The organism is Rubripirellula obstinata, assembly GCF_001642955.1.
GTDB classification, from domain to species: Bacteria; Planctomycetota; Planctomycetia; order Pirellulales; family Pirellulaceae; genus Rubripirellula; species Rubripirellula obstinata.
Genome location: NZ_LWSK01000040.1, coordinates 1 through 47,095 on the forward strand (window position 1 = coordinate 1; position 47,095 = coordinate 47,095).

Sequence of the window (47,095 nt, forward strand, 5' to 3'; positions counted from 1 at the left end):
GATCCCTGCACAGAGCGGGCTGGTCCCAACGCAATGGATCGACCTCGGAAGAAAGAAGTGAAAACCAAATTCTAGCGCGATCCGCATCCGATACAATCAGTCAGCAAGGCAATAAATCAACAAGCCGCCAAGAGTTTCGGCTACGAGGGGGACGCCGAAAGTCTACGCGACTTCCGCTACCTCCTAACCGAAGATTGAGCTGACATGGACAGCTAGTAGTGGACTGAACCCTGGCGGGACCAGCTACGGGAAAACCGGGAAGTTATTTCGGGACAGTTCCTAGTTCCGGCAATCCAACATGTAGGCGGGTGGTTAACGAGAAATCCTGTTGGTTGACGAAGCTACGAAACACTCGAAACGCCGGGATTCGTCGCCTGCTCCACTTCGATTTATGACAAGCAACCCGCCGATCACGTTAGAGTCCTGTTAGCGTAAATTAGCGGTTTGCTTTACTCCGCCAACAAAACGCAAACCGCTAATCTCCACTAACAGAACGCTAACAAGAGTGTGGATGATTTTACTCGCGGGCGTCGAGTTCAAGGCGGCGGTAGATGAGAGCTTCCCGGGAGTGAACGACGCAACGTATTTGCCGACCGCGAGACTCGCAGCCCCGTCCGCTACGCCTTGGCTCGAAATAATCTGCTGTTCACCTGAACTGCATCATTGCCGGAACTTCGCGGCGTTTTTTCCGGCCTATTTCACAAACTCGCCAAATTGCACAAGAAAACTAAAAATGCCCTGGCCGATAACTCCGTTCTACAAAAGCTTGCTCAAAGGTAGACTGAGAGGATTGTGAGGGCTGGGTAGCCTTTGCCTGCACGAAAGGGTGATTTGTTTTGCTTAGGTACGTTGTAACGTGACCGGCAATGGATCATCCTTAGCGAAGAATTCAAAACATAAGCCGAGAATCGGACGGGCGAACCGCCCAGAGGATGATCGGCGTTCCAATTATTAGTCCAAACCGACTCACATCAGCAAGTTTCCAACAAGATTGGTCACCCACGTGGACGAAGTCCGCGCCGACTGAAGCATGTTACCCCCTTTTAACTCACCCGAGTACTTCGCTGCCCGACACGCCGCAATGCTGGCACAAGACGGATTCAAGGGCGTCGATGAGACAGATCCCACCGCAGCCAGAGGTCATGCGTACGGGCTACATAAAAGCCGTATGCTGACGACCGACTACCGAACTCGATTAAAGAGAGGCAGCGTGGACGTTACACCTCATGAAGTCATCGATTGCTTACGAGCAGCCGGCGTCAAAGACTGGGTCTTGATGGGTTTGCATGGATACGTTGGCTATCTGCCGATGCCTCGCGCGACCCAAGACGTCGATGTGATGGTTCCCTACAGCCAAAAACAGAAAGCCAAAAAAGCGATCGCCACGCAGTGGCCAATGTTGACGATCGTGGAACTTTCGCAAGTCATTCGTTTCTTAGACCCAGAAGACTTGGACCACGACGGCAAACCGCAACCGGTGATCGACATCATGCTGCCCTGGAGCCCCTTTCAAGAAACCATTTTGAAAGAGTGTGTCATCGAGGATGAAGAAACCGGTAGCCGCTATCCCAATATCGAAGCCGCGATCGTATCCAAGTACGCACCGCTGGTATCGCCCTATCGAACAATCGAAAAGAAAGAGCAGGACTCCAGCGATCTAAGAAAGATCGTTAAAGGCAGCCCAGCCGAAGACCTTGACCATGATCTCATCCACCGCTTAGCCGACCAGGTCTGGGAAGGCGGCGGCGATGAACTACTGCACTTCATCCAACTAGCCCTTGATGGCAAACCTTTCCCGATCTAGCGGTTAGCGACAGTTAAAAATCAGAGTTCGTTGTAGTGGATCATGCAAAAGATCCCACAGCGAAAGGATCTTTAGCAAGATCCACTGGCTTGAAAATGACCTGTCCCAATCCACTAGCGATCTCTTTCACTTAATCGCAACCACCATTTCCTTTTCTCAAATCTCTTGAAATACGTCCGTCACCTAACGTCCATCTCTACCGCCCTTTCGGCCGTGATCCTGGCACTGCTGCCAATCTTCGTCGCGATCGACTTTGGCGGTGTGCTTTGGTGGACCCAATACGTTGCTGGACTTGCGATTGTCGCCGCCTTCGTGCTGGCGTTACCGTCATTGGTAGACTGGCACCGCCACGCGCGACCTCGTCAATTGCTGGTGATCATCCCGCTGTTGCTGTGGCTGGCGTATTCATTCTTCCAGACCATCACATTGCCGCCGTCACTCGTCGCAGTACTAAGCCCCGGATCTCACGCCGCTTACACTGAGTGGTTAGAACCGATTTTGCCAGCGACGAAACTGCCGGGCAGCTTTCCGATCTCGATTTCGCAAGATGACACCGTTCACGCGGTCGCACTCTTTGGAATACTGTTCATTCTTGCTTGGACATCACTTCGCGTCTTCAACACCCGCAACCGTCTGATTGGACTGCTTTCGTGTGTTGCGATCACGGGTGCTACCGTGGCAATCCTTGGGGTCGTCGGCTTGATGCTTCCCGAGATCCCATTCTTCGATGGAATGGACAGCCACTTTTCCACATTCGTCAATCGCAACAATGCTGCGTTGACAATGAACCTGGGAATGGCAGCCAGCTTGGGATTGTTGTCTTGGAGACTTTCTGCGCTGACCGGACAAGAACTAGACGGCGAGGAGTTTGAGTTTAATGATCTACTTGCATTAACAAGCGACCGCAATTCGGCAGTGGGTGTGATTTGCGCTCTGCTTTGCATCATCGGACTTCTCGTTTGTGGATCGCGTGCTGGTTTGGCGACTGTCCTGTTCGCAAGCCTGCTTTCCCTCGGTTGGGTCCGAAAACGAAGAGGATTTAGCACCATCCCAGTCGTTTTGATCACGACTGCGATCCTCGCGGCCCTTTTAACAGTTCCATTGCAGTTGGATCTGGAATCCATCCAGCGAATGAAGTTCTTCTCCGATAGCGCTGAGACGATCCTCAACGACGGTCGCTTTGAACATTGGCCAGAAGGCTGGCAAGCCGCCATGGCCCACCTCCCCGGTGGCTCCGGCTTAGGCACCTACAATTACGCCTATCTACCGCACCAAATCGAAACGCCGAAGGCCTGGTTCGTTCACGCCGACAACCTTTGGCTTGAATTGTTGGTGGAACAGGGTTTCGTCGGAATCGGATTTACCTGCCTGCTGTTCGGCGTGCTGATTTGGTGCCTTCACCGAATGTCATACTCGCATGATGCGTTTGACCACGGCCTTAGAGTGGCTGGATGGTATTCAGTCGGAGCGATCTTATTCTCACAGTGTTTCGATTTCGGTTTGATCATCCCGGCGAACTTGGTTCTTTGCATCCCGATCCTCGCGGCGGTCGTTACACGATCAGTCGAGTCAGACCTCATTGCACCCGACGCATCGACCAAAACTGAAAACATGTGGTCACGATTCACCGCAAGTCAATCGTTTTCGCTCAGCATGCTTGGCCTGCAGTGCGTCGGTGTACTGGGCACATTGATAGCCGCTGCAACCTGCACCGGTGTCCTTCATAACGATGCGGTGGTCGATACCTTTAAACGAACCGCCGAGTATCAACTGCAATCCTCCGGCCCGGGATCCAGCTCAATCGAAGATCTGGGCAAAGAGATCCAATCGTTTAACGATTCGCAGCCACATTCTGTCTTAATCTACAGCTTATCGCAAATTGAACATCGTCGGGGCCGTTTGGCAGAAGTGGTTTCAGCAAACCCTGAAGACGTTGCGCAAGCGAGAGCGATTTACGAGGCGACTTCACCAAAAGTCAGACGCTTGGCCGGTAAAAGTCCTGAAGGTTTTGTCGCCAAATTCCCAGCGGAATTATCGAAGTTAAAACTCACCCAACTGCCCGACGAATACCAGACCGCAATCAGACTTAATCAGTCCATGCTTGCCCGTACGCCGCTTAGCCGCGAAGCACGAGCGGGCCTGCTGTACCTCGACTTTGCAAGCGATGACTTAGCAAGCGATCCGGCAATCGACCAAGCAATCGATACCCCAGCATTGCTAAAACAGCTTGGCGAATTGTATCGATCGAACCCTCGGCAGTTGTTGGCGATCGCAAACCTCGCCGCGCAAAGCCAATCCAACGAGCTGGCGATCAAATTCTGGAAATCGGCAATCGATCAGATGCCCCAATTGACAGTATCTGCGATGAACACGATCAAAAATTACAAATCAGTCAGCCTAATCGACACACTACCCGAGGACCGAGTAGTGATGCGAAAAGCTGCCAAGCGAGTCATCCAAACCCGCGATAAGGGCAACGCAGACTCTGTGCCCGGCATGGTGGCGTTGTTTGATTGCGATCAATGCGAAAACTCAGCCGACGAAGCCGCTTGCCTGGTGCTCGCAGCAGACGCGATGGTATTCGCAAGCAAAGACGAGGACGCGTTGCCGTACTATGAACAAGCACTAGAACTACGCCCCTCGAACGTTTCGATGCGAATGAAGTACATCGCCGCCCTCCGGCGACTCGGGCAAGGCAGCGACGCCCTAAAACAAGCCCGCCTGGGTCGCCAAATCGTCCCTGGGGAAAAGCGTTTCGACACCGTCATTAAACAAATGGCCCAGCTAGAAATCGATCAATTGAATCAAGGCTCCAATCCCTAATGCGTGGCTCTAGCAACGCATCAATATCAATCGAAGTAGCGGATGAGGTTACACATCCTGAGACTTCAAACGGCCACTGAACACTCACGATACCAGGAAAAAGCCGAATATCGAATCGTGCGTCCAAGACTCTTATTAGCGTCCAGTTTGCGGTTTCAATTGCGGCAAAACGATGGAAGGGCAAAACGATACCAAGTACGACTCAACATCGTTTTGCCCTCCCATCGTTTTGCCCATTCCCCAACACCTTTGCGTCCCCGCGTCTCTTGCGACTCTGCGTGAACCTCTTCCCCAGAAAACCTCCTCGCGCAACCCGCACCGCTTCTTAAAACCAGAAATCAACCACGGAGTCACAGAGAACCACAGAGCCAAAACACTCACTCAAAAATACCAAGCACCTTCTCTGTGTTCCTCAGTGCCTCTGTGGTAGCCCCGCATCATCTTTCGCCAACAATTTTTTGCCAATCTCGTCCTGCCATACATGATCTCATCGTCCCCTAAACGCAATTCTCAAGCACCACCACATCAGACAAACCAGTCAAGGCAAAGCCTGAGATACTAAACCACTAATGGACGCTAATAAAACGCTAATAGAGACGGCTACAGATTTGCTTAAGCCCCCGTCCAAGACTCTTATTAGCGTCCTGTTAGCGAAAATTAGCGGTTTCAATTGCGGCAAAACGATACCAAGTACGACTCAACATCGTTTTGCCCCCCAATCGTTTTGCCCATTCCCCAACACCTTTGCGTCCCCGCGTCTCTTGCGATTCTGCGTCAATTTCTTTCCAACACACAATCCAACCAAAGCCGTGAAGGGCTTTAAACTGTTTAACCGCGTGGGCATCGCCCCGCGCGTTCGGGGAAGCGCGACGCGCGGGGCGATGCCCACGCGGCTAAACGAACTAACACGTGTTTTCCCGAACCAAAACTCTTCACGGCGTCGCGATCCACCCCAAGCGACCGCTACGCCCCGACATCAAAACAATTCAAACTCCAATTCCGTACCTAACACCTTTCTCCCCTAAACCCAATTCTCAAGCACCACCACATCAGACAAACAAGTCAAGGCAAAGCCTGAGATACTAAACCGCTAATGGACGCTAACAAAACGCTAATCAAAACAGCAACAAATTTGTTGAAGCCCCCGTCCAAAACTCTTATTAGCGTCCTGTTAGCGAAAATTAGCGGTTTCAATTGCGGCAAAACGATGGAAGGGCAAAACGATACCAAGTACGACTCAAAATCGTTTTGCCCCCCAATCGTCTTGCCCATTCCCCAACACCTTTGCGTCCCCGCGTCTCCTGCGACTCTGCGTCAACTTCTTTCCAACACACAATCCAACCAAAGCCGTGAAGGGCTTTAAACTGTTTAACCGCGTGGGCATCGCCCCGCGCGTTCGGGGAAGCGCGACGCGCGGGGCGATGCCCACGCGGCTAAACGAACTAACACGTGTTTTCCCGGACCAATTCGTATCGAACCGCTCAACAATTTTCACACCCACCAATTTTCAGCCCCAGAACACTTACCGGTGGCTGGTTGCAAAACGCCAGACAAGGATCGCGTGTCGATGATTTTCAAAGAACGATCCCTTACCTTTCACGAGTTTGCGATGAACCAATCGGTTCCCTTATCGTCAATACAGGATGCGGTACTGGAGTTCATGCAGGACCGCGAAGATTCCGCCGTGTTCGGGGCCCAGGCCGTCAACGCGTATGTCGATGAGCCTCGAATGAGCCAGGATGTCGATATTTTGACAATTGACGCTGAGAAATTGTCCGAGGAGATACGATCACTGTTAAATGACCGATTCAACATTGCCGTGCGAGTTCGATCAGTCGCAAGCGGAAAAGGATTTAGGGTTTACCAGATCAGCAAGCCGAAGAACCGCCATCTCGTTGACGTTCGTGAGGTCTCCCAGTTGCCGCCTTGTCAGCGCGTGGAAAGAATACTGGTGCCCACTCCACCTCAGCTAATCGGACAAAAGGTCATCAGCATGGTGAGTCGATCCAGAACGGCGAAAGGAATGACAGATATCGCTGATTTAAGAAGGCTTCTTTTGATGTTCCCTGAACTAAAAACAGATCATGGCGCCGTCGAGGATGCGTTGAGAGAATCCGGTGCCGACGAAAAAGTCTACCAAAGCTGGCAAGAACTGGTCGCGCAGGAGATTGAAGTCGAAGACGATGACGCTGGGTATTAGTCACGGTTCCGCCAAGACCAGCCATCTTCTGCCCCATTTCGTACCAAAAGCTCTCTCTGCCGTGCCGCGCAATTGTATCAATCACGAAACACACCAACGACACGAAACAAGCCCCATGCTCTCTCCTGAAACACTCGAAGCCTATCGGCAGATGACTCCCAGCGAGCGTTTGGTTTTAACGCTAGCGATGATGAAAGAAAGCGAGCCATACTTACTGCTGGGGTCATCAGCACAGGTTTCCCGAAAGTTCCAAAGAATCAACGAGCAAAACGATGAACGCAATTCAGCGATGCTAAGCCAATTGGCGAGATCCCAACGCCTGGACCATGATTGAATTGGCCATGAGTGAACTAGAACGGACGCTGTTCGTGATCACATCGCTGTTAACGCAATCCGGATACGAATATGCGGTGATGGGTGGCTTGGCCGTTCGGGTCCACTCCATCCCACGTCCAACGCACGACGTTGATTTGACTGTCACCATTGATCGTAGCGACCTACCAAAACTCTTTGCCTCATTGGAATCGCTGGGGCACACCATTGCGGGTTCGTATCAACGCGGCTGGGTGGATGAAGTCGGAGGCATGCCGCTGGTCAAGGTCAGGACTTATTTGAACGAATCAACAGGCATCGATATTGACATTTTTCTCAACGAGACAGAATTCCAGAAGTCCTATTTGGCTCGTCGTATTGAAGTGAATATTGGCGAGAAGTCGCTGTGGGTGGTAACCCCCGAAGACTTGATTTTGCTTAAGCTGTTGGCTTCGCGTCCTCGTGACCTACTCGATGTGGCCGACATACTATTTACCCAGGGCCAGCTCGACGAAGTCTACATGCAACACTGGGCAAAGGAGCTAGGCATCATTGATCGACTAAAGGTTTCGTTTAAAGATACCTAAGAGTCTCATTTGCAACCCACAAATTTCACACCCAAATCCAAAGTACTGTTTCTTCAAACCAGAAATCAACCACGGAGTCACAGAGAACCACAGAGCCAAAACACTCACTCAAAAATACCAAGCACCTTCTCTGTGTTCCTCAGTGCCTCTGTGGTAGCCCCGTATCATTTTCCTGCCAACAATTTCTTGCCAATCTCGTCTCGCCATGCACGATCTGATCATCCCCTAAACCCAATTCTCAAGCACCACCACATCAGACAAACAAGTCAAGGCAAAGCCTGAGATACTAAACTGCTAATGGACACTAATAAAACGCTAATAAAAACAGCAACAAATTTATTTAAGATCCCGTCCAAGACTCTTATTAGCGTCCTGTTAGCGAAAATTAGCGGTTTCAATTATGGCAAAACGATGGAAGGGCAAAACGATACCAACTACGACTCAACATCGTTTTGCCCCCCAGTCGTATTGCCAATTCCACAACACCTTTACGTCCCCGCGTCTCTTGCGACTCTGCGTCAACCTCTTCCCCAGAAAACCTCCCCGCGCAACCCGCACCGCTTCTTCAAACCAGAAATCAACCACAGAGCCACAGAGAACCACAGAGCCGAAACACTCACTCAAAAATACCAAGCAGCTTCTCTGTGTTCCTCTGTGCCTCTGTGGTAGCCCCGTATCACTTTTCTGCCAACAATTTTTTGCCAATCTCGTCCTGCCATACATGATCTCATCGTCCCCTAAACGCAATTCTCAAGCGCCACCACATCAGACAAACCAGTCAAGGCAAAGCTTGAGATACTAAACCGCTAATGGACGCCAACAAAACAGCTACAGATTTGCTTAAGGAACGTGCGACTTTTATAGTCGCCTTTCGCTCCGCGAAAGCAGCGGATTCGCTACTTTCGCGGAGCGAAAGGCGACACTAATTTCCCGCTCGTTCCTAAGATCCCGTCCAAGACTCTTATTAGCGTCCTGTTAGCGAAAATTAGCGGTTCGACTCGATGGGCCAAACCACATTCACTACCAACAATTTCCCGACCTATTCCTCGCACGACCAATACCGTATCACTCAAATCGTTTTGCCCTCCCATCGTCTCGCCCATTCCCCAACACCTTTGCGTCCCTGCGACTCTGCGTCAACTTCTTCCCCACAAAACCTCCCGCGCAATCCGCGTCGCTGAGCCAGACGATAAGACCGCTACGCATGGCCCCAACGCACCCCAATCACTGAATACCGACCGACATTTCCCTAGAAATCGTCTCATTCCCAATCAAACTGCCCCTCAAGGTCGCTGTGAAATCACCCGTAACCATTAACAAGTTTAAAACTCCGTCAGTCACCCACGTGGACGAAGTCCGCGCCGATCAAATTACGAAAACTCTAAATTCAGCCCATGGATCACGTAAATCGCAACAAATGCAATCTAGAAGAGACGATCCTCGGTTCCGACGAATCAGAAAGCTCTCAGCCCACATGCACCCCAGACCACCAATTCGGAATCAGGCAGCTTTTTTATCAAAGGTCCGAACTTCCACAACCCGATTAGCGTCACTGAGCGGTTTCACTGCTGCCGAGAGAACGCAAACTTCAAGCCAGAGCGTTGTCTCGGAGTTTGAGATTTTGATCGCAAACATTTATCAATCGAATGCGAACCAAACCAAACGCAAGTCAGCTTAAAAAACAATTGAACTGTGCTGGCGGGCCGTTCGCGTCGAGAAGAAGCTGTTTTTTTTGGCGTTCTTCTTACAAACGCCAGCAGGATGGTACCTGACACCTTTCCCACCTAAAAGCCACGGGGAAGAACGTCGCAAACGGTGCCTGACATCTTAACTTATTGCTATTCCGAAGAACAAATAAATTGCCGAATCCAATCTTAGTAACTGGATGTGCCGGTTTCATCGCGTCAAGAACATGTGAAATGCTGCTTGATGACGGACACGCCGTCATCGGCGTTGACAACATGAACGATTATTACGATGTCCGGCTCAAGCAGTATCGACTTGAGAGGCTTGAGGATCGCGATAACTTTGAATTTCGTCGGCTGGATGTTGAGTCCACTGGTTGCATTGACAGACTGTACGCGGAATTTGAATTTGAAACCGTTCTGAATTTGGCAGCTCGAGCCGGTGTCCGATACAGCATGGTCAATCCAACGGTCTACATGATGACTAATGGAATGGGCACCCTGAACCTATTGGAGGCCATGAAAAAGTATGGCGGTAAGAAGTTTGTCTTGGCTTCTACAAGTTCTCTTTACGCTGGGCTGCCAATGCCGTTCTTAGAGACTCTGCCTGTCAACACGCCCATTTCGCCGTATGCTGCCAGCAAGAAGTCCGCAGAAGCAATGGCCTACACTTACCAACATCTTTATGGCATTGATTCAACAATTTTAAGGTACTTCACGGTATACGGCCCTGCTGATCGCCCCGATATGGCAATCCATCGTTTTATTCAATGGATCGATAAAGGAGTTCCAATCAAGTTGTACGGAGATGGTTCCCAATCGCGAGACTTCACCTACGTCGATGACATTGCGAAAGGGACGATCGCTGCGATGAAGCCGCTGGGACACCAGGTAATCAATCTCGGCGGTGGCAACAACCCGATTGAGCTCAAGGCCGTTATCACAAAAATCGAACAACTGCTGGGCAAAAAAGCGGTTATCGAACATCTACCGATGCATAAAGCCGACATGATCTCAACTTGGGCGGATATCAAGAAAGCTCAATCCCTTCTGGATTGGCAACCTGTCGTTTCACTGAATGACGGTTTGGAACTTTGCGTGACATGGTACCGTGAAAACTTGCCTTGGAGCTCGCAAATACAACTCGGCACGGCAAACTAGCAATTCCATCTACGCTCGCTATTCCAAGTCCTCCTTGCTTTGAAGTAACCATTTAAAAATTGGATAAGTCCCGAACTCTAATACTAAACTCTTTAGCCAATGCCGTGAATTTATTCTCGAGCATCGCGATCGGGGTCGTGATAACGCCGTTCTTGATCGCACAGCTAGGCGTGGATGGATTTGGACTGTTCGCGACGATAGGCGCTTCCGGATTTTTATTTGGAATCTTCACGACAACGATCAGTCAAAGCATATCGCGCGAACTTTCGTTTTCCCTTGGTCAGCAAAAGAGCGATCTGCTTTCGAGGGTGTTTTCGACCATTTTCACAGTGCAGCAGTTGGTGGCTATTGTTTTTTGCGGAGCTTTTTTTCTATCTGTCCCAAGGATCCTAGACACGATCCAAATACCGACTGGCTGGGAACTCGCGTGTGAAATATGCCTCTATATCCAGGTCGCAAAGTTTGGTTTAGCTATTTGCACAAGTCCTTTCCGCTCACTTTTCTATGCCCATCAACAGCATGGTTTTCTTGCGATCACAGGCATTTTCACAAGTTTTGTGAGACTTCTTGCATTGGTCGCGGTCGTTTTTATTGAGGGAAACCCGCTATTGGTTTACGTCAGTAGCGTTTTCTTTTTCAGTCTTCCTGTCGACATGGCAACGATCTTGTTTGCCAGAAAGAGATTCCCAGAGACTCGATATGAATTTTCCAACTTTGACACAAAAATCTTAAAGTCCATTCTTAACTATGGGGCGTCTTCTTTCCTATTGACGATGAGCTACCAGATAAGGAACCAAGGCTTAATTCTCTTTTTCAACGTATTTTTTGGAAACGCTGTCGCTGCTGCACAAGGTATTTCGAATCGCGTGAACAACGTCATTCGCTCGGGCTGCCAAGTTTTCGCCAACTCACTGCAACCAGCGATCACGTCAAGTGCTGGAGCCGATGACAGTCTGTTGACGTTTCGCCTTTCAAATTTAAACAGCGCAATTTCATCGGTAGTAGCCATTACCTTGGTAACCCCTTTCCTTGTAGATGCTGAGGCTATTCTAAGAATCTGGCTGGGAGAATACCCGGTTCTCGCCCCAACTTTTATTCGAATTGTCTGTTTAACAATCGTGACAACCCAAATTAGTATCGGCCAAGCAGCTGCCATGCATGCTCACGGAAGAATCGGCCTATACGTTGCCATAACTCAATTGGCAATTCTTGTCCCGTTTCTCGCCTCGATGGGGTTTGTCTATTTCAAATCGTTGAGTGCAGCATACGTCTTATTCGGTGAGCTGGTTGGCATCGTCGTCGTCGCTCTTTCGCTCCAGATCATTTGGCCGCAAGTTCAGTTTTCGTTCCCTACTAAGCTCTGGTTAACCGATGTGGTTTTCCCTGTCCTGCTAATGATCGTAGTAACTACTTTCCTCAGCCTTGTCCTTTCAATCGCAGTACCAAGCGGCTTGGCAAGGGCATCCACGCTAGGGATTTGCGTTACTCTGGTCGGAGCCCTTATCATCTTGAGAACTGTTTTTTCGTTGGACGAACGTGCAAAGTTTTTAGAAATAATATCAAGAATCGCTAAATCTTCGAACTGAACGAGAACTTGGTCAAGTTTTCACTTGTGACTAGATCAAAGAAACCTTATTCGAAAATACAACGGTGACACGCAGCTTAGAAATCCCGCCGGTCTCATGCCTGTATTTTCCAACGCCGATCCTGGGGCTTAATAAGCAACAAAACAATAGATGACCTTTCCTTTTTTTCCCAGTTGACCGAATACGAGTAACTGTGTGAGCGACTTCGGCTTGATTGCTCGGAACACGCGGGAAGGCTTTGAGTTGTAATGGGGCTTATGAGCCGAATTTTATGGCACTATTTTGCAAGCTAACGATTGGAGACATCATGAAACAAACTGACTCAAACAAAGAGGAGCACTTTGGTGGCTGAGAGAATATCGCCGGATTCACCTTCATTCAAAAACAGTTGGTTTCGACTTCGGAAAGGCTTTATTCCGTGGGTTTCATTTAAAGGAAATCCTTACCGGAAAGCATTTTTTCGAAGATATGAATGGGTGAGTCAATATTCTGATGGAGTACGTGTTCTAGATGTCCCATGTGGAATGGGTTGGGGCACTTCACTGATAAAGGGCAGCAGTGAACTTGTTGGGATGGATCTGGCGGAGGATGCAATCTCTGAAGCGCAAAACAGGTATGGTAACCTCGCCCGCTTCATCCTTGGTTCGATGGCAAGTTTTCCGTTTGAAGAAAATTCATTTGAAGTGGTTGCGTGCCTCGAGGGAATTGAGCATGTGCCACAAGACGTTGGGGATCAATTCATACACGAATCTCATCGAGTCCTTTCGAAGAATGGTCTCCTGCTTATCTCTTCGCCTCACACCAAGAGCGGTCAGCACAGTGGAAACGAATTCCATATCTACGAGTACTCAACGGAGGAAATCCGACGAAAACTCGAAATGAAGTTTAATGTAATTGATTTTTACCAATTGCCCGTCGGCAACTTGATCGTCGATTATTTCACATGTTCAAAGAGCAGTAGTTGCGACACTGAAAACATCACAAACAACCAGAATTAGTGAATCTCAAATTGGAAATAGAAGACACTCAATATCTACAAGACGGAATAAAAGACAGCTTGGGATGCGTGCGCTCGTGGCATCGAGGTTATTTCAACGACGCTTTTATTGGACTTTATTCGGACGGTGAGCCGAATCTCATGGCGACATCTTTTGCGATTCTTGGTGCTGAATGCTGCGGTGTCCTCGATCAGCTAAGTACAAACTCCAAGGCGAACCTGGTCGATAAAATCCAAAAGTGTCAAGACAAGAACAGCGGATTCTTCAAAGCCTTTGATATCAAGCGTAATGAACTTTCGAGCCACAGCGCTACTTACATTAGAATGCAAACGACTTACTTTGCGATCCACGCCTTAGATTCGCTTTCGGCTAAGCCGTGTTATCCCATCCCGATGCGCAGTGAGTTAAGAAATACTGACTATTTAAGAGGTTGGATCGATAGCGGTGACTGGAGCAATCCGTGGCTGCACAGCAACAACATCATGTTTGCATTGACGTTCTTGCAAACAGATCCTGCATTCTTAAATGATCCGCACGAATCAGATGCCGCAAAGGCGTTCGATTACATCCTTGACTATTTAGATGCGAGGCAAGATCCGGTTTCAGGTTTGTGGCAGCCCGATGATGAGAGAGAAGATCGTAACGCGGTATTTGCAGCGTATCATTTCTTTCCCTATTACTATTTCCGTAACCGCACCGTCCAATATGTAGAGCAAATAATAGATACCCTTTTAACGATGATCCAACCGGATGGTTTTTTTGGTTATGGAGTTGGCAAGAGCGGTGCCTGCGAAGATTTGGATGTTATTCACTCCCTGATTCTGATTGCGTCATCATCTGAGCATCGAAAAAAAGAAGTAGAATCAGTTCTGCGAAAAACATTATCGTCGCATTTTGCGATCCAATCAGAAGATGGCGGTTTTCCAAATTACCTGAAACACAAAGTACCGTTAAAGAAAATCGTTAGGAATCCTCGACTGATCAAAGCGAGAATCTTCCCGCAAAGGTGCTGGCGTTATAGCGGTTGGAAACGATTAGCTTGTCCCTACGGGGTTTCCGACACGTGGGGTGGCTGGTTCAGACCTCTCAGTATTCGATTGATCGCTGATTATCTGTTTCCGAACACTCAGCTATCTCAGCCAGGGAAGTACCGACAGTTGCCTGGGTTGGGTTGGCATTTCAGTTCGCAAACGCTTGCCAAGTGACTGTGAGAGGACGGTTGAGCCTCTGATGATTCGTGTGACCGATTCTGGAAACCATTTTGAATAAGCATTCCATTACTGCAATTATCCCGGCATACAATGCCGAAGAGTATCTCGCGGAATCGATCGAATCAGTGCTTGCGCAGAATCGCCCAGTCGAGCGAATCATTGTTGTTGACGATTGTTCGTTAGACCGTACGCCAGATATCGCTCAAAGCTATTCTAAAGTGCTCTATCTGCGAACGCCAAAGAACTCTGGCCACGCAACCGCTCGTAACATTGCAATCGACCATGTCCAAACTCCTTTGACTGCGTGGATCGACGCTGATGATCTTTGGGAGCCTGAACACTTAGAAACCGTAGCCGCGTTACTTGACGAACACGAAGAAGCTGGAGTCGCTTGCTCACCAGTGATTAGATTTGGTGCAAGCAAGGGCGTCCAAGGTTGCATTTTCACGGACAATAAACCAGTCAACGCTGTTGATGAGTGTTTTCATTCGACTTGCGTTCCCGCGATGTCAGCAGTCACACGAACTTCCACAACAAAGGCCGTCGGAGGGTTCGATCCATCTTACCGCTACGCGCCAGATTTCGATTTTTGGCTAAGAATGTCACTCCATTGTCCGTTCATTTCAGTTCAAACACCAACTGCTAAGTATCGTTGGCACTCTCGGCAGATTAGCACAAACACCTCGGGCTTACCGGTAACGATGAGGCAACGCGAGTCGATCTACCGCAGCAGGTTTCATTTTGCAAACGGTGACATAAAAGGAACTGAGGGTTTCGACCTCGAAAAGTACCGGAGATGGATTCGGGAATTCTACCAGCAAGATCTACCATTGATCATAGCGAACTCCTCCCCGGAAGACTGCCGGAAATTCGATCAGATTGCGGGCAATTACGTGCCGGGAAGTGAAGCACTCAGTTTTCGACGGGCATTACTCGGGGTAACTCCAAAAATTGCTATTCGCCTGTATTTAAAGGCCCTTCGTGCCAAAGCCGAGTTCGCTTGATCCTGCATTCCCAGCGGTTGCCAGAAAATCGCTCAGACACTTCGATCGTAAGCTCGTAGGAATTATTCTGTGATTGATATCCGTTGCAGAAATTTTCATTGCCCCAATGAATAGAACACCAAACCCTGGGATTTCGATTATCGTCTGTTGCTATAACAGCGAACAACGAATCGTAACGACGCTTGAGCATTTGGCGAGGCAAAAAATGAATTTGGGGGTCGATTGGGAGGTCGTCCTTGTCGACAATCGATCGGCTGACAAGACAGTTGATATAGCAAGTCGAAAGTGGACAGAACTGGGCGATCCAGCACCACTCTCGATTGTTTTTGAAGAGCAGGCTGGACTGTCATTTGCTCGAAAAAAAGGAATTGCTAGCTCAAGTTTCGATCTCCTAATTCTTTGTGATGACGACAACTGGCTTGATGAACAATATGCCCAAATTCTGTTCGATATTTTTGAAGCGGATCAAGAAGTTGGAGCATGCGGAGGCTTGGGGACATCAGTAACCAGCAAAAGCATCGATGTCCCTCAATGGTTTCTAAAGTTTGAGCATCAATACGCCGTTGGGTCTCAGAACACTGGTGAAGGAGAGGTTAAACGCGACTGGGTTTTTGGTGCTGGCATGGGAATTCGCCGCGATGCCTTGAATCACATCGAGAACAACGGATTTGTAAGTTTGCTAAAAGATCGGACGGGAGCGTCACTTTCGTCTGGCGGCGATGTTGAATTGTGTTACGCCCTCAGACTCGCTGGCTACAAAATTTGGTATTCGCCTCGATTAAAATTTAAACATGAAATCCCCGAAGCGCGGCTGACATGGGCATACATCACAAATCTAATGACCAGCAAAGGTCAAGCAATTGATGGTCTTCAACCGTACAGGAATGCCATTTCGGGAAGCATCCAGCAGAAAGCTCCACACTGGATCCAAATTTTGATGTTTAGACTGTTGAAACATCTGATCGCTACATTGAAGCATCTGGTCAGCCTTGGAGAGAGTCGCCAGTCCAGGCATCTGAGCAGGCTTTCGTCCAAAGGAAATTTGCAGAGTATCTTGAAACTCAGAAGTCGTATCAGAGCCAACTATGAACAAGTATTTCGACTGTCTGAAAATCTGAAGAGTAGTAGAAAAGGCGAGTCTTGCCGGCCACTCTTACCGCTTGACCGTGTAACGCACAAAATCACGAAACGAGTATCCGTTGATGATGAATCTGTTTAAGCAATTAGCAGTAAATATGTTGCAACGAAATGGTTACGCCATAACCAATATAAAACGTAGGAATGTGAGGCCAAAGGATTTAAGACATGGTCTCTTTCACCTGCTTCGTGAGATGGGTTTTCGCCCAAACCACATCGTAGACATTGGAGCCAATCGTGGACTGTGGACTCGGGACGCTGTCGATTTTTTTCCACAATGCCAATACACGTTGCTGGAACCGAACAAGCAACTAGTTCCCCATTTTGAAGACCTACTCGAAAAAGACAATGTGAACTGGATTGAAGCAGGAGCTGGACGAAAGAAAGACACACTGCGTTTCACCATTGCTGAACGCGACGACTCAAGCAGCTTTGTCATTTCGGATGAAGAAGCCCTCAAAAGAAACTTGCAACAGGTCGAAGTTCCGATCTACAGCCTCAATGAGTTGATAGCGGAAAGAAACCTACCCATTCCGGAATTGGTCAAGGTTGACGCTGAGGGGCTAGATGTAGACGTTCTGAATGGAGCAACCGATTTGATGGGGAAAACAGAGTTTTTCCTGGTGGAAGTCGGCTTTGCCCCGGCTAGTGAAGAAACTTCGCTGCGAAACGTCGTGAACGTTATGCATGACTTTGGCTATTTGCCTTTCGATATCACCGAAAACAATCGTTCGGTGAAATCTCGTGTTCTCTGGCTGTGTGAGTTCTGCTTTATCCGAAAGGATTCAGAACTCCTAAAGGGATTGCAGTACAGCAATTAGCGGATCCTTTCACTTGTCCAAAGTTGTCATTCTGATATTCCATCATTCGGCCCATTTGAAATGGTTCGAGAGGATATCACTGCTGCAATGCTTCAATGTTTTGGGTGATCATCCGATTCGCTTGGTTTGCCCTGAGGGAACCAATGTCGACGAGTTCAGAAAGCTTGTTCCAGAGATCGAAGTGGATCCTGTACCGGCACACTGGATGAATTCAATCCGCGAATACAATCGCATGAAGGTTTCGCCATCGCTTTACAATCGCTACCGAGATTATGAATACATGCTCACCTATGAGCTTGACGCGTTTGTGTTTCGAGATGAACTGGCGCAATGGTGTGAGCAAGGCTACGATTACATCGGGGCCCCGTGGGTTACCCGAGATGAAGATGGCGAACCCGAATTGACGGGGGTGGGCAATAGCGGCTTTTCGTTGCGGAACATCCAGTCGGCGCTGAAAGTAATGAACTCGTTCGGTTGGGTCAAAAGTCCATGGGGATCGGCAAAGCGGTCTTGGGCTCGCGGACAAAAGCTGCAAGCCCTCGGAAAGCTGTTGGCGATGACGACCATCTACAACAATACTCACCGATGGTTGATGCGTTTCTTTATCGATCACGAAGATGGATTTTGGTCGAGCGTGGGCCACAGAAGGCCTTCGTTCAAACTCGCCAGCAATCAAAAGGCTCTAGCTTTTTCGATCGAAAAGGAACCAGCATGGTTCCTTGAACAGCTTGGTGGAAACCTTCCGTTTGGATGCCATGCCTGGCAAAAGTACCAGCCGGATGCATGGCGGCGGCATATTGAGGCATGTGGCTACGATTTCCCGGATGCGAAAGGGGCAGGCGTCAGCGATGGCTGACCCAACGCATGAAATTCTCTTTAAGCCCTGGTTTGCCTAATATTGATCAAGTTTTTTTGATCAGCATTTCCGGATTTGAATCACCGTGAATACAAAAAGTGATATTCTCATCGTCGAGCCAGACCATGGTGGCCATCGCGTCAACCATGTGGGCATCATTACGCGGCACCTGCGATCCAAGGGTATCGAACCTAGATTGTTGACTAGTGCAAAAAGCAGAACCGCAGGTGCATTTGACCAATTTGAGTTGACGACCTCTTGTTTTGACGAAGAAACGAAAACCGCGATTCCAATTTACACTCGTGTGCTGCCCAAACTCCTACGCCAACAATTCATGATCTTTCAGAAGATCTCCGAGCACTTGCAGTCGATTCGAGACACAACAAGATGTGCGATTTTCCCAACGCTTCAAGCCTCGGGCTTGATAGCAGCAGGCGTGGATCGGGAAGGCTTTTCAGTTCCTTGGGTCGGAGTCGTCATGGCACCTGGAGCTCATCTGCGAGAATGCAGCATCAAGACTCATCACTGGGCGGCCGAGCTTTGGTTGCAGCGAAAAGCTTATCGAGGCTTAGTGAAGCAGTCCAACTGCCTTTGCATTGGTTCGTTTGATCCACTTTTTGCTCAGTGGATGAATGATCCCAAAGTGGTTTACTGCCCCGACCCCGTTGAAATTACTTCATCGGAGAAGGAGCACACGCTCGTAACGAACACTGATCAACCTGTGGTTCTAGTCGCCGGTTCGATAGATAAACGAAAGTCTGTTTGTGAACTGGCAGCATTGTTGGAAGAAGTCAGTCGAACCAGCCCGCTTCATTTGGTTATTGCAGGAAAGCCAAGTGAAGCAATCCGTGCGAAACTTGAAAGCTCGCCCGCCATTAAATCGCTACAGCAAACCAATAGCATTGACTTGATTCTGCGCAGGCTCACGGACTTTGAGATGGATCATCTCTTTCAGCGAGCCGATATCGTTTGGTCGGGAAACTTGCGAGCTTATGGATCCTCCGGTGCGGTCGTTCGGGCGGGCATGCATGGCAAACCGGTTGTGACGATGAAAAATAGTGTGCTGGGGAACTGGATGGAAGGCGTTGGTGGTGGTCCCGTTGCAGATTTGAACTCAGCAACAGAACTGCGGGGCCTCTTTGAAAAACTTGTCAGTGACCCCGTGTACCGAAGGTTGCTAGGAGAGCAAAACTATCATCTCTTCGGTGGAAACACGGAACTAAATTATTGCAGCGTACTGCTAAATCAGATCGGACTTACAAGACCTTTGCCAAAGGTGGCTTGTGCCAAAGATTAATTCGCATCAAAGAAAGTCAGACCGCAATGGCTCAATGTAGTGTACATGCGGTGTTGCCTCGCACCGGTCTAGCGAATCGCCTGTTGGTCTGGGGGCGTGCGGTTGTTTACGCTCGACGATACGGGCTTCCTATTTACACGCAGGGCTGGGGGCATGTTCACATTGGTCCTTTGTTGCGTCGAGAGAAATCGATTCGCTACTACGGAAGATTCTTCACATGCCCTCGATCCATAAGGGGGGCGATTCGTCTGAAGCGGAACAAGGTGTTCCAATCTCAAAAAGTATTCGTAGAACCTGAGTTCAATCAACCACCTCCAGAAAATGCCAAGTGCGTCATTTTTAAGGAAGTGCCTTCAAAAAACGATTACTTCAGAGACCTTCGTGGCCATGAGGACTTTATTTCAAGCGAATTTTTCGGCTCGGTACGGGAACGCTGGAAGCGCCGGTTATCGCCCAAAACGGATCCTTTCATCGCCCTTCATGTTAGGCGAGGGGATTTTGGCATCACCGGGATTCAATTAAGTCCCGAATCGTATTTCACCACGACACTTTCACGTCTTAGAGCGAAAACAGGAATTGAAAAAGCTGTTGTCTTCTCCGACGCACGTCCAGCAGAACTGGTCGAGCTTTCGGCAATCTCACAAGTATCCTTTGCCGAACATGGCAGCGAGATTCTGGACCTTTTGGAAATGTCACGTGCAGACATCATCGTCACGTCCCTGCGAAGCACGTTCGGTTATTGGGGAGGTTTCGTTTCCAATGCATCAATTATCTTGGACCCCGAACATGATTTCGGAGCGATCCGTGCTGGCAACGGGCGATGGTTTGAAGGCAACATCGATCAGTTTGAATCCTATGTAGAAAAATCAACTTAGTAGCCTTTAGTTTTCGTTCGCAGTCCTGCTACTTTCTTCCGTTGAGTAACAGGACACAACGACACTCTTGTTTTCCAAGAATTCGCATATTCTAATCAAAATAGATCACAAAGATGAACCGTCAAAAATCTGACCTTGCAGCTCTTGCTGGACATGGCAAGGACTTGTGGAAGCTTTTTCGTTTCGATGTCGCCAACCCTCACAGCTGGTCCAAATATCGGCAACTCAAGGCAGTTGGGCGTCGCACGGGAGCTAAAATGTTGATCGAAACCGGTACCTTCCTTGGAAACACTTCTATGAGATGTTCCAAAGCGTTCGATCAGGTCGTCACCATCGAACTAGATCCCGAGCTCCATCAACGAGCGAAATCATTTCTCTCAACTAGAAGAAACGTCGAGTGCATTCTTGGCGATGCGACCAAAAAACTGCCTGAAGTTTTAGTTCGGGAAGAATGCAGTCAAGCGGTTGTTTTCCTTGACGGACATTTCTCCAGTGGCGAGACAGCGCATGGTGATGTCCCCGAACCTGCATGCGAACTGCTGTCAAGTCTTGGTCAATTCAAGGACAAAATCTGTGCGATTGTCGTCGATGATTTCCGATTGTTTGGAGTCGAAGCGGGCTGGCCACGAAAGTCTGAGCTTTTGATCGCAGCAGAAGAAATTTTTGGTGACTATCGCCTAGCCGTTCATCTCGACCAACTTCTCATTGAACGGATCTCAGCCAACTGAATTCACTGAACATGGAAGACGGAAACGCGAGTTTGATTGCCTTACTAGATGTTTGCTTACCGAAATTCTATTTTAGTACACACTCGGTTTCTTGCCTTCATCGCATCATCACCCTGCGTTTTTAAGAGAGTGAATACTTGATTGATCGACCTTCATCAACTTTTTTACAACCATGACTTAGGCTTGGACCTAAAATTATGCTTCAAATATCTGCCGCAATCGTTGGACTATTACTTGTCTGTCTTGCCATGATGACAAGAAAAAATCCTGGCATCGCGCTAGGACTGGTCTGGTGTCTTTATGCAACTGAGCAAGTGCTGCAAGCTGCGTTTCCGTTTTTTCTTGCTCACGGTTCATTGATTAACTATTCATTTTTCGGCATGAGCTGTCTGGCGGCTTTTAACGTCGCAATGCGGACAAACTTTTTTGCAGGCATCGAGATCCCTCGTGAACACCTTTGGTTTGCTGCCCTTTTCGGATTGACCGTCTGCAGCATCTTCTGGGCTCCAAATTCCGGTGGCTCATTCAACCGTTTGAAGAATATTGCTCCTTATGTCGTCCAGTTTATTCTTATCGCCCCGCTGTGCGTGCTCGAGCGTGACCAGTTGGACAAGGCCATTAAAGTGCTTCTATACTTTGGATTTTTCGTATTGATCGGTCTTGCACTTTGTCCAATCTCCAACCGAAGCATCGTGATGGATGTCGGGCGTCTAAACAGGAGCAGTGTCAGCGGCAATCCCTTGGCGGTAGCAAGCTTTGCTGGCCTCGTAATTTTAGCCGCCGTATTTAAAATTTACGGGATGGAGCGAAAAAGAGGTGGACTATTCTTAATCCATGTTGCAGCTGCGATCCTAGGATTTTTGGTCTTGGCCCGCAGTGGTTCGCGTGGACAGGTGATTGCATCAGGAATTTCTCTGCTGATCTGGCTGCCGATTACCGCTCGAGTCGCTGCCAAGCGTTCGTCGATGATGGCGTTGGGGACAGTTCTCGTAGTTGCATTAGGAATGTTTTATTTCGTCAGCAACGGAAAGGATGTTGGGCGTTGGAATTCGGAACACTTACGAAATCATGCGGAGGGAAGGCTTCTCTTGTCGAACCAATTACTTGACGCTTGGTATGATGCTGGCCCAATTCATTGGCTCATTGGACTTGGAAACTCGGCAGCATGGGATATTATCGGTTTTTATCCTCACGTAGTTCCCCTAGAAATCATCGCAGAGGAAGGTGCGTTGGGAATCATTTTCTTTATCGCATTTTGTTACGCAACGGTATTTGGAGGCCTTGCGATTCTCCGGCAAGATGGGCTTGATGCTGGTTCGAGAGTCAACCTCGGACTGGTGTTAGCGTTATTCACCTTCCAATTTGCATTATGTTTTAAGCAAGGAAGTATGATCGGCAGTCAGGCGCTATTTGGCTTTGGTTTGACCGCTGGGTGGTACACTGCCTTTATGAGAAAGGAAAACGAAACAAACAAGCTTCGAGGTATTTTCCCTACCACAACGCAGCGGTCTGCATCGAACGCGGCAACTCGGTAAGAACTCCAATTCACCTTGCTTTGATAAGAGTTCCGAACGTCACGCTGGCTTCGTCCTTCGTTGAGTGCCAACACCTCGCAATCTCTAATACCAAGTTTTGATTGTGCGGGAATTGTAACCGAGCGATTGATTAGAGCGTTGGACGTAACAATGGTTTTTTGGTCACAATCATCGTTCCGTTCTTTGTCGTTAATTGTGGATAAAGGATTAGGTCCAATCGTTTTCTCCTCAACAGTCCTACGGCCTAATTGCTGCAAACCTGGAACCAATTTGCCAGGACAATTGATGGTCGGGATTCACCAAGACAACCAAACAACGAGAACTGGTAATTATGACTATGTACCGTGAAGGCTTGGGTTCTAAGAAACCTGAGACCGCAGGCAGTGGACAACCGTGTGGTGAGGAAGCGAGGATCGAAACCTTCGTTGCCTCCCATAGACGGTCCGGTACGCATCTAACTCTTGATAACCTTGTTGCGAACTTCGATGCATTTAATTCAGGATTCAAAAACTTTGACGATCCGAGGTTGGATCAAAATGTTGCGCTCTACAAAACTCATTTGGATGGGTTTCAGGCAGCAACAAAACTGAACAATCGAGCGAAAATAGTTTACGTGATCCGAGACGGGCGGGATGTCATGGTATCTTTGTACAAATACGCGAAGACTCATGATTCGGAGGTTCGCAGCATGGATTTCTCGGAATTCTTACGCAGCCCCAACCCGTACAGTCACTCCGAAAAATCGAGGGGACTAAATCGAGTTGAATACTGGAACTATCATGTGGAATCTTGGCTCACTCAGACCAAATTCTCAATCAAATGTGTCACCTTTGATGGATGGAAATTTTCATTCCACGAAAACTTGGCCGCATTGGGGCTGTTTCTCCAACTGGCTCCAAAATCAGTATCAAAGTCAATGGTCATGAAGCCGAGTCAACGTTGGACCAAAAACATACTCAGAAAATTCGGGTTTTCCAAAAACACAGCAATACAGTTTCAAGGTGGACACTCTCAGGCTTGGAAGAAACACTTTGACTCTGATTCTCTTGGTTATTTCTGCCATGAGTCGAAAAAGACTTATGAGATGGTATCTGAAAACCTGGGATTCGATTTTGAACTTTAAGCGATTTAAGCCGTCACTCGCCGTCGGTAATTAAACCTCGGAATACTCTATGGAAATTAAGAGAAGTCTACGCCGCATAAAAACTAGGTTTTTTGGGAACCGGCCAGATGTCAAAATTGACGCTTCTTTGGCAACCGAATTCCATGGTAGCGAATATGGCGGTTGGACAATTGAGCGAGAGAGCCTCCGCTCGAAAAGTACGGTTTATTCTTTTGGAATTGGTCATGATGTCAGCTTCGATCTATCTTTGATTAATCGATATCGGTGTGCTGTACATGGCTTCGATCCAACTCCACGGGTTGTGTCTTGGGTCGAGAAGCAGAATCTCGATCCTAATTTTAAGTTTCACCCTTTAGCTTTGTCTCACGAGCCTGGACATCTGCAGTTCTTTGAGCCCGATAACCCGACCCATATCTCGCATTCGAAGCATCCGTCATCCAAGTCTGGGAAGCCAATCGAAGTCGCGTGCTCAAACCTTAGAACCATTCGCACAGACCTTGGACACGACTCAATCGATCTGATCAAAATGGACATTGAAGGTTTTGAATACGATGTATTGAATGAAACCTTCCTTGATTTGCCAATAAGGCAGTTGCTGATTGAATTCCATCATTTTCTTCCTCATTGCTCCAACGAAATGACAACGAGAACGATTGACCTACTGCGTCAATTCGGTTTCAAGCTTTTTCATATCTCGCCAAATTACTGCGAGTACTCGTTCATAAACGAAAGCGTCAACCAAGAGGCGAATCAGAGTACTGCTAGAAGTTAACGCATGGATCTAAGAGCAGGAATCGAAGAATGGGTTTCACATTAGGCTGGATGCATGAAGGGAACCCCACGGCCATCGCATCAAATTCAGCAGAAGTATTCGCGTAGGCCTTGCCCAAATCCATAGACAACTCGAAAGATTGCGGCATTACGGATAGGTTTCACGCTGCAGTCACGGATTGGGTATCAATGTTCCAACAAGTTGCTTCCTTCGAGTCATGTTTTGAAATTGTAGAAGATCCTCGCGTTCCCGGACGCAGCGATCATCCGCTCAGTCGGTTCTGTTTTTGGTGGTCTCGGCCGTCATTACTGGAGCGGATGGTCCATCGGAAATTGAAGACTTCGGCATCGAAAGAGAAGATTGGTTTAGCCAATTCGTTGACTTGCCCAGTGGCGTTCCCTCGCACGACACAATTGGCCGAATTCTCTCAATCATCAAGCCCGTGCAGTCCCAAGAAGCATTGCTCGTTTGGCTGAGTGAACTTCGTCAAAGCTGCCAATCAGACGGACCTTTGGTCGTTCCGATTGATAGAAAGAAAGCACGCGGTTCTTACACCAAGTCCGATGCACTTCACATTGCCAGCGCGTGGGCGACCGACAATGGCTTGACCTTGGGGCAAGTCGCCGTGGGCTCGAAGTCGAATGAAATTACCGCAGTGCCACAACGAGTCGATATGCTTGAATTGGAAGGAACGATCGTCACGCTCGGTGCCATGGCCTGTCGGAAAAAGATTGCCAAGCAGATCACCGACGGAGGCGGCAACTGCACTTTTGCGGTGAAAGACAATCATCCCAAACTGGCTGCTGCGATCGAAGCGGCGTTCATGGATGCCTACCAAGTGGGCTTGGTTGAATCAGGGTTTCGCTCCAAAATGATTCGCGGCAAAGGGCACGGTCGGATCGAAGTACGCGACTACTGCGTCGCGGCGATTCCGGACTCATTGAAGGCACTGGCGAAAGATTGGCCAGGACTCAAGAGCATTGGGCAAGCGATCAACTCGACGAAGGTGGTGACAAAGAAACCAGCGAAGTCCGCTACTACATCAATAGTCACGCTGCGAAACTTGGTAAGTTTGCAGACTCAGTCCGAAAGAACTGGGGGGTTGAAAGCATGCATTGGATTTCGGACGTTGTTTTTAGCGAAGATGCCAGCCGCATTCGCACAGGCCACGCCACCGAGAGCATGAGTTTCATACGAAGATTCGTCACCAGCCTTCTTAAGCAAGACAGTTCCAAGACGAGTTTGAAGGGCAGACGAAAACGGGCTGGATGGAACACCGATTTCCTCGAAAAACTCCTGTTTGGACAATGATTTTGATTTGATGGCCGTGGACGGATCAATCTGTCGAATGTGCTTTCAAAACTCGAACTACTCGATTCAAATTGACCAATAAGATGGCAGAGTACAACAACATACTAGATATCCATGACAATAAGCCCTCAGGCGGATCAATTTATTGTTTTCTGGCGGCTGTTTTTGGATTCGTGATAGCATCTGCATCGATCAACGCTTTCGTTACAAAGCCGTTTTGGAATCCACTGATCCCTGTTCTATCAGACCGCATCGCAGATTACCGAAAAAACTCAGAGCATATTGACGTCGTCGCGATCGGTTCCAGTCATGTGTACTATGGTTTTCATGAAGATACTTTTGACCAGGAGCTCGTTCGCAAACGTGCAAAGCCGACACGTGGCTCGTTTAATTTTGGTATTGAAGCGTTGTCAATCGCTGAGCGAAAGTCAGTGGTTGAATTGATCTGCAAAGAACCGCCCAAACACCTGAAGTGTATATTACTGGAGCCAGAAATCCGCATGATATCTCGTGCAAAGGATTTGTGGACGCGACGGTCTCGCTTCTTCTTCACAGCAGATAATGTCGTCGAATTAGCGAAAACTAAACTCATCTCTAATCGCCCCATCGGCAAACGCTTTGCAGCAAGTTTAATTCCGATCATTGGAACACTACTGAATCAAGCTAACTTGGGCGTCATTCCGGATATCGTTTATCCTACCGTCCTGCGTCCCGCTAAAATTGATCTTGCAGCTAAGGAAGCTAGGCCATCTCGATGGCTTGGGCAAAAACGGTATGAGGCAGCCGGCATTGTTATCACAGCGAAGCTGGCTGAGATTGACAGCTTTTTTGCAGACGGCTTTGCCTCCCCAGACGCATTTACGGAGTTCGAGTTTGCGACGATTGCCCGTGATCTAAAGAACCTTAAGTCACTTCGGGTGCCAGTCGCCTTGGTATTTCCCCCAACGACAGAAGGGCCTTTAGAAGATATGGCAATTCGCGATTACGCTTCTAAGCTAGGGCATGGTTGGATCATTTCATGCATGCCGGACAACACCGCTTGGAAACTCTTCGATAATACTGAGTGTTGGTATGATGCCACTCACTTAAACGAAAAGGGCGCACGTCTGTTTTCTAAATTACTGGCGGACGAAGTCGCGAGCCAATTGGCTTTGCAAAAATCTGAATAATGCTATTTACTGACCTTGCGTATTTTTTCTTTTTTCCAATGGCGTTTTTCGTGCATTGGACACTGCCTAAGCAGAGCCTACGGAAACTCTGGCTGCTTTCCCTAAGCTACATCTTCTATGCAGCTTGGGACTGGCGTTTTCTATCTCTTATTATCCTCTCAACGGCTTTCGATTTCGTGGCTGGAAGACAGATATACCAATCAGAGAAAGAGAGTCGACGCCGAAACTGGTTTCTTGGGAGCCTGTTTCTCAATCTCGGAATGCTTGCGATTTTCAAGTACTTCAACTTTTTCGTCGACAGTTTAAACCAGTTGTTTATTTCCTTTGGTTCTGAATCAAGCATTTCTAATTTAAATATTATTCTTCCAGTTGGAATCAGCTTCTATACTTTTCAGACACTTAGCTACACGATCGATATCTATCGACGACAACTTAGGCCAACGAAGAGTTTGCTGGATTTTTCCCTTTTTGTTGCCTTTTTCCCACAGCTAGTTGCTGGGCCTATCGTCAGAGCGATTGACTTTCTAAAGCAGCTTGATTCTCCGCGTTGCTGGAATTCAATTGACGTAAGAGGATGCTTGGTGCTCTTCGCTTCAGGATTTTTTAAGAAGGCTTGCGTATCTGATAATCTTTCCCCTTATATCGATGCTTTTTACCAATCGCCTACAGGTTATGATGTTTTCAGCACTTATTTGATGGTCGTTGCTTACTCGATTCAGATCTATTGCGATTTTTCGGCATACACTGAGATGGCAATTGCCTCTGCCGGTTTGCTTGGCTATCGCTTGTGCAACAACTTCAATTTTCCTTACTTCGCTACGAATATTGGTGATTTTTGGCGGCGTTGGCACATCAGTCTGTCGACATGGTTGCGTGATTACCTTTTCATTACGCTTGGAGGCAGTCGTGGGACACGTTGGCTATCGTACCGCAACTTAATGCTCACAATGTTGCTAGGCGGCCTTTGGCATGGTGCGTCGTGGAATTTTGTTCTTTGGGGTGGATTACATGGCTTCGCACTGATTGCCTTACGCGTATGGACTGAGATGCGTTCCTCTGCAAGTAAGAAGGGGAGCAATGAAACGTTGACTTCAACACCGTCCAAGTGGATGGCTGCAAACGGCCAGCTTTTGACATTCATGTTGGTATGCCTTGCATGGATTCCCTTTAGAGCCAGCAGTTTTGCTGACACGATGGTCGTGCTTGGAAACTTGATCGGACATACATCACCTTCTTCAGTCACTATTGCAGGAGAACGCACCTTCATTCTTGTTGTTGCATTATCGTGCTTGATGCTCTGCCACCGTCATAACTATGTGTCGAACGAAAAACGAAAAGTCTGGCGAAACTTGCCTCCGTTTGCATTCGCTTTATTGTACGGATTCCTGTGGAGTTTTCTGCTAGCATCGCGTTCGATGCAATCAACACCCTTTATTTACTTCCAGTTCTAATTTGAACCGAATCATCGTGGTATAACTAAAATTGTGATAAAAAAAGTCGCATTTGTCGAAAATACTGTTCCGCAGTACCGACAAAATTACTGGGAAAGACTCGGTCGTGCATCTGGGTACGAATTCACAGTCTTTTTAAATGAACCGAGAAAAACGGATTCTATTCCGCGAATAACGCCGGTGCAGGGAGTTCGGTTTGCTCCTGTTCGATCTTTGGGCAGCGAGCATTTCCTTACGTTTCAGTGTCTTCCCATGCGTCGCCTTCTAAGTGACTATGATTGCGTAGTTTTCTACAGCAACCCTCGCTACCTTTCGACGGTAATGGCCGCATCCCTTCGTGAAGCGATGGGACGACTCACGGTGCTTCGAAATCACTTCAAAACGGCTGGGGCTTCGAGGCTAACAGAAAAGATTCGGCTACGATGGTCAAAGCGTTTTAAGAACCACTTGGTCTATATGCCACTTGAGATCGATGAAATGCGAGCCAGCGGATTTTGCAACCACAACCTCGCGGCCTGGGGCAACGGACTAGACTCAGATCGTATTCTTGAAGCGCGTGCCAAGTGGAGTTCAGAGAAACTGTATCGATGGCAGGTAGATCGCGGGTTAAACTCGCGGCCGAGCCTCCTCGCGGTTGGTCGGCACATTGCAAAGAATCAATACGAATTGCTATTCGAGCTTATCTCTGCAATGGAAGTGGACGCCCGTCCCAATCTTATTCTTATCGGTTCTGGCCCTTTGACTGATCAATATCGGTCTTGCATTGAAGAACTGGAACTGGATGATCAGGTTTCGCTCCCAGGGGAGATCTACGATGAAGAGGAACTTGCCCCCTATTTTCTATCTGCGGATTTACTAGTTCATCCTGGTGCAATTGGGTTAACTGCCATCCATGCATTGAACTATGGCCTGCCTGTCGTAACTCACTCTTCCCGCACAATGCAGATGCCAGAGTTCACCAGTTTAAAAGATGGTGTTAACTCGTTTTTGTTTCCAGCAAACGGCGGAATTGAGGAGTTGCGAGCTGCCGTAGAGCGAGGTCTTACGGTCGTTGCAAACCATTCCTATGATGATCGAAAACAGAGTCGAAACGAAATCAGCAAAGAAGTTGCAGCGAACTTCAGCACGGAAGCCATGGCCAACAGGACCCTACTCATGCTTGATCAGTTGCTAGCCCGATGAGCGTGAATAACCAACCATCTGTGCTAAATCCGAAAGTTTCCAAGTATCTCCTGGTAGGCCCAAGGTGCCTCGCGTTCCCGACCGGCGTTTCAATCGCATTTGGCTGTTTGACCGAGCACTTGTCGAACAAACGATACTGTAAGACAACGGTAGTTGACACCAATCTCGAATCTTCAGTTGCTAAAACCGGAACGCTGCAACTCAATAAACTTTTGTTTTTGCTAAGGCAAATCACCTTTGCGTGGTGGTCACTTCCAGGTAAGCACCTCGTCTATATCGTTATCTCCAGCAGTTTCCTGGGGTTCCTCAAAGACGCTTTCCTGATTTGGCCAGCCGTTTTGCTGGGCAAACCGTGTGTCTTGCATTTACATGGCGGTGGTTACGCTGGCTTTTACGGCAACGCTGGGAAGTTACAGCGTTTTTGTATTCGCCATACCCTTCGGCGTGCCAGCGGAGTTATTGTTCTGGGAGAGCTGCTGCGGGAGCAGTTTTCGTTCTTAAAAGATAGTGACAAAATCATTGTGATCCCAAACGGTGTACACGACGTCTCTAGTTCAAACGCGAGAACTCTTGATGGTCCGTTTCGTTTTGTATTTCTCTCAAACTTGATGGTATCGAAAGGCTATCTAGAAGCCGCAAAAGCAATCAAGAGCCTGTTACTAGAGGGACTCGACGTCGAGCTTCACCTCTGCGGGAAATTCCTTTACTCAGCTTGTGAGGGAGCACCCAGCGATTCACAGACTGCTCGTGAAGAATTTGAGCGTATGCTCGATGATCCTACGCTTCGAGGCCGAATCGTCCATCATGGCATCGTGATGATGCAAGAAAAGGACGACATTCTCGCAAGCAGCCACTGCCTACTTCTCCCGACCCAATACCCGGGCGAAGGTCAACCCCTTTGTATTCTAGAGGCAATGGCGAGCGGTTTACCGGTCATTGCCAATGTTCATGCGGGCATTCCTGACATGATCGCTGACGGCAAGACAGGCTTCTTGGTAGCGAAAAACCAAGACGACAATCTTACCCACGCGATGCGGAAGATCGCATGCATGGGAACCGCGGAATTTGAGTCGCTATGCCATAACGCGCGGGATGCTTACGAGCGTCAGTATACGCTCGGACTCCACTTGCAGCGCATGGACAATTGTCTTTCCTCGATGAGCAATATCAAGGAAAGCGTCAGCCCATGAGCCCGTTCATGCAATTCAATCGCGGATCGAATTGGAAGCCTCTATGAAGATATCCGTCGTCACCGCCGTCTACAATCGAGAACGAACCATTGGCGACACGTTTGATAGTGTCGCGAAACAGCACCATACCGACATTGAGCATATCGTGGTGGATGGCATGTCAAGCGATCGGACTGGTGATGTCATTGCAGCCAATTCGGATCGAATCGCGATATCCGTTCGAGAACCCGACGATGGAATTTACGATGCAATGAACAAGGGGATTAGGGTAGCTACTGGTGATGTCGTTGGTTTCTTGCATGCAGATGACATGCTAGCTTCCCCAACTGCATTGGCATCCGTTGCGGACAAGTTTTCGAGTGGAAATTTTGATGCGATTTACGCCGATTTGGAATACGTTCAAGGAAAGAATACGGACCAAGTTGTCCGTTATTGGCAATCTGGCGAATATGATCACCAAAGAATGAGGTGGGGATGGATGCCGCCTCATACAACGGTTTTTGTTCGGCGAACCGTGTACGAACGCCTGGGGGGATACTTGACTGAATTTGGTTCGGCAGCAGACTATGAATGCATGGTTCGTCTAATGTTTCGGCACAAGATTCAAGTGGGCTATATTCCGGAGGTTACGGTCAAAATGCGAGTAGGTGGCAAAAGTAACGCGTCGCTGAGAAACAGGCTCATTGCCAATCAATTGGATCGGCAAGCTTGGCGAGTCAACGGGCTGAGGCCGCCAATGTTTCTTCGTATCTCCAAACCGCTCCAAAAACTCCCACAGTATTGGAAACGAAGATGATAGACGGATCTTGTTTTTCAAGAAAACAGTAACATTTGGAGCACTTAATTGAGTTCGTCAGACACATTGGCAGCACTTTCCCAGCGGATATCAAGTGGCGCTGCAAAAATTGGCATCGTGGGGCTTGGGTATGTGGGGCTGCCGCTGATTAGTGCTTTTACTAACGCGGGGTTTGGTTGCATTGGGTTTGATGTTGATAAGAAAAAGATCGATGCGCTGGCGAAGGGGCAAAGTTATATCAAGCATATCGAAGGGACGACGATCGCTGGGTGGCTGGAAAAAAAGATGCTTGAACCAACCGCGGATATGTCAAGGCTCTGTGACGCCGATGTCATTCTGATCTGCGTGCCCACGCCGCTGACGGGAACGCGTGATCCCGACTTGAAGTATGTCACCGGAACCGCCAAAGCCATCGCCAAGGTGCTGCGGCCTGGTCAGTTGATCGTGCTAGAAAGTACGACCTATCCGACAACCACTCGCGATGTGATGCTGCCAATCTTGGAAAAGAATCCGGCGGGTTTGAAAGCTGGCGTGGATTTCTTTGTCGCTTATAGTCCCGAACGAGAGGATCCAGGGAATGTGGACTTTACCGCTGCCGGGATCCCAAAAGTGGTCGGTGGCTGCGATGAAGCTTCGACGCGTTTGGCGTGCCAGTTGTACGAGAAAGCGATCGTCAAAGTTGTGCCAGTTTCCAGCGCGGAGATCGCGGAAGCTTGCAAGATTCTGGAGAACACTTACCGCAGCGTGAATATCGCCTTGGTCAACGAACTGAAGACACTGTTTGACCGGATGGGGATTGATATCTGGGAAGTGGTGGATGCGGCGAAGACTAAGCCGTTTGGGTTTCAGGCGTTTTATCCTGGTCCGGGTTTAGGCGGACATTGCATTCCGATTGATCCATTTTATCTGTCGTGGCTCGCGCGCCGCGAAGGCATGACTACACGATTCATTGAATTGGCCGGTGAAGTCAACACCCGGATGCCCGAGTACGTGATCACTCGACTCAGTGAAGCTCTGAACCAAAAGGGCAAACCGATCAAAGGTAGCCGCATTCTGATTTTGGGGATGGCCTACAAGAAGGACGTGGATGATTCGCGGGAAAGCCCATCGTTTGAATTGATGGACATGTTGCTCGATCGCGGCGGCGACGTTTCCTACAACGATCCCTACATCCCTGAACTGCCGGCCAAACGTCGGTATCAAAATCTGCCATCGCTGGCCAGCGCACCGCTAACGGCCGAATACCTGCGAGCGATGGACTGCGTCCTGATCGCCACCAACCACAGCGATTATGACTACGATTTCGTCGTCAAACATTCGTCGCTGGTCATCGACACTCGCAATGCAACGTCAGGTGTGACCGAGGGTCGAGAGAAGATCGTTAAGGCGTAGAAAGTTTGTTCGCAATTTTGGGCAAAACGATGGAGGGGCAAAACGATTGTAGACTCAGGTTAGTGGCCTTCGGATAACGTCGTGAGATATCTGAGATATCGAGGGTCGATCAACGAAATTCTGTTTAACTCAACGACCGCGCACCATCGTTTTGCCCCCTCATCGTTTTGCCAGATTCCTGACGCTATGCACAACGTCGCCATTTTCAAACTAACAAGTTTTCAAACCTATTTTTCAGACAGGACTATTCCAAGTCAGCGAGACTAGGAAATTTGGCAAGAACATCGGGGGCAAGACCATGTTGCACTGCCAATCCACTGCCGGCTTCATCAAGGGAAAATCACCTTTTGAAGCTGGCATTTTTTGTGAGCCGCTGGCGGTAACGCCTCGGGCATTTACGTCAGCCCGGCTACCGCAGTGTTGATACGGAGGCCCGGCCGCTTACGCGATCACGGCTCACGAACCGGTTTGAAAAACTGACTTCCCTCAAATCTGAATCCTTGCGTCCTTGCACCCCCGCGCCCCCGTGTCTCCGCGCCCCCGTGTCTCTGCGTCTCTGCGTCAATTTTCTTCTCTCCCCTCGGCTTTCTCTGTTATCATTCAATCTTGGTTTTCAGTCATTCTTTTCACCCTCGAGCGTTCTCAGTGTCCGCACAAATTGAATCTGAATCGATGTCTTCGCAACCGGCGTTTCCCGTCCGGCACTTTTCTGTCGAAGAGTATCACCGACTAGCTGAGGTGGGTGTTCTGACCGAGGCAGATCGCGTCGAATTACTAGAGGGAGTGATTTCGCCCAAGATGGTTCATTCTCCAATTCATGATGCAACCGTTTCGATCATTGAGCAGTTGCTTCGCCCGTTTTTGTTGCCGCAGTGGTTTCTCCGTATTCAGAGTTCGATCACACTTCAATCAAGTGAACCCGAACCGGATATCGCTGTTGTCAAAGGACCACCCCAGCAATATGCGTCGCGTCACCCTGGCGGATCCGACATTGCACTTGCCATTGAGGTCGCCGAGACGTCACTGCTGCGTGACCAAGCAAAGGCGACAACGTACTCGGGTGGCAGAATTGGCTGCTATTGGATTGTTGACCTACGAAACCGAGTGATCGAGGTACATGATGGTATCGAAAATGATGCCTACAGTCAGTGTCGCCGCTTCCAAGTCAAAGAATCAATCAAGGGCGGCATCGCGTTTGAAGGCGGCACCGAATTTTCCGTAAGTGATTTGTTCTTGTAGCGTTTAGATCCTCTTGCTTCGCTTGAAGATCACAAGGTGAGGGGCAAAACGATTTTAGACTCCGGTTAGTGGCCTTCGGACAACGTTGTGGGATGTCTGAGATGCCGAGGGCCGATCAACAGAAATTCTGTTTAACTCAACGACCGCGCACCATCGTTTTGCCCCCTCATCGTTTTGCCAGATTCCTGACGCTATGCACAACGTCACCATTTTCAAACTAACAAGTTTTCAAACCTATTTTTCAGACAAGACTATTTCAAGTCAGCGAGACTAGGAAATTTGGTAAGAACATCGGGGGCAAGACCATGTTGCGCTGCCAATCCACTGCCGGCTTCATCAAGGGAAAATCACCTTTTGAAGCTGGCATTTTTTGTGAGCCGCTGGCGGTAACGCCTCGGGCATTTACGTCAGCCCGGCTACCGCAGTGTTGATACGGAGGCCCGGCCGCTTACGCGATCACGGCTCACGAACCGGTTTGAAAAATTGACTTCCCCTCAAATCTGAATCCTTGCGTCCTTGCGCCCCCCGCGTCTCTGCGTCAATTTCCCTTCCAAAGTAGTTTCAGTGTCCACGCAAAGTGAATACAAATCGACCGCGCACCATCGTTTTGCCCCCTCATCGTTTTGCCAATCTCTTCACAACATGCACGAGTGTTTAACGAGTTCGAGCTTGATTGGGGCGTCTGGTCGATTCACGGCATAGATTTCTTAGACAAGTCCCTCGAAAAGAGGACCAGAACTAGAGGAATATGCTGCTCGCTTTGACCACGGAGCGTGGTCTTACCACCGATGGTTTTGCCAATCCACTGCCGGCCTCCGCTTCCGAGCCTGACGACTGGCGATTGAGTGACTAAGATTTGGGGATGAGTTCTTCTACAACTTCCGAATCGACTTCGGCTGGCTTTCAGCTTGACCGCCGTGATCACGTTGCCGCTTTGTTTTGGGGCGGGATGCTGGTCGCTTTACTGCCGTTTTTGGTGAAGTATTGCCGGGCGATGTGGTTTCAAAGCCTGTACCAGTATTTCCCGTTCTTGCTGGCCGCCGTTTTTGGTTTGGCATACGTGCGATTCGATCGGCGGATTCGGTTGCCGCACGGATGGTTTTCCAAAACAGCAACGATCGCCTCGCTGATCTTCATGGTGGGGGCGGCGATCCTTGCATCGAGTTGGCTTGGGGCAATCGCTTTTGCGTTGGCAACCGGCGGCTTTTTGTCTGCTCAGCGTGATCACGCTGGAAATTCGCTGGGCTATTTGGCCGTTCCGATGTTGATGTTCATTCGGGCACCATTGCTAGGCACCTATACGGTGATGCACCGACTGCAGTTGGCGACAACTTACCTGGGCAGCACGCTGCTGGACGTCTTGGGGGTGATCCATGTCAAATCAGGGAACACGATTGAATTGGTCAACAAGAGTTTGTTTGTGGCGGAAGCATGCAGCGGAGTTCAATCTCTTTTCACAATGTGCTTTTTGACGCTGCTTCTTTGGGCATACAAGCGACGACCGTATTTTTTGGTACCGGTGTATTTGTTGTTTGCCTTTTTCTTTGCCGTCGTTGGCAACGTCATTCGCGTGACTTCGATTGCAGTTGCCGAGGCTTGGTTTTCGTTTGACTTGACGGAGGGACTGACCCATGAATTGGTGGGTTACGCGGCGCTCGCAATTGCTGCAGGCATGATGGCGTCACTGGATCATGTGTTGGGATTGATGCTTGGCAAGTTTCGTCCTACTGGAAAACAAACTTCACCTTCCGATGATCCCATTAGCCGTTTTGGCGATAGCCACGGTTTCGACACTGATTCTCAAAAAACCGTGGCTAGCGCAAATACGGCTAATCAGAGTGCGAGTAACGAAGCAGCCGCGAGCGATTTCAATTTCAAGACTGCGTTCAATCAACTACCGAAGCTTGCCAAATTTGCGTTTGTAACTTCGCTGGCTTGCGGGGCGATGATGACGGCGTGGATGCTGCTGCGAGAACCCGACAAGCGGCCGGTTGTGGCAAAAGATGAAGTGCTATTTGAACCGAAGGCAAATTTCTTATCCGGGTTAGATGCTCCGATCCAGGTGGTCAATCATGAACATCGTCGGGACGCCCATGCTGACCGTAACGCTCGTCACGGCATGAATTCAGATGCGTGGCAGTGTGGAATCAATGCAACGCAGGGCCAATTTGCGTTGAGCCAGCCCTACATGGGATGGCACGAATTGACGGTGTGCTATCGAGTACTCGATTGGAAGCTGGTCGCCAGGACACCCACCATGCCGACATCAGGTTCAGATCCAGTGGTCGTGGCAGAATTCACGAACGATTCTGGGGAACACGGAACACTCTTTTTCACGGCGGTCGATTCGGACGGCAGCATTCCGAGGGCACCCGGGCATTCAAATTTCTCACGGTCGCTTGCGCCGTTGGAGCCGCTAATTTTTGACGACTTCGCCGAACTGACCGGAAGCGCGCAGACGATCATGCTGCAGTACTGGGTAACCGGAACTGAACCGCTTTCCAGTGAAACCAAGCAGCAGGTTATCGACATGATGGACCAAATCCGAGGTTACACCAGTGAACAGGTAGCCGAGTACACGGACGACTTGCTTGGGGGCTCCTAGTGGACAGAGCAACTTTGATGAGCCGTTTTGGGGATCGCGGATTGTTTTCTTGAGCCGCGACGCGTGAGCGGCCGGGCATACCGCGTCGGCCCGAGGCCTCACGGCCAGCGGTTCACCGTTCTTGTTCCAAGCTCAATTAAAACGACAGGCCTCTGACGCGGCATCGCTACCAAAGTCAGCTTTCTATTCTTATCTTTTTCGGTTCTCGCAATCACCATGAACGACCTTTCAACCTCCGGATCCGAGGAGACGGTAACCCAGGACGGCGCGATAGGGCGCAAGCGCGATCTAGGGTTCGCGATTGCCGTCTTGCTCTTCGCTGCGATGATTGCCGGCGTCCTGTTTTATGGAAACTGGTGGCGAAAAGAACATCTCGACGAAGCCTACGAAACACGTTTACAAAAAAGCCTGCAGTCATACCAGCAAGTCGTTGCCAGCAAGAATCCCGATCGCGATCAAGTCTATCTGCTTGGTGCTGAGATTGACGTTGTTATGCGTCGTATTGCCGATCAGATGAATGAACCTGAAGTTGTTTGGAGAAACTTCCAGTTTTTGCGGCAGCATGCTCATCGCCTCAATTCGTTGTTTTCCAGTACGCCAAATTGGAATGACCCGACGTTGCTGAGTGTCCGATTGGGTGAGATCAAGCGTCGTATTGATGGCTATCAAGGCCGCAGCGATAAGTATCTGGCGGAAGTCGTGAAATCGGATTCGACGTTCGGCAGTTTTGCCAAGTTGCAGCAAATCGAAGACTCCGTGGTCCGAAGTGGTTGGGACCAGAATTCGCTCGATGATCTTTTAACGCAAGCATCCGTCGTGCTGGTCGATTGCCTGGCCCGATCAGCTCAAGAGCAGGAAGGTCAACCAGAGTCCTCTCAACTACAGCCTATTGAATTGCAGCCCACTGAATTACAGCCCGCTGCAATACAGCCTTTTGGCGGAGATTCAGAAGAGAACACGCTCAGCGATGAAGATGTTTTTTTGCGTGGGATGGCGATCGCCACTTGGTTGATCGGGCACCAGGACCAGCCAGAAAAGCTAGCCGAGCTCGAAACGCTTCTCAAAGATCAAAGTGGCAGTTCCGCTGAATCGGAAACTTTACTGCGACTGACGGATAGTAGAACCGAAGCTCTGTTGGCGATTTCGAAATTGATGGTTTCCGTGGCCGATGATAGTGACGAACGATCCATCCAAGACGCGTTGAAACGATTTGATCGGAGTTATCGTTACAACGCGAAAGATACCGATGGGATCCTTGGGCAAGCGATGGCGATTCGCTTTCAAGCAGCGACGGCGGATTGGCCTAGCATCGTCGATACGATTGGCGAGCTGTCGGAAACCGAAACGGTTGGTAAGCAAGAAGTCGCGTTTTTGAGGCGTGATTCCTCTTACGCAATTTTACAATTATTGAAGTCCGAGTCTTGGCTGGATCGGATCAAGACTCAGTTTCAGATCGAGAAAGGTTTGGAAACAGCGGTGAACCTTTCTAGGTATTCAACGGATTCGTTTGAGATGCTGATGGCGATCGGGGTGGCGAGAGGCATGGCAGCGAAGAACGCTTTAAAGCTGGACGACTTTCCGCCGATCGACGACAGGGTAGTCGAGGCAGCGAAGGCAAGCCCGAGTAGTATCATCGCGATGACGACCGAGGCAATTTCGGCGGGGATAAAACGGGACGATGTGCAGCTTAATGATGTGGTCGCTAGCGAAGCGATGTTGAATGTGGGTTTGATCGATATGTTGGCCAGCATCGCGACTTGGCGATTGTTCGCCGAGCCTGAACCGGATCCCGCGGAAGTAAAGCTGTGGATGATGCTGATGGAGTCGATCACTCTTGATCCTGAAAAAATTCGCCAACAAAAAGGCGGTAGTGCTTTGTTGGCTCTTGCGGGGTGGCAAAGCCAAGCAGGGGATCAGGATTCCGCCACTAAAACGCTTGAAGCAGCAGAACCGCTGGTTGGCGATACGCAGCTTTTCATCCAGATCGAAGATCTTATCAACCGCCTCGAAAAGAAGACTCTCGGCAAAGCCGAATGACCTCGCAACATGGTATTGCCACCCACCGTCTTGCCCAAAAAAACGACCGCGCAACATCGTTTTGCCTCTCCATCGTTTTGCCAATGTCTTCGAGTAATTGAGACTTTGAACCGCTAATGGACGCTAACAAAACGCTAACAAAGCAAGTTTTAAACCGTTTGTTGAATCTTTGCGGAGTTTCTTGTTAGCGTCCTATCAGCGTCAATGAGCGGTTCTATGTAGTGCTACGCGGAGGCGTTTAGAGCTCCTGATGGTCTGAACCCTGGCGGGCCCAGCTACGGGAAAACCGGGAAGTTATTTCGGGACAGTCTCCTAAAGCTATTGCTGGACACTCACGTAAATCTTCCCACTATCGCAGCATCGACCTGGAAAGCCTGGAACGAATGGGACGGTTATTTCGGCGGTTGGCTGGGGGAATGCAATCTTCGGGCCAGATTTAGGGATTGATTTTGGCCGCTGACCGCTAGAATTGGTGGATTGTCCCTCAGGCATTCCTTTCTTCTCGATCTCGAATTGGTTTCTCTCGAATGCAAGCTACTGCACCTCCTTCACCTCAGTTAGCGCAAAAACTCGATCCGTTTTCGACGGCTCCGGGTACCAATGCCCAGCCAGTCAACGTTGCCGAGGTCCTTTGGCGTTACCGCTGGGCTGTCGCCTTGCCCGTTGTCGTGGGTGCGGTTGTTGGCCTGCTGATCTATCTGCAATTACCTGAAACCTACCGCAGCACCACGCGGTTAATGATCGAATCCGATCAAGCCGCTGTGCTGGATCCTATCAACGGGGACATGGTCGGCGGTGTACCAAGTCTGGATATCGTTCAATCGCAACTGTTTAGCGATCGCGTGATGCAAATGACGTTTAACGCACCACGTCTGCGTCCATTTCAGGAAGAGTTCGAGGGTAGAGTTGGTGCATTCGTGGAAGAGTCCCTGGAGTCTCTTGAGTTAGAACCCGAAGTGGAAGACGTTAAGACTGCTCAGTCAGTTGTGACGTTGATGCACTTCGAAAGCGAGAATGAGGAGCTTTGCAAGGCGGCCGTTGAATCGTTTAGCGAATCTTTGCAGTCTTTTTACAACGAGAACTACAAGAGCAATCGTGGTGATTTGATTCGATTGATTTCGACGGGGATGGAACAGCTTCATCCAAAGATGTTGGAACTTGAAAACCGTTATCGCACCTTCCGACGCGATGCACCGCTAGCTTGGAATGCGGAGGGTCTTGCGATCAACCCGCACCGTGAACGCCAATTGTTTTTGGTTGGAAGACGAAGCGAGATCGATGAGATTGCACGTCAAAAGAAAACTGAAGTTGCCGCATTGAAGTCGATTGTCAGCCAATCAGGCCAGGATCCGATTTTGGGACTGAACATCATTGGCGAGCTTTTGGGCAAGCAGTTTTCGCTGCCAAATTCTGGCAGTCGATTGGGTGAGTTGCAGCAGGGTGACCGCATTCTTGCGACCATTGGTTTGGACAAGGAACTTGTCCCGATGATCATCGAACGCGACAAGTACGCGGCCGAGTTTGGTCCAGAGCACCCAACGGTTCGCAACCTGGATGCTCAGTTGGAATCGATGAAGACGGAAATGAAGAAACTGGTGGAAGACCAAACTGACCGCGTGATGGAGCTGATTGGCGAAACACTCGTTGACCCGGTTCAAAGAGCCAAAGAGGCACTAGCTGCAATTGTCATGGCTTCGGAAGCTCAAGTGGATTTGCTAACGGAACAGCGGAAAGAACTTGATGATCAAATCAGCGAAGAGCGTTTGGGTGCATCTAAGCTGGCTCAATATGAACAAGAAAATCAAGCTCAGCTTCGTGAAATCGAGCGGACTCGCGAGTTGCTGGAACAACTTGAAGAGCAGATGGCGAAAGTTAGTATCGGCAAGGATGAGCGTGGTACTCGCGTGATTGAGTTGACCGCGCCGTCGCTTGCTTACAAGGTTGGCCCCAGCATTTTGAAAACAGTAGGACTGGGTAGCTTGCTGGGCATTATGCTTGGCTCCGGACTTGCTTTGCTGCTTGAGAAGAATGCGAATACCTTCCGCGATCCAGATGAGATCTCTGAAGAATTGGGCGTGCCTGTGTTGACGCACATTCCGTTCTTCAAGGGCAAGCTGAAGAAGCTTGGGAAAGACGAGGTCAATCCCTACGAGAAGCTGGATCCGGCACTTGCGGTGATCCACATGCCTGCATCAGTTCCGGCTGAGGCAATTCGATCGTTCCGCACGTCAGTATTCTTTGAAACCTCGGGACCGGGCTGTAAAGTCATTCAGGTCACCAGCCCATTGCCGGGTGATGGTAAGAGTACGATCGCGGGCAACTTGGCCTGTTCGATGGCGCAGAGTGGAAAACGCGTTCTCGTGATTGATAGTGACCTTCGACGTCCTCAATTGACCGACTTCTTCAGCTTGGCTGAACAGAAGGGTTTGACCGATGTGCTTAACGGAGACTGCGAAGTTTCCGACGGGTGTCATTCAACCCCGTTGAATAACTTGTTTGTCATGCCAAGTGGTCCGGTTCCTGCTAACCCAGCCGAAGCTTTGACGCTTCCCGAAATGGGTTCGATGCTGGAAGTGCTGAAGCAGAAATTTGACTACATCATTGTCGATACTCCACCGTTGTTGGTGGTCACCGATCCAAGCATCATCGCCAGCTTGGTTGATGGTGTTGTGATGGCTCTTCGGGTTCGTCGCAAGAGTCGCCACAACTCGAAGGAATCGATCAATATCCTTCGCAGCGTCGGTGCTCGCGTGCTTGGTGTTGTTATCAACAACTCCGACGAAGCTGGTGCCAGCGATGGATACCGCGGATATGGCTATTACCGCTACGCCCGACACACCAGTCGGTACTACCGGTCGGCCAAGGGCAACAAGGTGCGTCGCGACAAAGAGCCGCTGATCATCTCCGGAAAGGGGTCCCAAACCTCGAGCAAACCGGTTGCCGCTGTTTCAGCGTCGAATTCCGATGAGCTTGATGGCTAATCCTGGCTTTGCTCGCTGAATCTCTGATGCTCAGCGAAGTTTCCGTACTCGCTGTCGAGAACTTAACCTTTGGTTTAACCCTCGACAGCGATGGCGGTCCCGTCCGAAAATAAAAAGTCGGAAACCAGGGCGACTCAAAACTCGCAGGCGAGGGGCACTCATGGTATCCTAACCGGTCAGCGATTCTTTAAATTAGCTGTTTCGGCGTTTGTTACGGGTCTGATCGAAAAACCGCGGCGAGCGCCGAAACGGCTAAGACGATTAGGAACATGAATCTTGAGTGCATTTTGCACACTTTACTGTGACACGGTGCAAAAAGTAACAACTGCCGTTAGCCCCCGCAGTTATCATCGATTCTTGCCCTGTTCCTTTCGTACCAACGTACAAGCTCCCCCCTTACTAGCGAACGAAATAGAATGACTTCGGTTGAATCTCAAACGACCGCCTCGGATGACTTTAGGTCAGCTCAATCGGCGAGTGAAAAACCCTGGTGGAGTCAATCTGGCGGACCAGTGTTTTGGTTGGTTTGCCTAGTGCCCGCACTTCCGCTTGCTCTCGCACATTGGATTGGTCTGCTCGGCGATTCCCAATACGCATTCTTGCCTTTGCCTTTTTTGGTGATTGGATTCCTTTACTGGCAACGAGCGGAGGGGACCATTAGCCGACCGGAGACTCTTTCCAAGTGGATCGTGGTAGCCTTGGGATTACTTGCTGTATTGCTGGGCGGGCTGATTGCATTTCCATGGCTGGGGGCTTTGGGATTTTTGTTGATCGCCGCAGCGGCACTTTCCAATGTCCGCGGCACCATTCAGAAATCACTTGTAGGCTTGATCGCCCCGCTGTTGGCAATTTCACTCCCGTCCGGCGTGACGGGTATCTTTGCCAGCACGATCAACCGTAGCACGGCTTGGCTGTCCAGCATTTTCTTGGATTACTTTGAAATGCCGCACTCGGTTTCAGGCAGCGTGATCCGATTGTTTGAATCAGAGGTGATCACCAGCCGAGTTTGCGGCGGATTGGTCGCATTTCCATTCTTTCTATTTATTGCATTCTCGTTGCTCGCATGGAAACGGATGAGCTTGTGGCTGTTGCCGCTTTACGCTGTTGCCGCGTTGATCACGACCTTGGCGGTCAATTCGCTAAGGCTGGTGCTAAGTGTGATTGCTGCGGAATCGATGGAAATGGAATTGACTGAGGGTTGGTACCCGTTCGCAATGTCGGCCATTGCAGCACTGATTGGATTCGGACTTCTGTATTCCTTTCATCACCTGTTTGCGATTGCTTTTCACTACGTTGAACCCAACACCGATGCCGGATCAAATCCATTCGTACAGTTTTGGAACAAGTTTTCATGGATGAATGACAATCGAGCCTCGGAGGAATTGTCCAGGTCGAGCAATCGCGATGACTATGATGACTTCGCCCCCGATTTGGCATTGTCACCTTGGTACGGCTTGCTTGGCACGGCAGCTCTCTTGAGCGTTCTGTCGATCGTAGGCGTATTTCGCGGAGGCAGCGACGACGTGCAAGAAATCGTGTCATCTGGACCGCTGTTCAATCCAACTGAAAACCTGTTTTCCGAAATCAGCAGTAACGAAAACTTTCAAATCAATGACTACCAATCATCTGCCGATGACACCTCTTCGGACCCAGCGGGTTCAAGCTCCAGTCGCCGCGATGATACTTGGACAGGGAAGTTTCGCGGTGGAAATTTAACGATTCAAATTACTCAACCCTTAGCTAAATGGATTGAGCTTTCCAGAGCCTATGAAAACTCGGGCTGGGAAGTCATTGACCGCAACAACGAGTCAATGGAACTGGTTGTCACAGATGAGAACGACGAGGATGCTGAAGCGGACAACGATTCAGATTTGGACGACTTGGCGGAAGCACCCGAGGAGTTCAATGCTTTCGCAACCGCCCGCATGCGCAGCGGAGATGGCTCGGAACTGGAAGGCTATCTCTACTTCTCAGCCATCGATAGCGATGGCAAAATCATGGAGACTCCGACCGCCGTCGGTTCGTTATCGCAAAGCTTTTGGCTTAGACTAGGAATGGGCGATAGTAGCACCACAAAACCCGCCGCGATGATACAGTTTCTAGTAGTCACACCCGAAAAATTGTCGCCGAGTGACATCCGAGTATTGAAACGAGAATTCGTCAAACACCGCGAAGAGGTCGCCCGAGCGATCGCTGGTGACGAATCAGCCGCGTCAAAGCCGGGACCATTTGATCAGACACAAACCCAATCACTGCGGGGGCCTCAATCATGATTCAGTACTTAAATCCAATCTCTTGGCTGAAGTGGGGCGGACAGTTTGTTTCGGGGTGGCTGATGTCATTCCCGGTTCGCGATACACCTAAATCTTTCCCAGCGGTAGCCATCTTGCTGTTGTTGATTGTCTGTACGATTGCTGCGTTTTCTCAAAATTCTGACTGGCGCGGTCGTCTGCTGGACCGACAACTCGGCGCGGCCTTTGAAAAAGATGATTTTGGCACCGCCGAATTGGTGCTCGCCCGACAACTGGAACAGAAACCCAACGACACTCAAGTCTTGTTTCGTATGGGAATGACTAAAGATGCATTGGGCGAAGAAGAAGAAGCAATCGAACTGATGCAACGACTCGTCAGCGTCAAACGAGACGACAGTGCCGCTCGCTGGTTGCTGGACAAGAAGTACTTGAGTCAAAAAAAGAAATTGAACGTTGCGGACGATGAGGCAGACGAATTCGGAGAACTGCTAAAGCTGGTCCACAAAGAAACGCCACAAGACTTACGGATCAAACAGTTATTGGTCAACTATTTGATGGCGACCCAGGATTACAACAAGGCGATTCCATTGCTGGATGACCTTTCGCGGTATCAGCCGATGCGTGGGTTGCAGGCAGCCGCACTTTCAAAGCAATTGGGCAATACCGCAACGGCGAATCGGTTGGCCAACCGTACGCTTGAAAAAGTCCAGAAGCTTTACGAGGAAGAACCCACGAACCCGACGCTCGCTCTTGCCGTCGCTCAGAGTCAACTGTTCCTAGAACAGCACTCGGAAGCAGTGCAGACACTCTACAAAGCAATTGGTAGAGCTCGCAAAGACGACCAAAAACGAACGCTATCGATTTCGATGGGTGATGCGATCGTGGCCTGGGTGGGCTTTCTTGAAAACTCTGAAACCACAACCTCCAAAGACCGCGTACGCGTCTTGAAAATGTTGCAAGTGGCACTGCGATACGCCCCCAACAACCCGCGTGTTGTCAGCGTGATCGCCGACCAAGTTCTCGCAACCATGGACGAAAAGAGCGAAGAGATGGCGGCGCTTCGCAAGGCGCTCGTCTCCGGCACCTCGCCCGGGATCGCTCACTTCCTACGCGGCACGGCGGCCTTGATGAAGAACAAGTACAAGATCGCGGAACGCGAACTGGAACTGGCGGCGAAGGATCTACCCAAGAGCGGAGCGATTTTGAACAACTTGGCCGTTGTGATTGCACTGCAAGAAGATGGCGATCTGGAGCGAGCGTTGAAGGTGTCAGAAATGGCGATCAAGCAAACGCCCGGCGCAAGCCCGCACTTCTTTGAAACACGCGGACAGATCTTGTTCCGAATGAAAAAGTACGAGAAAGCAATCCCCGATCTCGAGCACGCGTTGATCATTGATTCACTCGCCAAGAACGCTCATAAATCACTGGCAGTCTGCTATGACGAAATCGGCGACACCGCGATCGCCGACATGCACCGCCAGGGCGCGGAAGACCCGGAAAGCATGAAGGTTGATCTAAGCATCGACACCGACGTTGAAGACCTTTCCGAAAAGGTCAAGGAAGTAGAAGAAGCCGAGGCAGAAGAGTAGGCGTAGGCCTGGCGATTAAAGTGAGCCGCGACGCGTAAGCGGCCGGGACTACTGCTGAACGGCCTATCCAATAAAGTGAGCCACGACGCGTAAGCGGCCGGGACTACTTCTGAACGGCCTGTCCAACAAAGTGAGCCGCGACGCGTAAGCGGCCGGGCCTACTTCTGACCGGCCTATCCAATAAAGTGAGCCGCGACGCGTAAGCGGCCGGGCCTACTTCTGACCGGCCTGTCCAACAAAGTGAGCCGCGACGCGTAAGCGGCCGGGCCTTCGCTCATTTCCCGGTAAACCCAAAGAGCGCCTTCCGGCCTACTTCACTTCCGGTCAGCGACTGACAAGCTACTGGCTACTAGTAATTCGGATTCGCACCGGCCGAAGAATTTGCTGAATTGATTTCGGGCATACCGAGTTGCCTCCGAAGCGGGTCCAGCATCCCTGGCGTTCGGCTGGATCCACAACGGGTCACGCCAACCTTCTTGACCTCAATCAGCGCGTCTAGGTCTCGCACGCCGCCTGCGGCTTTGACCTGAACATTGTCAGCGGCATGCTGGCGCATCAATTTCAAATCTTCCATCGTGGCACCGCTGCTGCCGAAGCCGGTGGACGTCTTCACCCAGTCAGCACCGAGATCGTTACAGATCTCGCAGAGCTTGATTTTGTGCTCGTCTTGCAAATAGCAATTCTCGAAAATGACTTTGACCTTTCGATCGGCCGCGTGAGCGACCTCGATAACCGCAGCGATATCACTACGAACGTAATCCCAATTGCCGCTAAGAACTTGATTGACATTGACCACCATGTCGAGTTCCTCGCAACCTTCAGCAATGGCTTGCTGGGCTTCCGCTCGCTTGGTAGCGGTTGTCTGACCGCCATGCGGAAAGCCAATCACAGTTGACGCTTTGACGTCGGTGCCTGAAAGCAATTCGGCACATCGTTTCAAATAAAAGGGCATGATGCAAACGCTGGCAACGTCGTACGAAATCGCCAGCTCGATACCCCGGTCAAAATCTGACACCGGCATGTTGGGATTGAGCATCGAGTGATCAATCATCTTTGCGAGGTCTTGGTAGCTGTATTGCATGATGAGGTTCCGGTCACAGGGATTCGATTGGCTGATGTTTTCACCAGGATACCGGTCAGAATACGACTGGCGTAGTGGTTGTTCTTCGCAACTCGCGGTGGCGAGTGCAAGAAGCTGTGGGGGCGGCACGCAACGCCCGGCCTGATGAAAATCATTGCAACGCAGCAGATTGGGCAAGCGGCACCATGGCAGACAACACAAACTGTAGCGCTGGGAAGCATTGTGGCAACGGCGCATTTCCCTGATCGCCAGCACGTAGGCCGTAGCGAGCCTTAGCGAGTTACGGCAATGCACGCACCGCCGTA

General features: G+C 49.6%; 32 protein-coding genes and 1 pseudogene. 32 read left to right on the forward strand and 1 reads right to left on the reverse strand.

Going from position 1 to position 47,095, the window contains the following annotated elements; genetic code table 11:
* Nucleotides 1–1,030: 1,030 nt before the first annotated feature.
* The 32 genes and pseudogenes from RC85_RS11795 (at nt 1,031) to RC85_RS11955 (ending at nt 45,709) form a co-directional block, all read left to right on the forward strand.
* Nucleotides 1,031–1,804, forward strand: coding sequence for a hypothetical protein (locus tag RC85_RS11795; RefSeq protein WP_149752737.1), 774 nt, complete (start codon nt 1,031–1,033; stop codon nt 1,802–1,804).
* Between the two features lie 165 nt (nt 1,805–1,969).
* Nucleotides 1,970–4,627: an O-antigen ligase family protein gene (locus RC85_RS11800; RefSeq protein WP_157593918.1), complete on the forward strand. Its 2,658-nt coding sequence runs from the start codon at nt 1,970–1,972 to the stop codon at nt 4,625–4,627.
* A 1,567-nt stretch (nt 4,628–6,194) separates the two neighbouring features.
* Entirely contained in the window at nt 6,195–6,827 is a 633-nt protein-coding gene (locus tag RC85_RS11810; protein WP_068262915.1) for a nucleotidyl transferase AbiEii/AbiGii toxin family protein, read from the forward strand.
* Nucleotides 6,828–6,942: 115 nt separating this feature from the next.
* On the forward strand, nt 6,943–7,161 hold the full coding sequence (locus RC85_RS11815) for a hypothetical protein (protein ID WP_068262856.1): 219 nt from the start codon (nt 6,943–6,945) through the stop codon (nt 7,159–7,161).
* 7 nt (nt 7,162–7,168) lie between these two features.
* Entirely contained in the window at nt 7,169–7,726 is a 558-nt protein-coding gene (locus RC85_RS11820) for a nucleotidyl transferase AbiEii/AbiGii toxin family protein (protein WP_160148117.1), read from the forward strand.
* 1,859 nt (nt 7,727–9,585) lie between these two features.
* Complete coding sequence (locus RC85_RS11830; protein WP_200836759.1) at nt 9,586–10,572, forward strand: NAD-dependent epimerase/dehydratase family protein; 987 nt, start codon at nt 9,586–9,588, stop codon at nt 10,570–10,572.
* A 104-nt stretch (nt 10,573–10,676) separates the two neighbouring features.
* Nucleotides 10,677–12,158, forward strand: coding sequence for a lipopolysaccharide biosynthesis protein (locus tag RC85_RS11835; protein ID WP_068262865.1), 1,482 nt, complete (start codon nt 10,677–10,679; stop codon nt 12,156–12,158).
* 344 nt (nt 12,159–12,502) lie between these two features.
* Nucleotides 12,503–13,156 carry a class I SAM-dependent methyltransferase gene (locus tag RC85_RS11840; protein ID WP_149752738.1) on the forward strand — a complete coding sequence of 218 codons (654 nt, stop codon included), beginning with the start codon at nt 12,503–12,505 and terminating at the stop codon, nt 13,154–13,156.
* Nucleotides 13,156–14,361, forward strand: coding sequence for a prenyltransferase/squalene oxidase repeat-containing protein (locus RC85_RS11845; protein ID WP_068262868.1), 1,206 nt, complete (start codon nt 13,156–13,158; stop codon nt 14,359–14,361). Before RC85_RS11840 ends, RC85_RS11845 begins: the two co-directional genes overlap by 1 nt.
* A 56-nt stretch (nt 14,362–14,417) precedes the next feature.
* The gene (locus RC85_RS11850; protein ID WP_068262869.1) at nt 14,418–15,371 is read left to right on the forward strand and encodes a glycosyltransferase family 2 protein; all 954 of its coding nucleotides are present in this window, start codon (nt 14,418–14,420) and stop codon (nt 15,369–15,371) included.
* Nucleotides 15,372–15,477: 106 nt separating this feature from the next.
* On the forward strand, nt 15,478–16,590 hold the full coding sequence (locus RC85_RS11855; RefSeq protein ID WP_084422588.1) for a glycosyltransferase: 1,113 nt from the start codon (nt 15,478–15,480) through the stop codon (nt 16,588–16,590).
* Nucleotides 16,574–17,329 (forward strand): FkbM family methyltransferase, encoded by a 756-nt coding sequence (locus RC85_RS11860; RefSeq protein ID WP_068262875.1) that lies wholly within the window; start codon nt 16,574–16,576, stop codon nt 17,327–17,329. Before RC85_RS11855 ends, RC85_RS11860 begins: the two co-directional genes overlap by 17 nt.
* A 13-nt stretch (nt 17,330–17,342) precedes the next feature.
* Nucleotides 17,343–18,185, forward strand: a complete 843-nt coding sequence (locus RC85_RS11865; RefSeq protein ID WP_149752742.1) for a DUF5672 family protein — start codon at nt 17,343–17,345, stop codon at nt 18,183–18,185.
* An 85-nt stretch (nt 18,186–18,270) separates the two neighbouring features.
* Nucleotides 18,271–19,482 carry a glycosyltransferase gene (locus RC85_RS11870; protein ID WP_149752743.1) on the forward strand — a complete coding sequence of 404 codons (1,212 nt, stop codon included), beginning with the start codon at nt 18,271–18,273 and terminating at the stop codon, nt 19,480–19,482.
* A gap of 50 nt (nt 19,483–19,532) precedes the next feature.
* Entirely contained in the window at nt 19,533–20,357 is an 825-nt protein-coding gene (locus tag RC85_RS11875; RefSeq protein WP_162273198.1) for an alpha-1,2-fucosyltransferase, read from the forward strand.
* Between the two features lie 296 nt (nt 20,358–20,653).
* Nucleotides 20,654–21,085: a hypothetical protein gene (locus RC85_RS11880; RefSeq protein ID WP_162273199.1), complete on the forward strand. Its 432-nt coding sequence runs from the start codon at nt 20,654–20,656 to the stop codon at nt 21,083–21,085.
* A gap of 197 nt (nt 21,086–21,282) precedes the next feature.
* Complete coding sequence (locus tag RC85_RS11885; protein ID WP_149752745.1) at nt 21,283–22,620, forward strand: O-antigen ligase family protein; 1,338 nt, start codon at nt 21,283–21,285, stop codon at nt 22,618–22,620.
* Nucleotides 22,621–22,951: 331 nt separating this feature from the next.
* Nucleotides 22,952–23,743 (forward strand): sulfotransferase domain-containing protein, encoded by a 792-nt coding sequence (locus tag RC85_RS11890; RefSeq protein WP_068262891.1) that lies wholly within the window; start codon nt 22,952–22,954, stop codon nt 23,741–23,743.
* 49 nt (nt 23,744–23,792) lie between these two features.
* Nucleotides 23,793–24,515, forward strand: a complete 723-nt coding sequence (locus RC85_RS29025; RefSeq protein WP_084422589.1) for an FkbM family methyltransferase — start codon at nt 23,793–23,795, stop codon at nt 24,513–24,515.
* Between the two features lie 188 nt (nt 24,516–24,703).
* Nucleotides 24,704–25,826: pseudogene (locus RC85_RS11895) on the forward strand (ISAs1 family transposase).
* Nucleotides 25,827–25,897: 71 nt separating this feature from the next.
* The gene (locus RC85_RS11900) at nt 25,898–26,995 is read left to right on the forward strand and encodes a hypothetical protein (protein ID WP_157593920.1); all 1,098 of its coding nucleotides are present in this window, start codon (nt 25,898–25,900) and stop codon (nt 26,993–26,995) included.
* Complete coding sequence (locus RC85_RS11905; protein ID WP_068262895.1) at nt 26,995–28,446, forward strand: MBOAT family O-acyltransferase; 1,452 nt, start codon at nt 26,995–26,997, stop codon at nt 28,444–28,446. Before RC85_RS11900 ends, RC85_RS11905 begins: the two co-directional genes overlap by 1 nt.
* Nucleotides 28,447–28,479: 33 nt before the next feature.
* Nucleotides 28,480–29,628 (forward strand): glycosyltransferase, encoded by a 1,149-nt coding sequence (locus tag RC85_RS11910; RefSeq protein WP_149752746.1) that lies wholly within the window; start codon nt 28,480–28,482, stop codon nt 29,626–29,628.
* Nucleotides 29,625–30,818 carry a glycosyltransferase family 4 protein gene (locus RC85_RS11915; RefSeq protein WP_084422591.1) on the forward strand — a complete coding sequence of 398 codons (1,194 nt, stop codon included), beginning with the start codon at nt 29,625–29,627 and terminating at the stop codon, nt 30,816–30,818. The genes RC85_RS11910 and RC85_RS11915 overlap by 4 nt, the downstream gene beginning before the upstream one ends.
* 43 nt (nt 30,819–30,861) lie before the next feature.
* The gene (locus tag RC85_RS11920; RefSeq protein ID WP_068262902.1) at nt 30,862–31,614 is read left to right on the forward strand and encodes a glycosyltransferase family 2 protein; all 753 of its coding nucleotides are present in this window, start codon (nt 30,862–30,864) and stop codon (nt 31,612–31,614) included.
* Nucleotides 31,615–31,662: 48 nt separating this feature from the next.
* The gene (locus tag RC85_RS11925; protein WP_235033272.1) at nt 31,663–33,006 is read left to right on the forward strand and encodes a nucleotide sugar dehydrogenase; all 1,344 of its coding nucleotides are present in this window, start codon (nt 31,663–31,665) and stop codon (nt 33,004–33,006) included.
* 645 nt (nt 33,007–33,651) lie between these two features.
* The gene (locus RC85_RS11930) at nt 33,652–34,245 is read left to right on the forward strand and encodes a Uma2 family endonuclease (protein ID WP_162273200.1); all 594 of its coding nucleotides are present in this window, start codon (nt 33,652–33,654) and stop codon (nt 34,243–34,245) included.
* Between the two features lie 862 nt (nt 34,246–35,107).
* Nucleotides 35,108–36,850, forward strand: coding sequence for an exosortase U (gene xrtU / locus RC85_RS11935; protein ID WP_068262907.1), 1,743 nt, complete (start codon nt 35,108–35,110; stop codon nt 36,848–36,850).
* Nucleotides 36,851–37,066: 216 nt separating this feature from the next.
* Nucleotides 37,067–38,887 carry a hypothetical protein gene (locus RC85_RS11940; RefSeq protein ID WP_068262909.1) on the forward strand — a complete coding sequence of 607 codons (1,821 nt, stop codon included), beginning with the start codon at nt 37,067–37,069 and terminating at the stop codon, nt 38,885–38,887.
* A gap of 527 nt (nt 38,888–39,414) precedes the next feature.
* Nucleotides 39,415–41,868 carry a polysaccharide biosynthesis tyrosine autokinase gene (locus RC85_RS11945; protein ID WP_084422592.1) on the forward strand — a complete coding sequence of 818 codons (2,454 nt, stop codon included), beginning with the start codon at nt 39,415–39,417 and terminating at the stop codon, nt 41,866–41,868.
* A gap of 416 nt (nt 41,869–42,284) precedes the next feature.
* Nucleotides 42,285–44,141: an exosortase U gene (gene xrtU, locus RC85_RS11950; protein ID WP_068262911.1), complete on the forward strand. Its 1,857-nt coding sequence runs from the start codon at nt 42,285–42,287 to the stop codon at nt 44,139–44,141.
* A complete protein-coding gene (locus RC85_RS11955; protein WP_068262913.1) occupies nt 44,138–45,709 on the forward strand; it encodes a tetratricopeptide repeat protein in 1,572 nt (523 codons plus the stop codon). The genes xrtU (RC85_RS11950) and RC85_RS11955 overlap by 4 nt, the downstream gene beginning before the upstream one ends.
* A gap of 349 nt (nt 45,710–46,058) precedes the next feature.
* Here the strand turns inward: RC85_RS11955 and deoC are convergent, their stop codons facing one another.
* Nucleotides 46,059–46,790, reverse strand: a complete 732-nt coding sequence (deoC, locus tag RC85_RS11960; RefSeq protein ID WP_068262914.1) for a deoxyribose-phosphate aldolase — start codon at nt 46,788–46,790, stop codon at nt 46,059–46,061.
* Between the last annotated feature and the right edge of the window lie 305 nt (nt 46,791–47,095).

What these genes read in the sequence shown, in the direction of transcription:
- RC85_RS11795 (WP_149752737.1), top strand. Translation starts at nt 1,031, where the DNA reads ATGTTACCCCCTTTTAACTCACCCGAGTACTTCGCTGCCCGACACGCC.
- RC85_RS11885 (WP_149752745.1), top strand. Translation starts at nt 21,283, where the DNA reads ATGCTTCAAATATCTGCCGCAATCGTTGGACTATTACTTGTCTGTCTT.
- RC85_RS11915 (WP_084422591.1), top strand. Translation starts at nt 29,625, where the DNA reads ATGAGCGTGAATAACCAACCATCTGTGCTAAATCCGAAAGTTTCCAAG.
- RC85_RS11860 (WP_068262875.1), top strand. Translation starts at nt 16,574, where the DNA reads ATGATGAATCTGTTTAAGCAATTAGCAGTAAATATGTTGCAACGAAAT.
- RC85_RS11880 (WP_162273199.1), top strand. Translation starts at nt 20,654, where the DNA reads ATGAGATGTTCCAAAGCGTTCGATCAGGTCGTCACCATCGAACTAGAT.
- RC85_RS11905 (WP_068262895.1), top strand. Translation starts at nt 26,995, where the DNA reads ATGCTATTTACTGACCTTGCGTATTTTTTCTTTTTTCCAATGGCGTTT.
- RC85_RS29025 (WP_084422589.1), top strand. Translation starts at nt 23,793, where the DNA reads ATGGAAATTAAGAGAAGTCTACGCCGCATAAAAACTAGGTTTTTTGGG.
- RC85_RS11890 (WP_068262891.1), top strand. Translation starts at nt 22,952, where the DNA reads ATGACTATGTACCGTGAAGGCTTGGGTTCTAAGAAACCTGAGACCGCA.
- RC85_RS11955 (WP_068262913.1), top strand. Translation starts at nt 44,138, where the DNA reads ATGATTCAGTACTTAAATCCAATCTCTTGGCTGAAGTGGGGCGGACAG.
- xrtU (WP_068262911.1), top strand. Translation starts at nt 42,285, where the DNA reads ATGACTTCGGTTGAATCTCAAACGACCGCCTCGGATGACTTTAGGTCA.
- RC85_RS11810 (WP_068262915.1), top strand. Translation starts at nt 6,195, where the DNA reads ATGATTTTCAAAGAACGATCCCTTACCTTTCACGAGTTTGCGATGAAC.
- RC85_RS11945 (WP_084422592.1), top strand. Translation starts at nt 39,415, where the DNA reads ATGCAAGCTACTGCACCTCCTTCACCTCAGTTAGCGCAAAAACTCGAT.
- RC85_RS11820 (WP_160148117.1), top strand. Translation starts at nt 7,169, where the DNA reads ATGAGTGAACTAGAACGGACGCTGTTCGTGATCACATCGCTGTTAACG.
- RC85_RS11920 (WP_068262902.1), top strand. Translation starts at nt 30,862, where the DNA reads ATGAAGATATCCGTCGTCACCGCCGTCTACAATCGAGAACGAACCATT.
- xrtU (WP_068262907.1), top strand. Translation starts at nt 35,108, where the DNA reads ATGAGTTCTTCTACAACTTCCGAATCGACTTCGGCTGGCTTTCAGCTT.
- RC85_RS11940 (WP_068262909.1), top strand. Translation starts at nt 37,067, where the DNA reads ATGAACGACCTTTCAACCTCCGGATCCGAGGAGACGGTAACCCAGGAC.
- deoC (WP_068262914.1), bottom strand. Translation starts at nt 46,790, where the DNA reads ATGCAATACAGCTACCAAGACCTCGCAAAGATGATTGATCACTCGATG.
- RC85_RS11855 (WP_084422588.1), top strand. Translation starts at nt 15,478, where the DNA reads ATGAATAGAACACCAAACCCTGGGATTTCGATTATCGTCTGTTGCTAT.
- RC85_RS11815 (WP_068262856.1), top strand. Translation starts at nt 6,943, where the DNA reads ATGCTCTCTCCTGAAACACTCGAAGCCTATCGGCAGATGACTCCCAGC.